Here is a 56,995-nt window from a genome sequence, read left to right as displayed (position 1 = left end):
TTGTAGCTGGCGCCGGGATTGCGCGAAGACTCGCCCCAGCCGGGCAGATCGGGAATCACCACGCGGAAATGCGCGGTCAGCATCGGCGCAACCTTCAGCCACACTTCCTTGCGCGCCGCGAAGCCGTGCAACAGCACGATGGTCGGGCCTTGGCCGCCTTCGTAGTACACCCAGCGCGTATCGCCGGCTTGCACGCTACGCTTTTCCAGCTGCGCGTTCATCGCTTCGCGCCAGCTGTTGGCCTGCATCAGCCACTGTGGCTTGAACAGATAGCTGCCGCCGAGCACGACGATGGCGAGCACCACGATGCTGCCCAGGAACTTGAGGCGGCGGAGCAGCAGGCGCTGCCACAGGGGACGGTTGTTGGGGGTATTCATGGGATTCATGTCCAGGCAGTGCTGAGGATGTAGCTCCCTCCCCTGCTGGGCAGGGGAGGGTTGGGGTGGGGTTGCAAGAGCTTGCCGTAGCGTTTGAGTTCGCCGCGAGCTTGCTTCACCTCACCCCGGCCCTCCGCTACTACCTGTAGAGGAGGGGTCGGGATTGTGCGTCAGCGCTTCCCAGCCTTCGCAAACAATGCTTCCACCGCCTGCTGCGTCAGCGGGTGATAGCCGCTCTTCGCCTTCGCATACACTTGCTTGGCAAACGTCAGTCCATCCTGCGTCTTGCTCAGCGCACGGTACACCGGCAGGGTGAGATACAGGCGGCCGATACGCGTCATATGTTCCGCAGCGGCCTTCCATGTGGCCTTGTCGCCGGCAGCGATCGCGTGTACGTACCAGCGCATGCCGATTTCCGCATTGGGCGTGCCGGTAAGCTGCCAGGCTGAGTCGAGTTGCTGCATCTTGGCCAGCGCCGGCACATCCGGCAGGCCATCCAGGAAGTACATCCACTCCTGCGTATTCCAGCCTTTCGCGTCGAGCTTGTCTGCGCCCAGCGTACCGGCGAGGAAGGCGCTGCGCTCCTTGTCGATGCTGTCGAAACTGGGCGAGTCGGGAATCGGCGCGTTCTTCGGAATGCCGGTGTCGTACACCCATTGCTTCACTTCGTCCCAGCTCATCTTGCCAGGGTATTTGTCGATCAGGTTGGGTTTGAGATAGTCGAGCATCTGCTCGGTGGTGATGCTCTGGAAGGCGAAGTGATCGAAATAGCCCTTCAGGTAATTGTCGAACGCCTCACGCCCAAAGCGCTGCTCCAGCGTGCGCAGGAACCACGAGCCCTTGCTGTAGGGAAGGTCGGTGAGCGTGTCGTCCGCATCCACCTTGCCGGGCACCGGTGCAAGCCGCTGCGAATTGTCCGGCAGCTCGCCGATGTCTTTCTGCAGCGAGTGGATCGACAGCAGCGTTTCCTCGTCGGCCTGACGCTTGCCGTACACCGCTTCGGTGATCCGGCCCTGCACGTAGGTGGTAACACCTTCGTTGAGCCAGATGTCGCGCCATGACGCAGCAGTTACCAGGTTGCCCGACCACGAGTGCGCCAGTTCATGCGCGACCAGCGATACCAGGCTCTTGTCGCCGACTAGTACTGTCGGCGTGGCGAAGGTCATGTTCGGATTTTCCATGCCGCCGTAGGGAAAGCTCGGCGGCAGCACCAGCAGGTCGTAGCGTCCCCAGCGATAGGGGCCGTACAACTGCTCGGTGGTCTGGATCATTTTCTCGGTGTCTTCGAACTCGTGCGCAGCCTTGCCGACTACCGAAGGCTCAGCGTACACCGCCGAGCGGGGGCCGGTTTCCTTCACTGCGAGATCGCCCGCTGCAATCGCCAGCAGATAGGAAGGAATCGGATGCGTCTGCTCGAACCTGAAATCGCCGTTCAAGCTGTGCGCCGGATCGTTCGGGGCACTCATCGCCACACGCGCATCCTTCGGCGCGGTGACTTCGGCGTTGTAGGTGAAGCGAATCGCCGGCGAATCCTGCAGCGGCACCCAGGAGCGCGCATGGATGGATTCCGATTGCGAGAACATGAAAGGCTGCTTCTTGTCCGCGGTTTGCGCGGGTGGCAGCCATTGCAGGCCGCTGGCGCCGGGTGAGGTGACGTAAACGATGCGCACCGCGCGCGGATGTTGTGGGGCCTGGATGGTCAGCTTGCTGCCAAGCTGCCGGTCACGGGGCGCCAAGGCATATTTGAGCGGCGAAGTCTTGCCGTCGGCGTCGACAGCTGCCACCCCGCTGATGGTCAGGTCGCGCGTATCGAGCACCAGCGACGGCGCCTTGGGGTCTTTCCAGTCCAGCGTCAAGGTGGCTTGGCCGTCCAGCTTGTGCTGCGGGAAGTCGACCTTGAGTTTCAGGTCCAGATGGGTGACGCGCACCTCGTCCGGCTGGGCATAGGAGTAGGGATCGTTGGCGTGGGCGGCCACCGGCAGGACCAGTGCGCCAAGGGCCAGGGTACGAAGCGGGGACATCGTGCGGCTTCCATGAGGAATCGGGAGCGGCGAGTATGCCATCGCCGCCCCTTGCTTGGCCCATGGCGGAGGTTGGTTAGGGCAGTTCCCCGGCGCTGTGCGAGTCTTTCCGGGCGTTTTCGGACGCGGGATAGTCGAATGTCCAAAGCCATTGCCGCCGGATATCCGTGGCTTGCTTCCTTCAGCAGTAACGATCGGCCAATTGGTCCGTTGCCTGCACCAGCACATCGACAATCGCCGGTTCGGTTGCCGCGTGTCCGGCCACTACCACGTGAAAATCCGCGTCGGGCCAGACGGCGGCAAGATCGAAAGCATTTTTCACCGGGCAGATGATGTCGTAGCGGCCATGCACGATGGTGGCGGGAATATGGCGCAGTTTCGCCACGTCGCGCAGCAACTGGCCCGGTTCGAGAAAACCGTGGTTGCGGAAATAGTGCGCTTCGATGCGTGCAAGGCTGAGCGCGACTTCCGGCGCTGCAAAACTCGCCTCGGTTTCCGGACTTTCCTCCAGCGTAATGCCTCCACCTTCCCAAGCACCCCAGGCTTTGGCGGCTTCGAGTCGTACGGTCTGGTCATCGCTGGTCAGCCGCTTCCAATACGCTTCCAGCATATGACCGCGTTCTTCGGGCGGTATCGCCGCCGCGTAGCGCTGCCACTTTTCCGGCAGGATCCACGAAGCGCCGCCTTCTTCGTAATACCAGCGGACTTCCTCGGGATGGCACAGGAAAATGCCGCGCAATACCAGGCCAAGTACGCGCTCGGGATGCGTTTGCGCGTAAGCGAGCGCCAAGGTAGAACCCCAGGAGCCGCCGAACACCACCCAGCGCTCGATACCCATCTGCTCGCGGATGGTTTCCATGTCCGAGACCAGGTGCCAGGTGCTGTTGTCGGTGAGATCGGCGAATGGCGTGGAGCGCCCCGCGCCGCGCTGGTCGAACAGCACGATGCGATAGCGTTGCGGATCGAAAAAGCGCCGGTGGTAAGGCGACAGGCCTGCGCCGGGGCCGCCGTGCAGAAATATCACCGGCAAGCCCTGCGGGTTGCCGCACTCCTCGATGTAAAGCGTGTGCCGATCGTCTACCGCGATGTGATGAGTGCGGTAGGGTTCGATCTCCGGATACATCGTGCGCATGGGTAGAGTGTCCTTGGAAGCATGTAGGCTGGGATGACAATCCCGGCATCAGCAAGCCGCGTGGAACGCCGGGATCGTCACGCCAGATACGCTCAGTCTGCCGAAAGCGAGCGCGCCGTATCCCACATGGCTCGCGTGACCGGGCGGTTCGCATGAGGTGTCTGCAGGACAATCAGCGTAGTGGTGCTGATACTTGAGTGTATCTTCAACAGGCGATCGAGCACCGATTCAAGATGCGTGATCGACATGGCCACCACGCGCAGCAGCGCGGAATCCTCGCCGGCAAGGCGGCGGCAATCGAGCACTTCCGGAATATCGGTGACGAGCTTGCCCATGCGTGCGCAGGTGCCGCCATCGCAGCGTATGCGCACCATCGCTTCGATGCCGAAGCCTAGGCGCTTGGGTTCGACCACCGCGCGGTAGCCGGAGATGACGCCGGCCTCTTCCATGCGCTTGACTCGCTCGGCTACGGCCGGAGCGGAAAGCCGCACCTTGCGGCCCAGCTCGGCGTAGCCTATGCGTGCATCGTGCTGTAGGGCTTCTAGCAGTTGCCAATCCTTGGTGTCCCACTCGGGTTTCGATTCGTAGGTCATGGGCTGGAATTGATAGTTCGATCGATGGCGAAACATGGGGGCTGACTTCAGATGCATTATTCATCAGCCACCGCTCCAAGACTAGGATTTTCACTATTGCCCATGTCGGGATCGACCCTATGACCAGTACCGAACGCCTCGATGGGCGTGCGCTCATCTACATTGCCATTGCGTTGCTCACCTGGTCGTCTGCCTATGCGGCGATCGCGTATGCGCTGGCTTCGTTCACGCCGGGCGAAGTGGCGCTGGCACGGCTTTCGATCGGTTCGCTGTGCTTCGTGGCCTTGCTATGGCTGCGGCGCGCGGCGCTGCCTCGGCGCAGCGATTGGCTGCAGCTCGCGGTGCTCGGCGTATTTGGCCTTACCGCTTATCACCTGTGCCTCAACTATGCGGAAACGCGCATCGCCAGCGGTACCGCGGCGATCCTGATTTCGCTGGTGCCGGCGGTAACCGCCGCGTTGTCGGCGTTCTGGATCGGCGAGCGCATCAGCGCGCGCAGCGTGATGGGCTTGGGCGTGGCGCTGTTTGGTGTGGTGCTGGTGGTGCTCACCAGTGGCAAGGAGGTGCGCTTCCAGCCGATGGCCGCCCTGGTGCTGATCAGCGTGCTCGCTTCGGCGGTGTTCTTCGTGGGCCAAAAGCCGCTGTTCGCGCGCAACGACATGATCGGCGTGACCACCTTCGGTTTTCTGGCCGGCACGCTGGGCGCGGTGCCGTTCGGTCTGGGGCTGCCGCATGCGCTGGCGGCGGCGCCTTGGTCACATATCGCCGCATTGGTGTGGCTGGGCATCGCCCCGACGTTCGTTGGCTATCTCACCTGGAACGCGGCGCTGAAGCGGGCGCCAGCGTCGCAGGTCACCAGCTTCATCTACTTTTCGCCGCCGATCGCCGTGCTGATCGGCTGGGTCTGGCTGGGCGAAAAGCCGGGGATGCTGACGCTACTGGGTGGTGCGATCACCGTCGCTGGCGTGGCCTTGGCGAACGCACGCCGTCGCGCAGCTGTTGCACCTGCGCAGGCTTCATCCACCGCCATCGATCCATCCTGCAAGCAGGCCTGACCCAAATCATGAGCCTTATCCGGTTAGCCGAATCCGCCTGCCAGTTGCCGAACGCATGGTCGTCCAAGCTTGTCGCCCGATTCGGCAGCGGCAACCTCAAGCTGGTACGCATGGACGCCGGCGCCTATCCGGAAGAGTGCCATGATTACGCCGAAGGATTGTTGGTGTTGGACGGCGAGATGGTGCTGCATGTCGCCGGGCAGGTTTTGCGCGTGAACGCAGGCGAGATCTACGTTGTGCCGCCGGGTGTTGCCCATAGCGTCGGCGAAGGCAGTTACGGCAGTTTGCTGATCCTGGATAGCTGAGATCTGCGCAACCCATGCGAGGAGGTTTATGTACACGCTTTACATTGCCAACAAGAATTATTCCTCCTGGTCGCTGCGGCCGTGGGTGCTGCTGACCGAGCTGGGCATTCCCTTCGAAGAAAAGCTTGCGCCGTTCCTGGGCGGAACTTCTTCGAGCTGGAGCGCCTTTCGCGAGTTTTCGCCCACCGGAAAGGTACCTTGCCTGCACAACGGCGATACGGTGGTATGGGATTCGCTGTCGATCGCCGAATATGTCGCGGAAAGTCATCCGCAGGTTTGGCCTTCTGACGCACGCGCGAGGGCCTGGGCACGCAGTGCCGCGGCGGAAATGCATTCGGGCTTGCAGGAGCTGCGCTCGCGTTGCCCGATGAATTGCGGCATCCGATTGCAACTGAACGAGATAGGGCCGAATCTGTCGCGCGATATTGCCCGCGTGCAGGAACTGTGGAACGAAGGCTTGCAGCGCTTCGGCGGGCCCTTTCTCGCCGGCAATGCTTTTACGGCTGTTGACGCTTTCTATGCGCCGGTAGCGTTTCGTATCCAGAGCTATCGGCTACCCGTCGACGACTTTGCCGGTGCTTATGTGCAGCACCTGCTGGCTTTGCCTTCGATGCGTCGCTGGTATGAGGCCGCGCTCAAGGAAACCTGGCGTGACTCCGATCACGAGCAGGAGACGCTGAGTCAAGGCGTTTTGCTGCAGGATCTGCGCGCGGCTTGAGGTTTGCCGCTACCGCAAGCTTGCCTTGATTGCGAATTTACGCGGGCGCTGGTCATTGCCAGCACCCGCGTTGTGGGCGGCATGGCGAAATCTTCGCTTTTCCAGAACGAGTGAATAAGTAGGGTGGCGGCCATCCTGTTCAGGCTTTCGCGTGTGCATGCGCAGGCCGGCCAAGCAACCATCCGAGCGGGTGGGGCAGGGGCCACTTGGTGGGCGGACAGGCGTAATACGCAGGTGTCCCATGGCATTGATGCCCGCTTACCGTCGTCTTGCGGCTGCGATGATATTGACTCTCATGGCTGCTCCAGCCATGGCCGATGGTCCGCGTCTTTCCCTGGAGGGCGGTGAAAGTTTCCTGGGCGGCTATTTCACCTGGAGCGATGGCACGCCGGCCGTGTTTGCCGAGGCAGTGTTCGATGCGCATGCGGTGGATGGCAGCAGCTTTACCTGGGCACCCGACATCACCGCGGGCTGGATCGATGGTCGCGACAACATCAGCCGCTTTCGGTATACCCGCTATACCACCCGCGATCACGTCTGGATGCTTGCCGGTGGCGTGCGTCTTCAATACGGCGCGCCGGATGCGTGGTGCCGCCGCTTGTTCTTCAGCTTCCAGCCGACGCTGCATACCGGCCGCACGCAGGGGCTCAGCACCAGCTACGAGTTCACCAGCACGCTGGGATGGCAGGGCGAACATTGGATGCTCGGCTTGCGCCACAGCTCCAATGGATTTCTGCACATGCCCAACCGCGGAGAAAACATGCTGCTGGTGGGCGTTAGCTTTTGATCAAAACTTGTAGCCGCGATGGATCGCTACGATTCCGTTGCTGAGGTTGCGCACCTCGACGCGCCCGAAGCCCGCGTTTTCCATCATGCCCTTGAGCGTTTCCTGGTCCGGGTGCTTGCGGATCGACTCGGCCAGATACTGGTAGCTGTCCGCGTCGCCGGCGAACAGTCGGCCCAGCCTGGGCAGCACCTGGAAGGAATGGAAATCGTAAAGCTTGCCGAACAGTTCGCTGCGCACCTTGGAAAATTCCAGCACCAGGGCGCGGCCGCCGGGCTTGAGCACGCGGCAGATATCGGCCAGCGCCTTGTCTTTGTCGGTCACGTTGCGCAGGCCGAAGGCCATGGTCACCGCATCGAAGCTATGGTCCGGGAAGGGCAGTGCCTCGGCGTTCGACTGCACCCAGCGCAACCCCGACACCAGGCCGCGATCGGTAAGGCGGTCGCGGCCCACGTTAAGCATGGCTGCATTGATGTCACCCACGATGACATCACCCTTGTCGCCCACCACCGGCTTGAGCAGCGCGGCGATGTCGCCGGTGCCGCCCGCCAGGTCCAGCACGCGGTCGCCCGGCCGGATGCCACTGATGCTGACAAAGTAGCGCTTCCACACGCGGTGGATGCCGAGCGACATCAGGTCGTTCATCAGGTCATAGTTGCGGGCGACCGAGGTGAACACCTCGCCGACCAGCTTTTGCTTATCCGCGACCGGCACGTCACGAAAGCCGAAATGGGTAGTGGACTGCTCGCTCATGCGCGCATGGTACAGGATGCGCCAGGCGAATAAATCGACCTTATATGTCATATAGACAACATGAAGTGGCCTGATCGCGGCGGCCGGCGTAGCCTTGCCGTCCATCTCCACGGCGGAAAGTGACCATGAAGTCTTCGCTCGCGCTGTTTTGCATCACGGGTTTGCTGGGCTGCGCCACCGCTGCCGCACAAGGCACGGCGGCACAGGTGATTACCGCGGCCGGGAACTACCACCCCTTACCCAAGGCGGCCTATCAGCCCAACCCTGCCAATACCTACAAAGTGGTGTTCGGGTTGACCAAGGGCAGCGACAAGCCGAGCGAGGTCAATCCGGCCCTGGAGAGGGTGGCGCGTACCGTCAACCTCTATGCTGCCGCGGGTGTGCCCTTGGACCATCTGAAGTTCGTGGCGGTGGCATACGGCCCGGCTACTCCGCTGGTGTTGGACGATGAGCACTACAAGGCGCAGTTCGGCGTGGCCAACCCCAATCTCCCGGTGATCGCGCAATTGCGCAAGGCGGGCATTGACGTGGCCGTTTGCGGCCAGGCGATGGCCGAGCACCATTTCGCCAATGAATGGGCATCCAAGGACGTGACGCTCAGCTTGTCCGCATTGACCACCATCACCGAACTGGAGCAGCAGGGCTACGCCCTGATGCCGCTGTAAACTTAGGAGCCGATCATGTCGCCTACATGGAAGCATTGCCGGCAGGTGTTGCTGGCAGGCTGGTTGTTTGCCGCCGGCAGTGCGGTGCAGGCCACGCAGGCGGACTACCTGCCGCCGTGGAATCCGCCGCCCACCGGCGGGGTTTCGTTCGCGGTGCCGCCGTTCGATGCGATCGCCGACTTGCATGGTGACATCGTCGACCCGCAGCTCACGGTGTTCTTCGCCGGCAACCAGTTCATGGTGGTGCACGATCTGGTGGAGGCGTTCAAGCAGCGCTATCCCCAGTACCAGCGTGTGTTCGTGGAAACTTTGCCGCCAGGCATCCTCGCCAAGCAAATCGAAAGCGGCTCGCTGGTCGTGGGCAATCTGCGCATCGCACTGAAACCGGACGTCTTCACCAACGGCAAGGGCTCGATCGCCGAACTGCAAAAACAGCACGCCTGGTTTGCGGCAACCACCGACTACGCGCGCAATCCGCTGGCGATCATGGTGGCAAAAGGCAACCCCAAGCATATCGAAGGCCTTGAGGACCTTGGCCGCGCCGACGTGCGGGTGAGCATGCCCAATCCGCAGTGGGAGGGCATCGCCAAGCAGATCGAAGCCAGCTATCGCAAGGCCGGCGGCGATGCCCTGGATCGCCGCATCATGCAAGACAAAGTGAAGGACGGCAGCACTTATCTCACGCGCATCCATCATCGCGAATCGCCGCTACGCGTTTTGCGGGGCGAATCGGATGCGGCGCCGGTATGGTCGACCGAGGCGTATTTCCAGCAGCAGATCCTGCGCCGTCCGGTGGAAACGATCGCGATACCTGCGGGCCAGAACGTCACGGCCACTTACACCGCCGCACGCATGAAGGATGCGCCGCATGCCCAGGCCGCCAAGGATTTCCTGGCGTTCATGGCTTCCACCGAGGCGCAGGCGATCTACCACAAATATGGCTTCCAGCCCGCGCAGCCATGAAGCTGTTTGCTATCGCCTTGTTTGTGTGTTGCACGTTGATCGCAAGTAGCGCATCTGCCGATACCCCCGATGGTGCAAGCATCGTGCAGCGGGGTAACGGTCATGGCGTAGCGCCGTGCATGGCTTGCCACGCTGCCGACGGTGGTGGACAAGCGGCAGCCGGCTTTCCGCGTCTGGCGGGACTGCCGCAGGCGTATTTGCGCAAGCAGCTGGATGATTTCGCCAATGGATCGCGCACGAATGCCACCATGCAGCCTGTGGCAGGCGGATTGAGTGAAGCGGAGCGTGATGCGGTAGCGGCGTATTACAGCAAGTTGCCAATACCGCCAGGCGCACCGGCATCGGCCTCGTCTGCTGCTTCCGTGCAACTTGCGCAAACGCTGGCCACTCGCGGGCGCTGGCCGAAAGGTGTTCCGGCATGCGAGCAATGCCATGGACCAGCAGGCATCGGCGTAGGCGATCACTTTCCGCCGCTGGCTGGACAGCCGGCACTCTATCTGGGCAATCAACTGCACGCATGGCAGCAGGCGGCGCGACGGAACGATCCGCTGCAATTGATGCAAAGCATCGCCAGCAAGTTGAATGATGCGGACATCGCGGCGATCAGTGCATGGTATGCAGCGCAACCTGCCACGTTGGCAAAGGAGCAGCAGCCATGAAGTCGCCGCAATGGATACTGTTGACGGCCGTGCTTGCACTTACGGCTTGTCATCGTACGGAGCCGCAGGCCGCTTTGCCTGCGCCACATGCACCCGCTACCTCAGCATCGGCGCCGAAAGTGGCTGCCCGTTTCGAGCCGCCGGCGGAATCCTCGATGCCCAACGACGATTTCGGCAAGCAGATCGAGTTGGGACGACTGATCTTCAGCGATACCGGCCGCTACGCCAAGGCTTATGTCGGCAACGCATTGACCTGCGAAAACTGCCACCTGGATGCAGGCCGCCTTGCCCACAGTGCGCCGATGTGGGGCGCCTATCCGATGTACCCGGCGTATCGCGCCAAGAACCACCGGGTGAATACCTTTGCCGAACGCCTGCAGGGCTGCTTTCAGTACAGCATGAACGGCAAGGCTCCGCCGCTGGGTGACGACGTGCTGGTCGCGCTGGAAGCGTATGCGTACTGGATGTCCAAAGGCGAACCCATCGGTGTGGCGCCGCCCGGACATGGCTACGCGAAATTGCCCAAGCCGACGCAAGCTCCCGATTACGCGCGCGGTGAAGCTGTATTCAAACGCGATTGTGCGCTCTGCCACAGCGACAACGGCCAAGGCCAGCAAGTAGCAGGCCGTACCGTCTTTCCGCCGCTATGGGGAGCGCAGTCCTTCAATTGGGGCGCCGGCATGGAGCGGCTCGACAATGCCGCAGGCTTCATCAAGGCCAACATGCCGCTGGGGCGCGGCAATACGCTCACCGACCAGGATGCGTGGGACGTGGCGTATTTCATGGATGCGCACGAGCGGCCGCAGGATCCGCGTTTCAAGAACTCGGTTGCGGAGACGCGCAAGGCTTATCACGACACGCCCTATTCGCTGTACGGCGTCGCGGTGAATGGCAAGGTGCTGGGCGAAGGCAGCGGCCATCTCTGAGTGTCAGGAAACGTTATCGCAAATTCATGCGAAATGATGGGGCTACACGCCGTTTGCTGTGCCCATCGACATGTGCTGTCGAGCACGAAATAACGTAGCATTGCTCGCGAATCAGGGGCTGGCCAACGTGCAGCGTTGTGCCGCGTAAGGGAAAAGCAGCGCACTACCATCATTGCACGTATCTGGTCAGACACCGTCGCGTCCATGGCGGTGATGAAGGATGCTTCTTGAGCGGATGGCTTCTGGAAGAAGGACAGACGACGGCATGTCTCTGTCTCCATGTCATTGCAGGGAGTCGATGGACCGATGTCAGTTCAACCGTCAAGCAACTTGCTCATCGCGACGATTCGCGCTCGACCGTACCGGCCTATCGACCCCTCAGCCGACAGCCAACGTAAGCGTCTTCATCGCTGACGTAGGGGCGTTCATTTTTTTCGACACCAAAGTCGTGCGCACGGCACACCGGCCGCGCACGCATTTGCCTCTAACAGGGAGCGGCATCCATGAGTCTGTTCAATCGCCATAACGTCCTGGCATTTTCCGTTGCTATCGCGCTGACCACCTCCCTTACCGCTTGTGGCGGTGGTGGTGGCGGTGGCGGAAATGGCAATGTGCGACCGGTGCAGACGCCTGTGCCGACCCCCGCACCGACGCCGACTCCTGCGCCGACGCCCACACCGACCCCGACTCCCACGCCGACCCCGACTCCCACGCCGACTCCCACTCCGACCTACGGGCCCGCGCCCACCACGCTAACCGGCAGCCCGACGCCGCTCCCGACGCCGCTCATTCAAGGCTACTCGACTTTGCGCGCGCAACTGGATCCAGAGAACGTCCCCTTGGCGTGGGTCACGGCACAAAGCGTCACCGGCAATCAGGGCCAGGGTGTGAAAGTCGGTGTCCTGGACACTGGCGCACAAGCCAGTAACCCCGGCTTGGCCAATCGCATCAGCTGGTTCAAGGACTACGTCGATCCCACCAACACGACACCGCAGGACCCGGATGGCCACGGCACGATGATGTCTCAAATCATCGGTGGCACGGCGAATGCCAGCGGTTCGGGCGGCAGCCCATTCGATGGTGGCGTGGCGCCACAGTCTTCGCTGTATATAGCGAGGGTTGGCGACAGCAGCGGCAAATTCAATATGAGTCTGGGGTCTCAAGCGCTTGCAGATCTGAATGCGCAAGGGGTCAAACTGATCAACAATTCCTACGGAAGCTCGACCGCGATCACTGCTGTCAACTCGGCCGATCCGCAGATTGCACAGCATTATGCTGCCTATTCGTCGACGGCGAACAATGGCCAGTTAATGGTTTGGGCCGGAGGTAACGAGGGTAAGTCACAACCAAGCATCGAGGCAGGGTTGCCCTATTTCGAATCCAGCCTGCAAAACAACTGGCTGGCGGTAGTAAACGTTTCACTGAACTCCAACGGCCAGGTGACGGGTCTGGACACAATAGAAAAGTCAAATGCCTGTGGTGTTGCTGCGCCGTGGTGTCTGGCGGCGCCTGGTTACACATATGTGTCTCCTGCGCCGAACACCTCATTCGCAACGGGTGCGTCCGATGGCACGTCGGACTCGGCCGCTGTGGTTAGCGGCGTGGCGGCGCTTGTCTGGCAAAAATTCCCATTCTTCACGGCATCCAATGTGCAACAAACGCTGTTGGGTACAGCCACCAATCTGGGTAGCCCTGACTACTACGGCTACGGGTTGGTGAATGCGCAGGCCGCTGTAAATGGCCCTGGTCAACTCAATTGGGGGGTCTTTGACGTCAATATTCCCGCCAATCAATCAGCCATCTTTTTAAATAACATGGCTGGCACCGGTTCGCTTCAGCTCGATGGGGCGGGAAATCTCACGCTGGCGGGACAGAACACCATCGGTGGCATTGTCGTGAATGGCGGAGCGTTGGCGATAGAAAGCAACACCAGCACCACTGCCGGGGCAACGGCGGTTAATGGTGGCACACTCTGGGTCGATGGAACGCTGAATTCTAACGTTGTCGTCAATCAGCAGGGAATTTTGGAAGGAGTTCTGATCAACGGCAATGTCCTTAACAGGGGAATGATTTCTACGCAGGCCTCATTGGCGCTCCAAATCAACGGTAATTACACCGTGGTCGCTGGGCCATTCGGCGATACGCAGATTACACTGGGTTATCCGTTGAAAATTTCGGGTACGGCGACACTCAATAAATCCACGCTGTTCGTAGACGTACCTTCCGGCTACTCCCTGCAGTCGCAGGACTTGGTACTTCAGGCAAACGGCGGCGTATTGGACACATTCGGTTCGCTCTTCGTCAATGGCAGCGTTTATACCACTGGCGTTTTGTCTTATACCCCGACACAGGTAGACGTAAGTCTCACCCAGGCTTCGATCTCAGCTGTTGCACAGGCATCGATGCCGGCCGTGGCGACCACCCAGCAAACCGCCCAACACATTCAAACTGCGCTAGTGCAGGCCAACCAATGGGCCGCCACAGATCCCTCGTCGCATCAGTCGTTCCTTGATGCCGCCGGCGATTTTCTCCATGTAAGTTCCTTCGCGCAGGCTGCCGCATCGATCAACAGCCTGTCCGGTCAGTTGCTGGCATCTTCGCAGGAGCTTACTTTGCAGCAGGCGGGCATTATCAACCGCACTGTGGCGGATCGTTTGGCCGACCTGGGTGAAGATCATGCGGGACAGGGCGCATGGTTCCAAGGCACCGGCGCCGATGGTGATATCGCGCGCACTGGCTACGCCACTGGCCATTACAGCGGCGGCGGTTCTGTCGCCGGCTATGACGTCAGGCTTGCGGATAGCTTCACGCTTGGCCTTGCCCTGGATTGGAATCGCCTGAGTTCCAACTACAGCATGCAAGGGGGCAACAATACGTCACGTAGCACCGGCGTGATGCTGTATGCCAAGTACGGCACGGGCAACGCCTATGTGTCGGGCCGGGTCGGCGAAGACTGGATTCATACCGATACCAGCCGCTGGGGCGTGCTTGGCACGGTATCGGCGCCTATCAACAGTGCGCGCAACGATAAGATGACGTCAGCCTATCTGGAGCTTGGTTATGACACCAAGTCGAATGCGTGGACGACCACGCCGTTCGTCTCCGCAGGCGATGAATACCTGCGCCGGGGAGCCATCGCGGAACAAGGCGCGGGTGGCTTCGGCATCAGCGCGTCAAGTCACGACTTCAATCAGAGTTTTGCGCAGCTCGGTGCGCGCCTGGGCTACAACTGGCGTTTGGCTACCGGCCAGCTGTCGCTGAAGGGCTTTGCCCTGTATCAACGCGTGCTAAGCGGGCAAAACCTGGGTTTCACGGCCGCATATGCCGGCGCACCGAACGCGACGTTTGAACTGGAAGGCGTGAATTCACCGCGCAACAGCGGTTGGATCGGCGCGGGCTTGAATGCCACGCTGGGCGATCGCTGGTCTTGGTTCGTCAACCTGGATGGGCAGGTCGCAGGCGGTGGTACGAAGGCGGCGGTGTTCAGTGCCGGCGCAAGGTATCGCTTCTGATCAAATGGAACGGCTGCGCACGGATGTCGCCATTCGTGCGCAGCGCAGGGCTATTCCTCGGGACGGTCCGCCGAAGTCCGCTCATGCTCATGATGCTCGGCAGCCACATGCCGTTCGTGCAGCTCTTCGCTGGTGTTCAGCGGCTGGGCTGATTCCGGCGATGGCTCCGATGTGGTCGATGCCGGTTCCGTTCCAGCTGTGTTGCGGGACGAATCCTTTTCTTCGCTACCGGTGATCTTGAGAATGGCGTGGCGCATCTCGCGAGCCAGGATCACGCGGGCGTCGCGCACCATGTCTTCCAGCGCGCTGTCGTAGTCGAGCTTGCCGTTGGCGTCAGTCCATACCACGCGGCGCTCGCGCAGTTTCTGGATGAAGCCGCGGAACAGCGCCTTGTCGAAGAATTCCGGCGCCAGCGATTCGCTGAGCAGGCTCAGGCGCTGGGCGGTGAGCGTGCAGACGTTCTCCAGTTCGGAGGCGGTGATGGCGTGCGGGCCGTTCTTGGCGAGCGCTGCAATGGTGATGTAATAGCGCTCGAAGGCCTGGATCAGGCTGCGCGCGATCACGCCCAGCCGATAGGCGCCATCGTCCTGGCCAGGCCCGCGTTCCAGCACACGCGCCTCGCCGACGGCCTCCAGCAGGCCACGGCGTACGAAGAAGTCGATGGTGGCCTGCAATTGCGCGCCGAAGCCCTCGGCGTCCCAGGGCAGGAACAGTTCGCCCTGGATGAAGGGGTAGATGATGCGGCCCAGGCGCAGCACCGAAGCCCGCGACATGCGGCGGTTGTTGAGGAAGCAGCACGCAACCCATGCGGCAGCGGCGGTGAGGTGCAGGACGTTGTTGCGGAAGTAGCTCAGCAACACCGCCTGCTCGCCTTCCAGAGTCAGCACGTCGCCAAGCGGATGGCGCACGCGCGTGATCCAGTTCATCTGCTCGCCATAGGCGATGATGGCGCCGGGCGTCAGCGACGTAAGCGTCATGCGCTCGGAATACGGCAGCTCTTCGAGCAAGGCCTTGAGCAGATCCAACTGCGCGAGCAGGTCATTTTCCGCCATCGCATGCTTGGGCGTGGACAGCAGTGCCAGCGCGAGCAGATTGATGGGATTCACATCCGCTGCGCGGTTGATGTTGACCTGGATTTTTTTTGCCAGCTGGTCGACGACAGAGTTCAGCCACTCCGGCTTGGCGCTCGGGTCGCCGGTGGTTTCGCGCCAGGTGCTGCTGGCCGCATCGAGCAGCGGTGTCAGCTCGATCGGCTCGCCGAAGTTCAGTGCTACGTGGCCGTAGCGTTGACGCAATACGCCCAGGCCGCGGATCAGTCCGGCCAGCGATTCCTTTTCCTTGGGCTTGCCGGAAAGTTCGCCGATGTAGCTCTTGCCTTCCATCAGCTTTTCGTAGCCGATATAGACTGGCTGGAACAGCACTGGGCGGCGTGGCGCGCGCAGGAATGCGCGCACGGTCATCACCAGCATGCCGGCGCGCGGCGCGAGCAAGCGGCCGGTGCGCGAGCGCCCGCCTTCGATGAAGTATTCCATCGGTACGCCGCGATCGATCAGCTGCGCTACGTATTCGTTGAACACCACCGAGTACAACGCGTTGCCCTTGAAGCTGCGGCGCAGGAAGAAGGCGCCGCCGCGACGCAGGATCGGGCCGATCAAGGGCAAGTTGAGATTCACGCCGGCAGCAATGTGCGGCACCACCACACCCGATGCGTGCAACTGGTAGGACAGCAGCAAATAGTCCGCGTGACTGCGGTGACTGGGTACGTAGACCACTTCGTAGCCGGGCGCGGCGGCGCGCGCCTTGTCGAAGTGGTGCATGGTGATGCCGTCGTATAGCTTGTTCCAGAAATTGCGCAGCAGGAACGAGGCCGAACGCACCACGGGGTGGGAGTAGTCGGCCGCGATCTCCATCATCATCTTGTGCGCGCGTTCCCACGATTTGGCGTAAGTGATGTTTTCCTTGGCGGCGGTGGAGGTGATCGCGGCGCGCACCGGTTCGGCGTTGAGCACGGCATCGACCACGGTGCGGCGGTGCGAAAGGTCCGGCCCGATCACCGCGGCGCGAATGCGGCGGAAATGCGTGCGCATCACGCGGGCCATCTTGCGTGCGAAGCGCTCAGGGCGCAGTTCGTCCTCTTCGTTCAAGACCGCGCGCAGCGAGACGGGGGCGGAGAAGTGCACGACCGTATCGCGTCCGTTGAGCAGCACTGCGAGCATGCGACGGAAGCGGCCGACGACCACCCAGTTTTCCGAAAACAGTACGCTGAACCAGCCCGATTCGCGCGTGGGTGCGCGTCCGACATAGATGGATACGGGCACAATCTGGATGTCGCGATCTGGAAAGCCTTCCAATGCACGGACCAGCTGACCGAACGGTTCCTGCGGCGAACGCTTGCGATTGCGCCCGAACAACGGGCCGTCACGGCGCGCCAGCGCAAATACCGAGCGGCGCCGGCGCGTGAACGGCAGCGGTTGCATTGGGCTGGGCAAGCCCGCTTCGCGGCAGGCGCGATCCAGGATCAGCGCGTCGGAAAATCCATCACGCTCGATCACGTAGCAAACGGGGGCCTCGCCTTGTAGCAGGCTGGCCGGTTCGGCTGGATCGCGGCGCAGGCGTACCCAGGGTTCGAGCAGGTGCCCGGCGAGGTTGAACCACCAGGGGGCGCGGCTGCGGTAGTTGGAGTCCGCGGTCGTCATAGTCGGCATCTGCATAGTGTATGCGGTGGGTCTGACGGCAAGCTCAGGGCTTTGCCGCCAGCGTGGCGCCGGTGGAGCTGCTGCCGGCCGGTGCGGGTGCCGTGCTGCTGGCTGCCGGCGCCGGCGGATGCAGGAGTTGCTCGTGCTGCGCACGCTCGCTGTCGATCAGGTCCTTGCTGTACCAGCGGCCGTCCACCAGCTCCAGTTGCGAGTCGGTGCTCAGCGGCTTGCCCAGCAAGCTGTAGTCGATCTTCACGTGCGCGAGGCCATGGTCGATACCGATGGTGCTGACTTTTACCGAACCAAGCGTGTCGTCGATGGAAAGCCCGTAGATCACAAGCAGCTGCTTGATGCCCTGAAAGGCAACGCTGTACTTGTTCATCGCGGTATCAAAATCCATGTGCTGGAGCTGATCCGGGCTCTTGAGGTCGAGCTTGCGTGCGCTAGCCACCACCACGCCCACGGCCTGCTTGGCTTTGTCCTGATCGAACCAAGCCGTCTGCTGCGCCCAGGGCCGCAGCACGTCGAGCACGTCGCGCATCTGCTGCTTCTGGTTTTCGGTCATCGTCTTGTTCTGGGCGATGCCGGTGGTAAGGATGGCCTGGCCGATGCCGATCATCACCGGCAATTGGTCGTGATATTGCTGCTCCATCTGCGTCAGCTTGGGCTTGAGCTGGTCGTACAGCGTGGTTTCCGCATTGGGTGCGGTGAGCTGCTTGACGGCCTGGTCGAAGCGGGCGCGATCCTCGTCGGTGATGGGGCGTTGGCCGGGACGCGGGCGCGTCCAGTCGGCACGCAGATTGGCGTAATCCGCCGCGGGCAGGGCGTGTTTCCAGAAGCCGGCGAAGTCGCCGGCCTTGATCAGCGCTACGGATTGCTGCACGGAGGCTTCCGGGGTGGCTCCCCCGGGCTGTGCGGTGTTTTCTTCTTTCTGGTGACAGGCGGCCAGCACGAGCAGCGCCAGAAGCAGCAGGCAATGCCTAAGTGTTTGGAAACGCATGAAATTTCTCGCAAGGGAGGACGGAAGCTTGCCGTCCGGGGCAAGGGCAAGGGCGGCGCCATACGGCGGGGCGCGGTGCATCTTACTTCATCAAAAAGGAAACCCTGTGGGCGGTCGGGTCGCGCGGCGCGTAGGTTGGGATGCCAATCCCAGCTTTCTATCCAGCATCCCGATGCTGGGATTGCCATCCCAGCCTACCCAAAAGAAAACCCCGCGGGCGGTCGGGCCTCGCAGGGTCATGCCGGCAGCGCCGGAAGGGAAATGGCCTTGCCCGCAGTATTGGAGGTCAGCAGGGTCGGCGAGCCCATGATACGGCCCCTTTTTACTTCAGGCAACACTTTAAGATGTGTTCGCTAATTTATTGATTTTAAATCAATTATCACGCAGTGCCTGAATCTCCTGCTGGCGGCGTTGGGCGCGTGGCGTACTCCACTCATTGTTGAACAAGGCCGGTTCCCACGAGCCGTACGCGGGGTTGGGGAGTACGAACCAGCGGCTGCCGATCCAGTCCTGGTAGGGCGCCATGGCTTGGGCCCGGCCGGCGGGCGTATTGCTGAGCACGGTGACGAAATCGCCGAGCTGGTCGCCGAACTGCATCAGCACCCGATAGTGCTGGCTGACCAGCTGGCGGCGGCAGTTCTTCTCGGTGCCGACCTGGTCGCAGCCCGGAAGGATAATGCCCAGCCCCAGGAAGGCGTCGGGTGCTGAAACGGGCAGGCCAACCTTGCGCAGGTTATCGAGCGTAGCCGCGTCCAGGTCCTGGGCACGGTTGGAAATGTAGATCACCGCGATGCCGTGCCGGGCCGCAAACTGGGTAAAGGCCACGGCGCCGGGCAGTGCGCGCGCGCGTTCCTCCTTGCACCAGGCGGCCCAGTCGGCCTCGTTGAATTCGCCCCCTTTGCGGATCAGGCGTGCCTGGTAGGGCGAGTTGTCGAGCACCGTTTCGTCGATGTCCAGGATCACCGCCGGTTTGAGTTGCTTGGAAGACGTGATGCGGTCTTCGGCGGGCAGGGCGTCCCAGTTTTTGTCTTTCAGCGCGGCAAGCAGTTGCGACTGCGCGCTACGGAAGGTCTCTTGATAGATCAGGTCGTGCTCCAGCGCGGTCTGCGTCCAGGCGACGGCGTTGAGATTGTCATCCGCCGGAACGGCCACGGCAGCAACAGGCGCTGGAGCCACAGCAGTCGATGCGGCTGAGTTGGAATGCGGTGCCTGGCTGGCGCAAGCACCAAGCAGTAGCGTGCCCAACAGAATGGGCAGGGCCTTGGTCATGAAACACCCGGTAGAGTGATGAGGTTGCGAGAGGATGGCGCAAGTTTATGACAGACTTGCCTGGCTTCGTTTTCGCCCTGGACCGCCCCGTGCACGCAGCCTTTTCCTTCATCCGCGGCATTCGCATCGCCAGCTACGTATTGAGTGCCCTCGCGCTGGTGCTGGTGTTGAAGCTGCATCTTCTGCCGGCGCTGCTCGCGGGATTGCTGGTGTACGAATTGGTGCATGCCATGAGGCCGCTGCTGGGCCGGCGGATTTCCGGCGAACGCGCGCGCCTGGTGGTGGTGACGGTGCTGGGTGTGGTCGTGGTCGGCTTGCTTACCTTGCTGATCGTTGCCTTGATCGCCTTCTTCCGCAACGAGATCAACAACCCCGCGATGTTGTGGGAGCAGCAATTGATGCCGTTGGTAGAGAAAGCGCGCGCGCAGCTGCCGCAATCCTTGACCAACTGGCTGCCGGACAGCGTCGACGAATTGCGCGTGATGGCGTTGGACCTCACCCGCAAACATGCGATGAGTCTACAGAACGCCGGCAAGGAAACCGCGCGTGTCCTGGTGCACATCATTGTCGGCCTGATGCTCGGTGCGCTGGTGGCGCTCAACCGCGCACGCCCAGCGCATCAAGTGGGCCAGTTGGCGGCTGCGCTGAGCGAGCGTTGCCATCATCTGGCCGCAGCTTTCCACAGCATCGTGTTCGCGCAGATCAAGATTTCGCTGATCAATACCATTGCCACTGCCGTCTTCCTGCTCGGCGTGCTGCCGTTGATGGGCATCCACGTGCCGCTGGCGAAAACCCTGGTGGTGGTCACCTTCCTTGCCGGCCTGTTGCCGGTGATCGGCAATCTCATTTCCAACACGGCGGTGACCATTGCCAGCCTGTCCGTATCGATATGGGTGGGCGCGGCGGCGCTGGCATTTTTGATCGTGATCCACAAGCTCGAATACTTCCTCAATGCACGCATCATCGGGGTGCAGATCCGCGCAAGGGCATGGGAGTTGCTGGTGGCGATGCTGGTGATGGAGGCGGCGTTCGGCTTGGCCGGGCTGGTCGCCGCGCCGATCTACTATGCGTACTTGAAGCGTGAGCTTGAGCAGCAGCGGTTGATTTGAAGATGCGCGACCGTATGCAGTGTCGTGACCAAAACATCACGCCTATTTGTGATGACGTCGTGACGAAGTGACTGTGAAGAAAATCTCATTTTCCTGGGTGACAATGCCCTCAAACGGCATTTAAATGGATTTAATTTTTACAAAATCTATTTGTCGGATTTTATTGGTTGCAAATAAAAATGCCGTGGGTTAGCTTGCCGCGGTTCGTCATTTAGGGGCAGTACGTGGCGAACGACTTTGTCAGGGAGATGGGCCGAGACTTCGGTCCTACTAAGCATTCCTAGCGCATGCCCGTAGGGAGCGGGAGGGGACGGACGGCGCCGGGAATAGACGAAGCCCCGTTTTATAGGTGTGGAGCGAAATGTGAGCCCCGCTCGAGCGGCGTGCTGTGGTCGGTAGGCCGCAGGGTGGGTTCTTTTGTTCTCTATAAATGAGGGTACCCAATGTTCAAGCACAGGAAATACGGCCCGCTCAAGACAGCGGCCGTCTCTAGCTTGTTTGCTCTGGTTTCCGCTGGCGTTTTTGCGGCCGACAACAACGCCGCACAGCAAGTCGGCAATCCTTATTCGCCCGCTTATGGGCATGCCTACCGGCATGGCGTTGTGCCGACGCGTGAAGCGCACGCAAAGATGAAGGCTTACGCTGCGCAAATCGGTGCGGCGACCGGTCCTGAGACCTTGTCGTTCGGAGGCGGCATCGATGGTATCGGTGTCACCAGCGGCACGCCGAAGGTCTATCTGGTGTTCTACGGCAATCAGTGGGGCAGTTCGAGCACCGACAGCAATGGCAATCTGAATTTTTCCAACGACCCCAGCGGCGCTGGCCCTTACCTGCAACAGATGTTCAAGGGCCTGGGCACCGGCGGCGAATTGTGGTCGGGCACGATGACCCAATACTGCGATGGGCCGTCGGTGGCCAGCGGCGCCACTTCCTGTCCGTCAGGCGCGCCGTTGATCGGTTATCCCACCGGAGGGGCGCTTGCTGGCGTGTGGTACGACAATTCGCAAGCCTCGCCCGCCACCGCGACCGGCGCGCAGCTTGCGCAGGAAGCCATCAACGCCGCAGCGCATTTTGGCAATACTACGGCGGCATCGAACCGTTACGTGCAGTATGTGATCCTGTCGCCCACCGGCGCCGATCCGGATAATTACAAGACGCAAGGCTTCTGCGCCTGGCACGACTACAACGGCGACCAGGGCGTCAGCTCGCCCTACGGCGATATCGCCTTCACCAACATGCCCTACGTGTCCGACCAGGGCAGCAGCTGCGGTGCGGGCTTCGTCAATGCCGGCAACAACCTGGATGGTTTCTCCATCGTAAACGGTCACGAATATGCCGAAACGGTGACCGACCAGAACCCGGCGGGTGGCTGGACCAATCACCAGAGCGGAACTTATAGCGGCCAGGAAAACGGCGATGAGTGCGCATGGATCAGTTCCGGCCAAGGAGCATCGGCCAACGTGAGCATGGGCACCGGTTCCTTTGCGATGCAAAGCACCTGGTCCAATGACACCAACCAGTGCGAAATCGCGCATCCCATCGTCAGTGGTGGCGGCAGCGGCGGCGGTACGCCCACGGCCAGCTTCAGTGTCGTGACCAACGGCCTGGCCGCGAACTTCACCGATAGTTCCACCGACAGCGGCGGCAGCATCAACTCCTGGTCGTGGACCTTCGGCGACGGCGGTACGTCCACGTCGCAGAGTCCGTCGCATACCTATGCGGCAAGTGGCACGTACAGCGTAACCGAGACGGTGAAGGACAGCGTCAGCGGCAAGACCAGCTCGGCGACCAAGTCGGTGAGCGTAAGCAGTGGTGGCGGCTCGCAGCAGTTGCTGGGCAATACCGGCTTCGAGTCCGGCGCTGCCTCGCCGTGGTCGATGAGTGCAGGCGTGCTTTGCAGCAATAGCAGCTGCGCGGGCGAAGTTGCGCACAATGGCCAGTGGTTCGCCTGGCTGGATGGCTACGGCACCACCCATACCGACACGGTGTCGCAGAAAGTGAGCATCCCGTCCGGCAAGACCAGCGCCACCTTGCAGTTCTATCTGCATGTCGACACGGCCGAAACCACCACCACGACGGCCTACGACAAGTTGAAGGTACAGGTGCTCAACAGTAGCGGTGCAGTGATCGCTACGGTGGCGAACTTCTCCAACCTCAATGCGGCCTCCGGCTATCAGGTGCACAGCTACAACTTGAGCGCGTACATCGGCCAGACCGTGACCTTGAAGTTCACCGGTTCGGAAGATGCTTCGCTGCAGACTTCGTTTGTGCTCGATGACATCACCTTGACGGTGCAGTAAGCGCCAAACGCACCTCACTCCGACGCGTTTTCATTTTGGCGTTTGGGGTGAGGTGCCATTCCTTATGCGGGAAGCTGGGCACGCTCGATGTCTTGACGTCAATTTTGTGCAAGTTTTTATTCAGCCTCGGTGTTTGTATCAAACGCTCAAACGCCATGTCGTCCTTTGGTCGACTGGACGTCTAGACGTCCAAAGACGATTTGTTCACAACATAGTAGTTGCAATTGAAATGGCTGTGGGATAGGTTTTTGCGGTTCGCCATTGGGGATGTCATGCGGCGAACGACTTTGTCAGGGATGTAGGCCGAAGACTTCGGCTTATGCGCAATGCGTTTCCAACGTATGCCCGTAGGGAGGGGAGGGGGCGGGCTACGTCGGGAGTACGACAAAGCCTCGTTTTCATGGATCAGGAGCGAAATGTAAGCCCCGCTTAAGCGGAGTGCTGTGGCTTGGCGGCCGCAGGGCGGGTCCTTTTGTTCTCTGCCTAAATGAGGAAACAAAAATGTTCGAACACACGAAATACAGCCTGCTTAAGGTGGCAGCCGTCTCCGGCTTGCTTGCACTGATGGCGGGCAGTGCTTTTGCGGCTCAAAATACCGAACCGCAAATCAGCAATCCCTATTCGCCCGCTTTCGGGCATCCTTATCGGCATGGTGCGGTGCCGACGCGTGCTGCGCACGCGAAAATGAAGGCTTATAGGGCTTACAGAGTGGAAGCTGGTGCGGCGACCGGTCCGGAAACCTTGTCCTTCGGCGGCGGCATCGACGGCATTGGTGTAACCAGCGGCACACCCAAGGTCTACCTGGTGTTCTTCGGCAGCGACTGGGGTAACCAAAGCACCGACGCCAATGGCGATCTGAACTTCGACAATGATCCCAGTGGTGCCGCGCCCTATCTGCAGGAGCTTTTCAAGGGCCTGGGTACCGGTGGGGAATTGTGGTCGGGCACGATGACCCAGTATTGCGATGGGCCCTCAGTAGCAAGCGGCGCAACCTCCTGCCCGTCGGGCGCGCCGTTGATCGGTTATCCCACCGGCGGGGCGCTTGCCGGCGTGTGGTATGACAACTCGCAACCCTCTCCTTCGGCAGCTAGCGGGGCGCAGCTTGCGCAGGAGGCCATCAATGCCGCGGCGTACTTCGGCAATACCACGTCCGATTCCAATCGCTATGTGCAATACGTGATTCTGTCGCCCACCGGCGCCAATCCCGATAACTACCAGACGGGCGGCTTCTGCGCCTGGCACGACTACAACGGTGACGGCTCGTTGTCGGGTGGTCCGGTGTCATCGCCGTATGGCGACATCGCCTTTACCAACATGCCCTACGTGTCCGACCAGGGCAGCGGCTGCGGTGCGGGCTTCGTCAATGGCGGCAACAACCTGGACGGCTTCTCCATCGTGGAGGGTCATGAATACGCCGAGACGGTCACGGACCAGAATCCGGCCGGTGGCTGGACCAATCAAACTGGCTCAAGCTACAACGGCCAGGAAGACGGCGATGAGTGCGCCTGGATCAGCTCCGGCCAAGGAGCGTCCGCCAACGTGAGCATGGGCACCGGTTCGTTTGCGATGCAAAGTACCTGGTCCAATGACACCAACCAATGCGAGATCGCACATCCCATCGTGCAGTGATGGTTGGCGCTGGATAGCGCTTTGAGCGTCAAATGCAGGTTCACCCCAACGCCGCGGCAAAGGCGACGTTGGGGTGATTTGCAGCCCAGCCAAGTAGGCTGGGATGCCAATCCCAGCATCGCCAAGCACGCTGGGAATGCCATGCCACCCTATGGCACTACGTTTCGCTTATGGCCTTCCTCAATGCATCGTTGTCGATGCTGCCATCCCACGTATTGGCGTGCAGCAGTTGTTCCAGCGGCAGGCGGGAACGCCAGCCGGCGAGTTCCAGTTCGGGCTTGGGCAGGAATTCGCTTACGTAGCCCAGGCACAGATAAGCCAATGGATAGACCTGCGCAGGCAATCGCAAGGTTTCCGACAGACGCGCCGGATCGACGATGCTCACCCAGCCCACGCCAATGCCTTCGGCGCGCGCCGCCAGCCATAGGTTTTGCACGGCCAGGCAGGTGCTGAACAAGTCGGTATCCAGCATGGTATTGCGGCCGAGCACGTGAGGTCCGCCGCGCTGGCGATCACAGGTGATGCACAGATTGATCGGGCTTTCGACGATGCCTTCCAGTTTCAGGCGCCGATACTGCTCTGCGCGTTCACCGGAGTAATTGTCGGCCGCTTGCGCATTCGCTTCGTCGTACAGTGCCTTCACCGCTCGCTTCACATCGAGGCGGTCGATGACGATGAAATCCCACGGTTGCATGAAGCCCACCGACGGCGCGTGATGCGCGGCCTGCAGCAGGCGCGCAAGCACCTCGGGGGCTATGGGGTCGGACAAAAATTGCGAACGTACGTCGCGGCGTTCGTGGATGGCGCGATACAGGCCCGCGCGCTGCTCTTCGGTAAAACCATGATCGCTCATACAGATACCTCAAGGGCCGGCGAGCATCGCGGCGATCTTCGCCATGTGCGATTCGGCCGTTTCGCGCACCGCTTCCTTGTCGGCTTCCGGATCCTTGCCTTCCCAATGCAGGTCGTCCTGCGGCAATTCCTGCAGGAAACGGCTGGGCTGGTTGCTGTGGATTTCGCCGTAGCGCTTGGTCTTGGACGACCAGGACAAGGTGAGCAAATCCTTGGCGCGGGTGATGCCCACGTACATCAGACGGCGCTCCTCTTCGACCCGGCCTTCGTCGATGGCGGCGTCGTTCGGCAAGGTGCCGTCTTCGCAGCCGACGATGAAGACGAAGCGAAATTCCAGGCCTTTGGCCGCATGCAAGGTCATCATGCGCAAGGCATTGCCGGGCTCGTCGCGGTCGGCGTGCGAAAGCAGGGCAAGCTGCGCGGCAAGATCGCCTGCACTGTTGCCTTTTTGCATGGCGCGGAACCAGTCGGCCAGCTCCCGCAAGTTGCCCAGGCGGCGATCGCGCAAGGCGACATCCTGCGTGCTCGCTGCAATATGCGCCGCGTACTGGGTGCGGGTCAGCACGCGATCGACCAGGTCCGCCGCGCTTTCATGCAGCGAAGCGCTGCGGAACTCGTCCAGCAAGTCCGAAAACGAGGCGAGTGCGGCGGCGGGGCGTGGGCTTAGCTGACGCAGCACGCTGTCGCTGCGTGTGGCTTCGAGCAGGGAGCAATGCTTGGTTTGCGCGATCTGACCCAGCTTCTCCAAGGTGGTCGCACCGATCTCGCGCTTGGGTACATTCACCACACGCAGGAAGGCGGCATCGTCGCTGGGATTGGTAAGCAGGCGCAGGTAGCAAAGCAGATCCTTCACTTCCGCGCGATCCAGGAAGGATAGCGCGCCGGTGAGGTGATAGGGCACGCGTGCCAGGCGCAGCGCTTTTTCCACCGGGCGCGCCTGAAAATTGCCGCGATACAGGATCGCCATGTCGTGCCAGCGCACCTTGTGCTTTTCCGCCAGCGTCGCAGCCATGCCGGCGATGCGTTCGGCCTCGTGCTCGGCCTCCTTGCATTCGATCACGCGGATCGGCGCGCCTTCCGGATGCTCGCTCCACAGCTTCTTGGTATGCAGGTGCGGATTATTGGCGATCAGCGTATTGGCGGCGCGCAGGATGCGTCGGCCGCAGCGATAGTTCTGCTCCAGCTTGATCACGCGCAAGGACGGCCAATCCTTGCCCAGCTGTTCGATATTCTCGGGATTGGCGCCACGCCAGGCGTAGATGGACTGGTCATCATCCCCCACGCAGGTGAAGCTGCCACGCTCGCCCGTCAGCACTTTCAACAGTCGGTATTGCGCATCGTTGGTGTCCTGGTATTCGTCCACCAGCAGATAGCGCAGGCGTTCGCGCCAGGTGTCGCGGCATTCTTCGTCACTTTCCAGGATGCGCAGGGGCAGCCGGATCAGGTCATCGAAATCGACGGCATTGAAGATGGCGAGGCGTTGCTGGTAGAGCTGGTAAATCGTCGCGGCTTCCAGTTCGCGCGGACTACGCGCGGCGGCCAGCGCTTCCTCCGGCGACAAGCCGCTGTTCTTGGCGCGGCTGAGCAGGTTGCGCAGGCCGAACAGCACGTCGGGCTTGATTCCCTTGGGCGCCAATTCCTTGACGATGCCCTCGCTGTCGTCCGCATCCAGCACGGAGAATCCACGCCGCAATCCCGCGCGCGCATGCTCCATCTGCAGGAATTTCAGGCCCAGGGCGTGGAACGTACAGACAGTAAGTGCTTGTGCATCCTCCGCGCTCACCAGCTTGCCAACGCGCTCGCGCATCTCGCGTGCGGCCTTGTTGGTGAAGGTGATGGCGGCGATCCTGGACGCGGCCAGCTTGCGGCGCTGCACCAGGTGCGCAATCTTCTGCGTGATCACGGAAGTCTTGCCGGAGCCGGCGCCCGCGAGCACCAGCAGCGGGCTGTCGACGTGCTCGACGGCGGCCAGTTGTTGGGGGTTGAGCATGCTAGGAATGAGTGACTAGAGGTAAGAAGCGAGAATGGCCCCCTTACGGGGCTGCCCTCTCTATCTTCGCACTCTAATTCACTCACTCCTAGGCTTCTCGCGCTACCATGCCCCACCCGCTCGACCCGGCGCGCCCATGGCCAAGCTCTATTTCTATTATTCGTCGATGAATGCCGGCAAGACCACCAACTTGCTGCAAAGCGCCTACAACTACTACGAGCGTGGCATGCGTACCCTGATTCTCACGCCTGCGCTGGACAATCGCTACGGTGAGGGCGTGGTGGCTTCGCGGATCGGCTTGCGCTCGCAGGCGGAGCGGTTCACGGCGGAGACGGATTTGCTCGCCGTGACACAAGGGGATATCGCTGCGCATGGGGATCTGCACTGCGTCTTCGTGGACGAGGCGCAATTCCTGAACAAGGCGCAGGTCTGGCAGCTGACCGACGTGGTCGATCAGCTCAACATCCCCGTGCTGGCGTATGGGCTGCGTACGGATTTCCGTGGCGAACTGTTCGAGGGCAGCCGCTATCTGCTTGCCTGGGCCGACAGCCTGGAAGAGATCAAGACCATCTGCCACACCGGCCGCAAGGCCACCATGGTGGTACGCGTTGACGAGCAGGGGCGGGCGATTACCGAAGGGCCGCAGGTTGAGATTGGCGGCAACGAACGCTATGTCTCGGTGAGCCGGGCGGAATTCAAGAAGATCACCCAGGGAAACGGCCGCATCGAGCTGAAGCAGCCCAGCCTGCCGCTGGAACAGAAGCACTGATCCACCTCAAGGAACAAGCATGAGCAATCCGGTCACGTATTTTCCGGCCTGGCAGCGTCCACACTGGCAGCCCAGTGACGAAGAAGTCATCTTGCAGTTCTACGTGTTCGGCAAGTTCGAGCCGACTCGCGTACCGTCCATCCAGTACGGCAGCGACGGCTTGCCGGAAGAAGTGCAACTTTCCAGCCACCACCACCACGTCTTGCGCGAGTGGGAGGGTTATCCGCTGAAAGAGCCGCTGGGCGACCTGTTCAAGCACGATTCGCCGGAGACTTACGAGAAAGCGCTGGCCACGCCCCAAGTGCTCGTGTTGCACGGCCGGTTCAAGGACCAGCCCGATACCGGCTATTTGCGCGATACCTTTGGTGTGTTGGCGGGGCTGCTGGACATCGGCGGCGTGGCGATTCTCGACCCGCAGATGCTGACCCTGTTCGATGCCGACGAATGGCGTCGGCGCTATCTGGTCAAGGATGGCGCGCCTTTGCGCAGCCACGTGCTGATTCTGCGCGACGAGGACGAAACCGGTCGTTATTGGATCCACACCCGCGGCATGCGCAAGTTCGGCCGTGCCGACATCAGCCTGCATAATGTGCCGGAAGCCGAGGTCGATCACGCCGGCGCGTTGTGCCAGCGGCTGGTTGAGCTGGAGGCGCTGGGGGCGCATTTCGAACAAGGCAAGGCGCTGGAGCTGGACGGCATGTTCGGCGGATTGGTGGCCGAACTGGGCGGTGGTTACGACGATCCGCAGTTCAATAACACCTATGTGGCCTTCCATTGGCCACAAAGCGTGGAATGAGCCTGTAGGCTGGGATGAAATCCCAGCTGCCGTGTGGATGGCAATGCTGGGATTTCATCCCAGTCTACGGGCTTTTGCTCACTTTTGGCACTTCGGACACCAGAAGGTCGAGCGTTGCCCGATCACCTGTTGGCGGATGGCGCTGCCGCAAACTTTGCACGGCTCGCCTTCGCGTCCGTAGACGAACAGTTCGCGAAAGAAATAACCCGGCGCGCCATCCGGGTTGAGAAAATCGCGCAGCGTGGTGCCGCCGCGTTCGATCGCCCATGCGAGGATGCGTTTCACTTCTCCGGCCAGGCGCTGATAGCGTGCGCGCGACACGCTGCCGGCCGGCCGGCGCGGATCGATGCCGGCGGCGAACAAGGCTTCGCTGGCGTAGATATTGCCCACGCCCACGACGATCGCGTTATCCATCAGGAACAGCTTCACTGCTGCTTTGCGGCCGCGTGAGCGATGCCACAGCAAATCGCCGTCGAAAGCATCGGTAAGCGGCTCGGGGCCGAGATCGGCCAGCAATTCGTGCGTGGTGCCAGGTGCTTGCCATAGCAGACAGCCGAAGCGGCGTGGGTCGGTGAAGCGAAGCAGGCGCGGACGATCGCCTTGCAAAGGCTCCAGCAGCATATCGAAATGATCGTGGATGCCGGGCGCTACGTCCGGTGGCAGCACGCGCAGCACGCCTGTCATGCCCAAATGCATCAGCGCGCTGCCGGCATGCGTGTGCAGTAGCAGGTACTTGGCTCTGCGTTCCACTTCATCGATGCGCTGACCAGGCAGCAACTCGGTGATTTCGCGTGGAATCGGCCAGCGCAAGTCCGCACGCCGCAGTGTGACGCTTACGATGCGCCGGCCGATCAGATGCGGGGCGATGCCTCGCCGGGTGGTTTCGACTTCGGGCAGTTCAGGCATGTCAAACCCAGGCTGTCATTGCGGCTGGATGGACGCGCTTTGCGCGGATCGCGGCATGTACCGCAACGACACGATACCTACGCGCTCGCCCGCCTGCACGTAGACATTCTGGCCGATGGCCGTCATGGCGCCGAAGCGCAAGGTTTTGTCGTCGAGTTCAAGCTTGGCTTGCGGCGGTGCCAGGCCGATCTTCGCCAGCGAGTAGCTGCTTGCGGGTTGCCAGCTCTGCACCGGAGCCGCGGCGATACTCAGCAACTCGGTCAGGCGCTTGTCATCGGCGCGTGTCGGAGTCGCCTGATCGACATGCCACCAAGATTCGCCCCGCTTCACGTAGTGCTCGGGTGGCATTTGGCCTGCTTGCAGGGTCACGCGCGTGATCTTGTCGGGGGACAGTGGCAGCAGCGTTCCAGGAGCGGAAGCCAAATCACTGTGTACCTGCCACCACACGATGGCAAGCAGTGCGATCACTACGGCCAACAACCCTAACTGGCGTCGCAACGCACGCTTCATGCACGCCGCCTGCGCCACGCAACTAAACCGCCTATCGCCAGCAGGACCAGCGGCAAGACCACCAAGTAGCCGATGGTCAGCGCGCTCAACTCGCCTTGCGACACTCTAAGGACCCGGTCAGGCGCACCGCGTGATGGCATGCTGATGAGCTGGTCATCGCCGAGTAGCCAGTTGAAGATGCGCTCGCCCAACGCACGGTTGCCGCCATTGCCCAGATAGCTGTTGGAAAGGAAATCGCCGTTGCCGATCACCACTACACGTTGCTCGCTCTTGGCCGGACTGGGCGACAGGCGGCTGAAGGCGAAGCCGAAATCGAGCGGCCCCTTCAACTGTGCGGCGGTGTTGCCATCCAACGGTTGCGTGGTGGCCTGGGGGCTGGAGCGCAGGAACGGCTCGATCTGCCAGTCGCTCTTGTGCACCTCCGCCAGCGGCGCCACTTCCGGAAACAGCGTGGTAAGCGTGAAGCCGCGCGTGATCATGTTGGGCGGGTAGTCGCCCAGCGCGATCATGCGTGGGTCCTTCAACCCCAGCGCCGAGGACGATGCATCGACCAGCTCGCCCGGCAGCACGCGGATGCCGAGTGCATCGGCGATCGGTTGCAGGCTTGCATCCAGGTTGCCCGGATCGACCAGCCACAGCAGGTTTCCGCCGCTGGCAAGGTAATCGCTCAGTGCCTTGGTGGCGCCGGGCGCCAGCGACGCTTGCGGACCAGCCAAGACCACCAGGTCGGTTTGCGCGGGTACGCTGGTCACTTGCGAGAAGTTCAGCGGCACCGCACGCATGCCGCTTTGTTCGAGCTGCGAAACGAAGGTGCCCAGATCCGAGTTGGCGACGCCGTCCGCACGACGCTCGCCGTGCCCGGTCACGAAGGCGACGATGCGATCGTTGCCGCGTACCAGGCGTTCCAGCGCATCCGTAAGGCTGCGCTCGGTCAAGGTGTCCAGCCGCTGCTGGCGATCGTGGTAGTGCAGGATCAGTTCGCCGTCTACCGTGATGCCGAGGTTGCGCATGGCCGCCGGATCCTGCTGCGGATCGACGAAGCTCAGATGCAGGTCCGGCTTGGCCTTCTGGTAGCGCTGCAGGGCGGCGGCGACGGTCTGGCGCAGGTCACCCTGCGGGCTTGCATAACTGACGACATCCACTGGACCGTTGAATTTCGCCAGCACGGCGCGCGTTTCCGGCGACATGCTCCTGCGGCTGTTGTAAGTCCAGTCGACGATGCGGTCGTGGCGCGCGGTGAGGAAGCCAATTGCGCCGGCACCGAGCAGCACAAGCAACGCAAACAGCCAGCCATTGATGCGGCGCATAAGGGAAATGCTCATCAGCCGCGCTCCCCGTCGGCCGCTAGGCGCCGGATACCGAGCGCGAGCGCCACGATGATCGCAAGCAGAAACCAAATCACATCCGCGCTAGACACCAGTCCACGCAGCAGGTTTTCCTGATGCGTGCTCATCGCCAGCCAGTTGATGAAGCCGATGTTGACCCCCGCGAGCTGGGCGCCGAGATTCACGCAATTGAGTGCCACACCAATCATAAAGGCAGCCACGGCCGCGACTGCGGGATGTGATGCAAATGCTGAACACGCCACGCCTATTGCAGCGAGCACAGCTAGCGCAAGAAAGGTTCCCAGCGTGGCCGCACCCAGCATGCCCCAATCCAGTTTCACGCCATGCGCAACACTCGCGGGTAAGACGATCACGGACAACAGCCAGAGCGTCAACCAGATCAGCACCGCCAGGTATTTGCCCAACAGAATGCTTGAAGGCGAAAGCCCGGTCGAAAACAGCAGCGGCAAAGTGCCCGAGTTGCGCTCGCTAGCTAACGTGGACATGGTTAACAGCGGCACTAGCAACAGTGCGAGTTCGGTTACGCCAAACGGCAGGGTACTGCCAGTTATCAAACTGCTGTACAGGCGAACCGCGACCAGATCGGTATAGCCAGGACCGTCCGGCAGCGCAGCGAGCCTCACTTGGTTGAGTAGGAATATTTGCAGCAGCAACGCAAAACGCCAGCCAAGCTCCGCCAGGGCGAGGGCGGCGATAGTCCAGCCAAGCGGGCGCACAAATAGGCGGCGCAATTCGAGCCGCGTCACAGCGAATAAGGTCATGTGGCTTGGGCCTTGCCGTGCAGGGCGATGTCGAAGAATTTCTTTTCCAGGGCGGCGTGCTGGTCGGCCGGTAGAGGCTCGTCGTAGCGCAGCACGCCTTCATGCAGGATCGCCACGCGATCGCACACGGCGGTAACTTCGCTCAGCTGGTGAGTCGAAAGGATCACAGCGGTGCCCGCAGCGGCCAGTTCGCGCAGCAGGTTGCGCAGCGCCACCACTTGCACGGGATCGAGCGCGTTGGCCGGTTCGTCCAGCACCAGCAGGGCGGGGCGGTGCAGCAGTGCGCAGGCCAGTCCCAGGCGCTGGCGCTGGCCCTGCGACAAAACGCCGGCCAGGCGTTGCGCCAGGTCCTTGAGTTCCAGTCGCTCAAGCACCGCATCGCCGGCCTCCTTCAGCCGGATGCCGGTCAGGCCACGCAGGCGGCCATGGGCGTTCAGATGTTCGCGCAGGGTCAGTTCCGGCCACAGCGGGGCAGCTTCCGGCAGCCAGCCGAGGGCCTGCCGCGCCAGTTCGGGCTGCTCCAGGAAGTCCTTGCCCAGCAGGCGGATGGCCCCCCTATCGGGCACAAGCGCCCCGGCGATCAGGCTCAGGGTGGTGGACTTGCCAGCCCCGTTTACCCCAAGCAGGCCAAGGATTTGCCCGGCATGGAGGCGCAGCGAGAGATCGCGCACGGCCGGTCGGCCGGCCCGGTTGCGGGTGACCTGTTCGAGTTGCAGTACGGGAGGTAAAGCGGGGTTAGGCGCGTTCATTGCATGATTGTCAGGGTGACCCCATCCCCCACACAACCGTCACCGTCACGGTTTAACGGGAGTCCAAGTGATAGGGTTGTACCATGCTGGTAGGTACGGACGCCCTCGACTAGACTGCTTTTTCCCCTCCAGGACCCTCCCACAATGCTCGACGCTGTATTGCAATTCCTTTCCGGTGGTGTGGCCCACGCCGGATGGGTGGCGACGCTTGTCTACCTGCTGGTAGTCACGCAGATCACCATTTTCACCGTCACCCTCTACCTGCACCGCTGCCAGACGCATCGCGGCATCGACCTGCATCCGGCGATTGCGAATTTCTTCCGCTTTTGGGGTTGGCTCACCACCGGCATGGTGACCAAGGAGTGGGTGGCTGTGCACCGCAAGCACCACGCCAAGGTGGAAACCGAGGAAGATCCGCATAGCCCGCAGATCTACGGCATCAAGAAGGTGTTCTGGGATGGCGTGTCGCTGTACCGCGACGCCAGCTATGTGAAGGAAGACCTGGAAAAGTACGGTCGCGGCACGCCCGACGACTGGATCGAACGCAAGCTCTACACCGCGCACCCGTACTGGGGCCCGGCCCTGATGCTGATCATCGATTTCACGCTGTTCGGCGTAATCGGTGCCGCCATCTGGGCGGCGCAGATGGCCTGGATCCCGTTCTGGGCGGCCGGCTTCGTCAACGGCATCGGCCACTGGTGGGGCTATCGCAACTTTGAAAGCTCCGATACGGCCACCAACCTGTCGCCGTGGGGCTTCTGGATCGGCGGCGAAGAGCTGCACAACAACCACCACGCGTTCCCGAGCTCGGCCAAGTTCGCGCTGCGCAAGTGGGAATTCGACATCGGCTGGGCGGCCATCTGCGTGCTGCGCAAGCTGGGTCTGGCCAAGGTGTTGCGCGTGGCGCCCTCGCTGGACATGCGCCCGAATGTGCACCTGCCTGATGCGGAAACCCTGAAGGCCGTGCTTACCCATCGCTTCCAGGCGATGACCGATTTCTACCGCAACGTGATCGTCCCGACCCTGCGCGACGAAGCGCAACACGCCGGCGAGGGCATCAAGTCCATGCCGCGCCGCCTGCGTCGCGCCCTGGCTGACGGCGGCCGCTGGCTTGACGGTGAAAACCGCGAGCGCATGCAGGCCGTGCTGGCCAAGCGTCCCATGCTCAAGACGGTGTGCGAATTCCGCAACCGCCTCGCGGAACTGATGGAGCAGCGCGGCGCCGACCAGGCGCTGAAGGGCTTGCAGCAGTGGATCGTCGAGGCCGAGCAGAGTGGCATCCGCGCGCTGCAGGAGTTCGCGCAGCGCTTGAAGGGATACTCGGTGGCGGCTGGCTGATTTGGACGGCCAAACCCGATGAGCAAAAAGCCCGCCTGGATCAAGGCGGGTTTTTTTATGGAGATGCGTTGCAGCGATGCGAGTGCTATTGATTGGTGCAACCGGCGTATTCGGTGCGCGCATCGCTGCGCGCCTGGCTCTTGATGCGCGGTTCCAATTGACCATCGCTGGCCGGACACGAGGCGCGCTTGAGCAATTGCACAGTGAATTGGGTAATCCATCCGTGCAGGTGGCCGTCATCGATGTAGAGGCTGCTGATTTCGAAAATACGCTACGCGGCCTGGCCCCCGAACTGGTCATTCACGCTGCAGGGCCTTTCCAATCCCAGGACTACCGTGTAGCGAAGGCTTGCCTTGCCGGCGGCTGCGATTATGTGGATCTGGCTGACGCGCGCGAGTTCGTCGCGGGTATTCGTACCTTGGATGAGCAGGCGCGCAAGTCGGGTCGCCTGCTGGTCAGCGGGGCCTCGACGGTGCCAGCGCTAAGCAGCGCCGTCGTTGATTGCCTGCGTGGCAGATTTTCCCAACTGACGTCCATCGACCACGCTATCAGCCCCGGTAATCGCACGCCGCGCGGCGACGCGACGGTGGCGGCGATACTTGGCTATTGCGGACGTCGGCTATCGATATGGCGGAGCGGAAGATGGCAAAGCGGATACGGCTGGCTTTCCACGCGACGCGTGCGATTCATTTCCGGGCCGCGCTGGGTCGGTTTGTGCGATGTGCCCGACCTCACGCTTTTCCCTCAGCGCTATGCCGGGGTGCGGCGGGTGACGTTTCGCGCAGGATTGGAATTGCGCCGGCTCCATTTTGGAACCTGGCTGCTGGCCTGGCTGGTGAGGCTAGGTGTTTTGAAGCATCTGGCGCGCCATGCAGGTCGATTGCGTCGCGCCAGCGAGTGGTTCTTGCATGCGGGTAGCGATGAAGGGGGCATGATAGTGCTGCTGCAGGGTCTCGATGCGCAAGCAAAGCCACTGAGCCTGAAATGGTCATTGCATGCCGCCGCCGGCGATGGGCCGCATATCCCTGCCATGCCGGCGGTGATACTCGCCCGCAAGAAGGCGGACGGTTTGCTCAAGGCTTGCGGAGCCATGCCTTGCATGGGGCTGTTCGATCTGGACGAAGCGCTGGCCGCGCTCGGTGACTACCAGGTCAGTTCGAAGTTGGAGACGCTATGAAATGAAACGCGAGCGCTGTTCCGGCGTGGGCGCAAAACATTGCTCACTGCGGCCGAACATTTTGTAGCGGTGGCGCGCAACGAAACGGTAGGCCGCGTCGCGAACGGACCGGGGCACCGACAACATCATGGCGCTCAGCCAGCGCCAGCGCCGAGAGGGCAACCCGCGCAAGACGCGTGCAATGGCGGTGGTATCGGTATAGCCGCGACCGTCTTCCACCAGCAGCATCGAAAACGGGGAGTCGGGATCGAGGCCATGGCTCTGCAACAGTTGTCGGCCGATCTCTGATTGCATCGAAGCGTAGCGGTAGCGGCCTTCGCGATCGCGCTCAAGCAGGAAACGCACCCAGCGGCTGCACAATAGGCATACGCCGTCGTAGACGATCACAGTGGCTGACGTACTTTCAATCATCGGCAACGATCTCCAGCCAGCCTCGGTAAGCCACCAGTCGCCCGATCCATGGCAATCGGGTATCGATGGTAAACGCGTAGCGACCTTCGCGTTCGCCGCTGTGCGAAAGCACCGTGCCTAGCCAGGGACGTGGTATGCGTAGGCCTAGCAGCCATGCGCCGTTCAAATGCCAAGTCACACCGTGGGCATCTGGACTGAGTTTGAAACGCAGCGTGACCGGGCCGAGTCGCTCCAGCAGGTGTGTAGCGTCTGCATCGTGGTGCAGTACCGACTGCATGCAACCTAGCGCAAAGCGACGTGTCCATGTTTCATGGCTGCCGTTGCGATCGATGCATACCTCTAGCGCCTGCCCCGCTGAGGGAGGCGGTAGGCCCAGCATGCGCCGCAGAGCCCGCAAGATAGGATTATCGTCGCCTTCCACATCGGCTACACCACGCGCCAGCACGCGCGCGTCAGAGCCATGCATGCGACGCACCGAAGCGGGCAAGCGATGCCAGGCCATTTCGCCAAGCAGGTTGGGAAAGAGTGCCTGGGCCATTTCCATGGAGCGATCGTGTCCGATGCGTAGGCTGGGATGGCAATCCCAGCATCCGGAAGCCGGCAACAAGCTGGGATTGTCATCCCAGCCTACAGGCTCTGCGGTTGCCAGGCCAGCAAGGCTTGAAACAAAAAAGCCCGCCTGGCGGCGGGCTTTCCTGGATCCCGGCTTGCGCCGGGATGACCCGCCTAACGGCGGATCACTTGATCTTGCCTTCCTTGTAGATCACGTGCTTGCGCACGACCGGATCGTATTTCTTGAACTCGAACTTTTCCGGGGTGTTCTTCTTGTTCTTCTGCGTGGTGTAGAAGTGGCCGGTGCCGGCCGACGAGATCAGGCGGATCTTGTCGCTTTTGCTCTTGGACATGGCTCAACGCTCCTCAGATCTTTTCGCCGCGGGCACGCAGGTCGGCGATCACGGCCTCGATGCCCTTCTTGTCGATGGTGCGCAGCGCCTGGTTGGAGACGCGCAGTTTCACCCAGCGGTTTTCGCTGGGAACCCAGAACCGGCGCTCATGCAGGTTGGGCAACCAGCGGCGGCGGGTCTTGTTGTTGGCGTGCGAGACGTTATTGCCGGTCTGCACACCTTTTCCGGTGACTTGGCATACACGGGCCATGATGACCTCCGTAGATTCTGTAAACCGCCCGTTGGCCAGGGCGACATCGGCCCAGCGGCGCTGTGCGCCACGCGATGCTGGAGGGTATTGCTGACGCCGTTGTGTCGTGAGTTCCGTATCGCGTTGCGGAATGCCCGGTGAGCCGGGTCGACGTATGGCGAGCCGTGCATTATCCGGTAAAAACCGTCCGAAATGCAATCCACTCGGTTTTTTTCGGCTTTTACCCACATGGCGGCAGACGGGGATGTATGGAACAATTCCCCTCCTTTGCGCCCGTGCGCCTAAGCTTATCGAACCCGAGGGATACCCATGGCAGACATCACCGCCAACGGCCTGGCCACTGGCTCGGCCAACCAACCGCAGCTCGTGCTGCAGAAGATCTACGTCAAGGACGTGTCCTTCGAGGCGCCCAATGCGCCGCAAATTTTCCAGGAAATCGGTGAGATCACCGAGGCCCCGCAGGTACAGCTCAACCTGTCCCAGCGCGCCACCGGCCTGGGCAACGACATGTACGAAGTCGTGCTCACCCTGACCCTTACCTGCACCATCAACGAGCGCACCGCCTACCTGGCGGAAGTGCACCAGGCGGGGCTGTTCGGCATCGCCGGCTTCACCGAAGCGGACCAGGCCGGCATCATCGGCAGCTACTGCCCGAACCTGCTGTTCCCATACGCCCGCCAGATCATTTCCAGCCTGGTGCAGGAAGGCGGCTTCCCGCCGTTCCTGCTGCAGCCGATCAACTTCGAGGCCCTGTACGCCGAGCAGCAGCGCCGTAGCGGCGCGGGCGGCGAGGCGCCGACGCTCAATAGCTGAAACGGCGAACAGGCCTGAATGACATGACCGACCAGCCGATCCTGGCTGTCCTCGGGGCTGGCTCCTGGGGCACTGCATTGGCCACGCTGGCCGCGCGCAATGGCGTCCCCACCCGTTTGTGGGGACGCGACGCGGCGGCGCTGGCGGAGATGGCCGCCAGCCATCGCAATCAGCGCTATCTGCCGGATCTCGATCTGCCATCCGGGCTCGCTTTCGAGCCCGACCTGGCCGAAGCCGTGCGCGGCGCTACCACGGTGCTGATCGTGGTGCCCAGCCATGCCTTTACGGAAATGCTGGGCGAGCTTGCGCCTCTGCTCGGGCCGCACTCCAGCATCGCCTGGGCGACCAAGGGCTTCGAGCCGGGCACCGGCCGGTTCCTGCATGAGCTGGTGGCCGAAAGGCTGCCCGGCCGGGCAGCGGCGGTGCTCACCGGGCCGTCGTTCGCCCGCGAAGTGGCCGCCGGCATGCCCAGTGCAGTGACGGTGCACTCCGAAAACGAGGCATTCGCAAAACAGCTTGCCCACTTGCTGCATGCGCCCAACTTCCGCGTGTACACCGGCAACGACGTGCTGGGTGCGGAGCTGGGCGGGGCGATGAAGAACGTGCTGGCGGTTGCCACCGGGGTGGCCGACGGCATGCGGCTCGGCCTGAATGCGCGCGCTGGGCTGATCACCCGCGGCATGAACGAGATGCTGCGCCTGGGCGTGGCGCTGGGCGCGAAGCCGGAAACCCTGATGGGCCTGTCCGGCCTGGGCGACCTGGTGCTGACCTGCACCGGCGACCTCTCGCGCAACCGGCGCCTCGGGCTCGCGCTGGGGCAGGGCATCGGCATCCAGGAAGCGGTGGCGCAGATCGGCCAGGTGGTCGAAAGCGTGGTCACCGCCAACGAAGTCGTGCGCCTCTCCGACAAGCACGGCCTGGATCTGCCGATCAGCAAGGGCGTGCGCGCCGTGCTGCATGGCGAGGTGACGCCGGTCGAAGGCATGAAGGCGCTGATGGCGCGCGAGCAGAAGCCGGAATACCCGCAGGGCTTGTTCGGAACGCATTGAAAGATCGATTTTGAGACTAAGCGTGCGCATCCGCTTGCGGCGCGCACCCGGATCGCTGCTAAGCTCAAGGTTTTGATCGCCCCAGGGATCGCATGCGCATGCACCTACCGGACGAGAACCAGCACCGCGATCCTTCCGCCTCCGATGAAGAGCGTGAGGAAACCCTGCCCGGCACGTGGCGCAAGCTGCTGGGCCGGCCGGCTGCGGCCGCGGCGCACGAACATGTGGTGCTCGGCTTCTTTTTCGAGGTGATGCCCGAAGACGGCGCACCGTACGCACGGCTGGATGCGGCCCCTGTGCTGTTGGTGCCAAGCGAGCACGGCCGCTTCACCCGTCCGGCACCGCTGGAAAGCAAGCTGCTCTCGCATTCCGTGCTGACCTTGCACGAGCAGCGGCTGGCCACCACCGCGCTAGGCCTGCCGCAGGCCTTGCGCAAGTCGCGCAGCTACGCGCGGCTGTCCGGCCATGTGGGCAATGCGCTATTGGCGGAGATGCTCGATACCGCGCCCTGTTTCCTCGGCGGTCTTGCCGGCCTGCGCCTGTCGCGCGGCAAGTCGCACCAGCTCAACTGGCATTGGCAGTTGGAGCAGGATGGCAGCCAGCGCCTGCTGCCGGCGTTGCCGCACAGCCAGCGCCTGTTGCGCATCGATGGGCTGTGGTACCTGGACGCGGAGCGGGCCGAACTGGGTCATCTGGAAGCGGAGCCGGAAGAGACCCATTGGCTGGACCTGCCGCTGCTCAAGCACGAATACAGTCGCGCCTTGCGCCGGGCACTGCCGTCGAGCCGCCTGGCGCAGCGCATCCCGCTGCCGCAGGTGTTCGACCAACTGCGCCGCGCCGAGCTCGCCCCCAAGCCGGTGCTGACCCTGCATGCGCTTACGCGCCACGCCCGCCTCGCGGCCGGTACCCCACCGTTGGCTTACGCACGACTCGCGTTCGACTATGCCGGCGAACGCCTGCCCGGACGCGGAGGTGAGCCCTTGGTGCGCCGTGTGCGTAACGGCCAGCTGGTAGAAATCACGCGCAAGCGCGCCGAAGAGTTGTCCGCGATGGAGCAGCTCGAACGCGCCGGCCTGACCCTGGGGGTGGATACCGAAGGCCTGCCCTGGGACCTGGCCGACACGCTGCCGGAAGACGCCTGGCTGTTCCCCGGCAAGGGCCACGCGGGCGCGCTGGAAGTGAACACGCCCGCGCGCTGGCTTGCCTTGCGGCCCAAGCTGGAGGCCGAGGGCTTCATGCTCGAATATGCGCCTAGCTTCCCGTTCGAAGTGCTGGAAGGTCCGGTGCGCTGGTACGGCAATGCGGTGGAAGACGCTGACGATCACGCCTTCGACCTGGAAATCGGCATCGAGGTGGAAGGCAAGCGCCGCAATTTGCTGCCCGCCGTGGCGCAGGCGCTGGCCGAGCACCAGCTCAATCTCAGCCCCGCGCCGAACGAGCCGGAAGACGCCGTGTGGTACGCCCCCGTCGACGAACGCCGTCGCGTGCCGGTGCGTTTGAAAGAGCTGCGCGGCCTGCTGGCGCCGCTTGCCGAATACCTTGAAAAGCCGAAGAAGAAACTGCACTTGCCGCGCGTGCAGGCCGGGCGCCTGGAGGAAATCGTCGAGGCCCTGCCGGTCGGTGGCGAGCTGCAGGCGCCGGAGCAGTTGCGCGGCTTTACGGCGCGCCTGCGCGATGCCGCCGAGCGCGCAAGCGATGCGATTCCCGACGGGCTCACGGTCGAACTGCGCCCTTACCAGCGCGAAGGCCTGCGCTGGTTGAATGCGCTGGCCGAAGCCGGCGTCGGCGGCGTACTGGCCGACGACATGGGCCTGGGCAAAACGCTGCAATTGATCACGCACCTGCTGGCGTTGAAGCAAAGCGGCGCCTTGGAACAGCCGGCGCTGATCGTGGTGCCGACTAGCCTGATCCCGAACTGGCTGGCGGAAATCGCACGCTTTGCGCCCTCCCTGCGTGCACTCGCTTTGCATGGTCCGCAACGCAGCGGCGATTTTTCGCAGATCGCGGTGCAAGACATCATCCTCACCAGTTATGCCTTGCTGCCACGCGACGTAGTGACGTTGCGCAAGCAACCTTTCTCGCTGATCGTGTTCGATGAAGCGCAGCAGGTGAAGAATCCGCGCACGCAGGCGCGTCGTGCAGCGCTCACATTGCGCGCCCCACGTTGCATCTGCCTCACCGGCACGCCGCTGGAAAATCACCTGGGCGAACTATGGTCGCAGGTGGACCTGGCCGTGCCGGGTCTGCTCGGCGATGAGGGCGCATTCCGCCGTCACTATCGCGTGCCGATCGAAAAACAGCGCGACGAAGATTGCCAGGCACGCCTCAATCGCCGGCTGGCGCCGTTCATCCTGCGCAGAACCAAGGCGCAAGTGGCGGCGGAGCTGCCGTCGAAGACGGAAATCACCCGTCGCGTGGTGCTCGATGGCCGCCAGCGCGAACTGTACGAGAGCCTGCGCCTGTCGTTGGCCGACGAACTGCGTGAGGTGATCGCACAGCGTGGCATCGCGCACAGCGGCATCGTGGTGCTCGACGCATTGCTCAAGCTGCGCCAGGTCTGCTGCGATCCGCGTCTGGTCAAGCTGGAAGCGGCACGCGGCGTGCGCGATTCGGCCAAGTTCGAGCTGCTGATGGACATGCTGCCGGCGCTGCTCGCCGAGGGGCGCAAAGTACTGCTGTTCTCGCAGTTCACCGAAATGCTCAAGCTGATCGCCAACGAGCTGGAACGCCATCGCATCAGCTACGTGATGCTTACCGGCGAAACGCGCGATCGCGCCGAGCCGGTGCAGCGCTTCCAGGAAGGTGACGTGCCGTTGTTCCTGCTCTCGCTGAAGGCAGGTGGCGTGGGACTGAACCTCACCGCCGCCGACACGGTGATCCACTACGATCCCTGGTGGAATCCAGCGGCGGAAGCGCAGGCCAGCGATCGCGCGCATCGCATCGGGCAGGACAAGCCGGTGTTCGTGTTCCGCCTGATTACTTCGGGCACGGTGGAGGAGCGCATCGAGGAACTGAAGGCACGCAAGGCGGAACTTGCCGAAGCGGTGCTGGAGGGTGGCGGTACGCGCGAGAGGTTGAGCTTCGACCAGGCCGATCTGGATGCCTTGCTGGCGCCTGGGCCGTAGGCTGGGAAGAAATCCCAGCATCGCACGGTGCAGACATGGCAACGCTGGGATTGCCATCCCAGCCTACTATTGTCATCCCAATGCGAGGGGATCAATCGCGCGCGGCGACTTCGTCGATATGCTTGAGCAGGTCGGCCGGATCGTCGTACACGCGGAAGGCGCCGGAGCGCTGTAATTCATCCTCGCCGTAGCCGCCCGAGAGCAATCCGACGCCTAGCGCCCGCGCACGCTGCGCGGCCAGCATGTCCCAGATGCTGTCGCCGATCACCAGCGATCGATGGATATCCACGCCCAGGCGCTCGGCCGCGGCGATGAACAGGTCCGGATCTGGCTTGGCGTGACGCACCATGTCGCGTGTCACGACCGGTACTACGTCGGGATCTACGCCAAGCGCGGCCAGGTTATGCGCGGCGGTGCGCATGCGGCCACTGGTGGCGATTGCCCACGGAATTTTTTCCCGCGTGAGGAACTCAAGCAGCTCGCGCGCACCCGGCAGCGGACGTACCGAACCTTGGGCATGGTGGCGATTGAAGGCTTCCGCATGCCGCTGCTGCAGGCGTTCGATTCGCTCCGGCGTGATATCCAGGCCGGTTTCGCGCAGCAGGATGTTGGTGAACAGGCCGCCGCTCATGCCGATCTTGCGATGAATGCTCCACACCGGCAGCACCACGCCTTCCTCATCCAGCGCTTCCTTCCAGGCCAGCACGTGTTGGTACACGCTGTCGATCAGCGTGCCGTCGAGGTCGAACAGGAAAGCGGTATGCGAGCGCGGCATGGTGATCCTTATCGAGGAGGTCGTCATTCCCGCGAAAGCGGGAACCCATCTTCGCTTCAGCACCAGATCAAAATGGGTTCCCGCTTTCGCGGGAATGACGGACGAACTCAGGTCATCAATGGTCGGACAAAGTTCGGCCGGATTCCAGCACCGCCAGCGCCGCCGCGCCAAGCAAACCAGGTTCCGGATGCGTGATGGCAATCGTCGGCACGTGTTCCATCGTGTCGCGGAAGCGGCCCTTCGCTTCGAAGCGTTCGCGAAAACCGCCGCTCTGCAACCATGGCATCAGGATCTTCAGCACGCCGCCGGTGAGATAGACGCCGTCCCAGCCGCCCAGGCTCAGTACCAGGTCGCCAGCCACGCTGCCGAAGATGCCGGCCAGCGTTTCCACGGTGCGTACGCACAGAGTGTCGCTGCCGTCGGTAGCGCGTGCGGTGATGTCTTCAGGCGTGTATTCCTGCGCCGGCTGGCCGGCGATGTCGGCCAGGGCGAGATAGAGATTCACCAGGCCGTTGCCGCAAATCATCCGCTCGTTGGAAACGCGGCCGAAGCGTGCGTTGAGGCGATGCAGGATCTCCACATCCTCGGCGGTATGCGCGGCAAAGCCGGAATGGCCGCCCTCGGTTTCCAGCACGATCCAGTGACCGTGACGCAGCAGCAGGCCAGCCACGCCCAGGCCGGTGCCAGGACCCATCACCACGAAGGTCTGCGCCGATTTGTGGTTATGCTCCGGCGGCAACACCCTGCCGACCGCCTGCAGCTGATCTCTCTTGAGCAGCGGAATGGACATGCCCTGCGCGGCGAAATCGTTCACCAGGCGCACGCGCTCCAAACCCAGTTCCGCCTCCAGGCCGTGCGCGGACACCGCCCACGGGTTGTTGGTGATCTTTACCGTTTCGCCGTTGGCGATGCGGCCGGCGGCAGCGATGATCGCCTGCTGCGCGACATGGCCGGTGTCGGCGAAATACTGGCGGATGGTATCGGCCAGCGTGTCGAAATCCTTCACGCGATAGCGCCGTACGCTGTCCAGCAGCAGCGGATCGGGAGAAGCGGCATCGGCGAGCGCAAAACGGACATTGGTGCCGCCGAGATCGGCCAGCAGGGTAGGAGAGGCGATGGAGCGATCCATGGGGAATCCAGCGTAGCGAACCTTACAAGACTGCCCGTTGTTGTCGGATTCGTCCAGCATGGCTGAAGCTAAGGCCTCACAGGCGTCATCCTTGCTGCGAAGACAGCGCATCCAGCAAGGCTTGCCCATTGGGACTGCCCAGGCCAGTGCAGGCATCCCAACCGGGGCCTGCCTGGTACGCGCCGTTATTACCTTGCGTGATATCGCGCAACGCCGATGCTCCGATCTGATAGAGCGCTGCATGCAGGTCGCCTACCGGCTTGCCCTGTTGCTGGTTGATCCGTGCAAGCAATCCCGCCCATAGCGGCGCGGCAGCACTGGTGCCACCGATTGCCTGCGTCTGGCCACCAACCAGTACTTCGTAGCCAGTCATCGGATCGGCATCGGCACAAACATCGGGCACACCGCGCCCGGTGCTGCCGCCGGGCGTGTTGGGTACATTGGCGTTCTGCTGCCAGCTTGGCATTGGGTATTCGATGCTCACGCCGCCGCCGGTGGCGCCTTCGTTGCTGGCGGTTTCATTCCACACCACTTCGCTCTGGATGGTCTGACCGTTGGCCACCAGGGTGGTGCCGCCGCAGGCCAGCGAGTAGGGGCTGGAGGAAGGAAAGTCGACATGCGGCTGACCATCGCTGACACCATCGCTGGAACCGTTGTCGCCACAGGCCGTCACCACCGTTACGCCAAGCGCCGCGGCATCCTGCAACGCCGTTTCCATCGCGTCGCGTGACTGGCTGTTCCAGCTGTCCTCGGGGCCACCCCAGCTGATCGAGATCACCGAGGGATTGTTGGCCGTGTCATGCGCGGCTTGCGAGATCGCTTCGTAAAAACCCTGGTCCGTGTTCGGCGCGAAATACACGGCGAGGGTGGCGCCGGGGGCGAGTGCGCCAGCAACTTCGATATCCAGCGTCACCTCGATGTCCGCATTGCCGCCGCCCGGCTGGTTCTGTCCACCGGCCACGGAAACGGCCACGACATTCGGCGGAGTGCCGATCCCCAGGCTGGAGAAATATTGATCGAGATCGCTGCTGGTGTAACCGCCACCCAGTTCGATGATGCCGATGGTCTGGCCGGTGCCGTCCGTGCCGGCGGGAAAGTTGTAGAGCTGGGCGAGCTGGAGCGGGCTGTAATACGTATCTGGTTGTGCGAGTGGCACGCGAAAATGCGGCCGGGCCACCGGCCTGCGATCCAATCCCAACACGGCAATGGCTTGCGCCGGCAGGGTGGGCGCGTGGCCGCAGCCGATGAACTGATGGTCGTCGAGTTGATATTTGCCCAGGCTTACCGCAAACGCTTGCTCAAGCTGTTTCGGTGTGCCGCGCAGATGCAACACGCGACGATGAGCGTCGCAGCCGGTTTCGGCCAGTCCATGTTTGCGGGCGAAACCGCGCACGTTTTCCACATCGGCCGGATCGGCGCCGTAGTGCTCGCCGAACGTCCCGCGCGGGAATCGTGGCGAGCTGGGAAATTCGGTGGGCGCCGGCTTGGTATCGGAGCGGCGGCGCAAGACAACGGTCACATCGAGCGGTTCGGCGGTTTGATGCGGGCCGAGGTACTTTACGCCTGCCGGGGAGGTCCAATGCGACGGATGCTTGGCGTGCTGGATCATGGCGCGGCTCCTAATCAGACATGACATGCGTCGGCAAAGATGGCACAAGGAATGTGTTCAACCCGCGTAGGGACATCGTGTCGTGTAAAGGGTCAGAGCATCCCGCACGGGACAGCGGCGTTCTGTCCAGGCGTTACCAGCCATGCCGGCGCTAAACTAGGCGTAGTTTTTGCGAGAGACGGATTCATGAACTTCCCAGCCATCCGCATGCGTCGCATGCGGCGCGACGCTTTCTCCCGTGCACTGATGCGCGAGCACACGCTGCTGCCTTCGGACCTGATCATGGTGGCCTTCCTGGTCGACGGCGAGGGCAGGCGCGAAGCGGTGCCATCGATGCCGGGCGTGGATCGAGTGTCGATCGATGGTTTGCTGGAACTGGCTGGGGAGTGCGTACGCCTGGGTATTCCTGCGCTGGCCTTGTTCCCCTCGCCGGAGTCTTCGGCCAAAAGCGAGGACGCGGCCGAAGCATGGAATCGGCAAGGCCTGATGCAGCGCGCCACACGTGCTTTGAAGGCGAAGTATCCGCAATTGGGCCTGATCGGCGACGTGGCGCTGGACCCCTACACGACCCATGGCCAGGATGGCTTGATCGATGAACACGGCTACGTGATGAACGAGCCTACCGTCGAGGCGCTGATCAAGATGTCGCTGGCGCAGGCCGAGGCGGGCATGGATTTCGTCGCGCCTTCGGACATGATGGACGGTCGCATCGGCGCCATCCGCGAGGCGCTGGAAAAGGCCGGCTATATCCATACGCGCATTCTTGCCTATTCGGCCAAGTATGCGTCTTCGTTCTATGGACCTTTCCGCGATGCGGTCGGCTCCTCGGCCAATCTCGGCAAGGGCAACAAGCACACCTACCAGATGGATGTCGCCAATAGCGACGAGGCCCTGCGCGAAGTGGAACTGGATATCGCCGAAGGCGCCGATGCGGTGATGGTGAAGCCGGGTCTGCCGTATCTGGACGTGCTGCGCCGGGTAAAGGATGCCTTCGGCATGCCTACCTTCGTGTACCAGGTGAGCGGCGAATACGCGATGCTGAAGGCCGCGGCGCAGAATGGGTGGCTGGACGAGCGTGCGGTGGTGCTTGAAACCTTGACAGCATTCAAGCGAGCGGGAGCGGATGCGATTCTTACGTATTACGCGCTGGATGCCGCGCGCTGGTTGCGCGAGTAAATTCATTTCCGTAGGTTGGGGTTTCCACCCCAACCTACGCAATCATGCGTACTGCGCAATCCCGTTTCCAAACGACCAGTTCTCTTTGGCCGTCTCCAGCAAATTGATGAACACGTCTTCCGGCCGCACGCCGGGATCGGCGGAGAGTTTTTCCGCCACGCTTCGATAGAACGCTTGCTTCTGTTCCACGCTGCGGGTGTTGTTGCACGCGATCTGCACGATCACCAGATCATCGCTGCGGGCGATGCCCAGATAGTTCGGATCGTAGTCGAACTCCTCGGCCTCATGCTGGCTGACCAGGATGAAGCGATCGTTTTCCGGCACGCTGAAGCTTTCGCGCATCGCGGCATAGATGCCGTTGCGCAAGGCTGCGATGTAAGCCGAGGATTTGCCGCGGCGCAGAGCGATCCGGACGAGAGGCATAGCGGTTTCCTTTAGTGGTCGCGAGCAGGTTGTGAGACATGGCCAATCTCGTAGACGTCCGTGCTGTCGGTTTCGGACGAAGCGATCGCTCCGCGCCAAAGGCGAAAACGCATCAGCGTCCAGTTTGTCGGATCGAATGCACTGATGGCTGCCAGCGCACCGCGCTCCAGATCGGACTGTAGCTTGGCGCTTTCCTCGCGGCGCAAATCTGCCAGCGCAGCGTGGGCGCCGATCGGGACGATCGCCCGGCTTGCCTGGCGGGCCAGGGAAAGATCGGGCGCGGTTTCCGCATGCCATGCTGACCACGTTCGCACGGTCGGCCGCCCGAACGAAGCCACCACGCCGGCAAAGCCCTCGCCGCCGAGAAAGGCGTTCATGCCTTCGGTGCCGTGCCACAAATAAAACGGCGCATAGAGATTTTCGCGGCCGGTCGCATAGAGATAGGCCTTGAAGGCGAGCCCGGGGAAGGCGTCCGTCAGATGCCCGCGCTCCGCGATGCGGCGGCGAATGATGTCCATGTCGTAGTCGGCAGGCAGGCCGATGCGGTACTGCATGGTGATCATGGGTACGCTCCTGCGCGATTGGCTTGACGGGACTAGCCTAACGATCCAGCATGATCCTGAAAATCAGGAAATTTTAAATAGATAGTTCAAAAAAACGGGACGATTGCCATGCGTCGGATCCATTTCGATCTGGAGGTGTTGCGCAGCTTCGCCACCGGTATGGAGCTGGGCAGCTTCGCCAAGGCCGCCGATCGCCTTGGCCGCTCCACCTCGGCGGTGAGCGCGCAGCTGAAAAAGCTGGAGGAGCAGGCTGGCACGCCGCTGCTGCGCAAATCCGGCCGCGGCATGCTGCTGACCGAGGCTGGCGAGGTCATGCTGGGCTATGCGCGGCGCCTGTTGGAACTCAACGATGAAGCGGTCAGCGCGGTGCGCGGCGTCCAACTGGAGGGGCGCGTGCGACTCGGCTTGCAGGAGGATTTTGGCGAAAGCGTGCTGCCGGTGGTGCTCGGACGCTTCAAGCGGGCGCATCCCAGGCTGCGGGTGGAAGTCCATATCGCGCGCAATGCGGCGCTGATGGAATCGCTGCAGTCCGGTCGACTCGATCTGGCGCTGGCGTGGGAAACCGAATGGCGCGCGCAGCACGCCCAGCATATCCAGAGCTTGCCGATGGGCTGGATTGGCGCCGGCGCCGGCCAGCTACCGTACGAAACCGGCGAGCCGATTCCGTTGGTGGTGCTGGATGCGCCCTGCTTGATGCGCACGGCTGCCATCGATGCCCTGGATCGCGCCGGCCTGGCCTGGCGCATCGCCTTCACCAGCGCGAGCCTGGCCGGTACCTGGGCGGCGGTGAAGGCGGGGCTGGGCATCAGCGTGCGTACGCCCTTCGGCTTGCCGGCGGACTTGCAGGTGCTGGACACGGCGAACTTGCCTACGTTGCCAAAGCTCGGGCTTGCGCTCTATCGCGCTGAAGCGGAGCCGGCGCCCGCCGTGGCGCGCCTGGCCGAACTGATCTTGCAGCAGTTGCAGGAAGTGTGACGAAAACAGGTCAAGGCTTCGGCGGTACCAACTTGATCTCGTAAAGCTGCGGCCAGCGCTTGCCGGTGACGAACAGGCGGTCCGTTTTCGCGTCGTAAGCGATGCCATTGAGCACGTCATTGTCCGGATCGCTCAATTGGCTGCGGTCCGGACCCAACCCGGTGAGATTGATGACGCCGACCACCTTGCCGTTGGTCGGATCGATCTCAACGATGTTATGTGTGAGCCAGACATTGGCGTAGAGCTTGCCCTTCACCCATTCCAGTTCGTTGAGATTGGCAAGCGGCCGCCCTTCCACGGTGACGTCGATCTTGCCTACCTGCTTGAGGGTTTCCGGATCGAGCACGCGGATGGTCGGCGTGCCGTCGCTCATGTAGATGTGCTTGCTGTCGCGGGTAAGCGCCCAGCCTTCGCCTGGATAGTCGAACTGGCCTATCCGCTTGAAGCTCTTCAGGTCGTAGATATACCCGCGATGCGACTGCCAGGTGAGTTCGATCAGGCGATTCTTCCACGCCACGATGCCCTCGCCGTAATCGGGCGGCGGCAGTTCGGCCTGCTGCAAGACCTTGCCGGTAGCCAGGTCCAGCTTGTGAATGAACGAGTCGCCTTCCGTACCGGTGCTCTCATAGAGATAGCCGTCGAGAAAGAACAGTCCTTCCGTATACGCCTTGGTGTCGTGCGGATACGTCTGCACCACTGTGTAACCGTAGATCGGTATGCCCGATTGTGCATAGGCGGTCGACGCCAGCAGCAGCGCGAAAACAGCAAGCAAACGAGGGATCGGTTTCATGGGATCGGATGATCGCATGCGGGAAGCGAGGCCGTCAGCCGCGCTTTGCAGGACGGCGCGTGAAATAATCTCTCGCAGGAACTTGCAGGTGCGATCAGCGTGGGCAGTTATAGTCTTCTGGAAACGGCAGTCATTTTTTTGCTGGCCACGGTCATCGCCGTGCCGATCGCCAAGCGCTTTCGCCTTGGCGCGGTACTCGGCTACCTACTCGCGGGTGTGGTGATCGGTCCGGCCGAGTTGCGCCTGATCGCCGACCCCAGCCGTGCCAGCGACATCTCCGAACTAGGCGTGGTGCTGATGCTGTTCGTGATCGGCCTGGAACTTTCACCCAAGCGCCTATGGGTGATGCGCCATCAAGTGTTCGGTACCGGCCTGTTGCAGGTGCTGGCCAGCGGCCTGGTGCTGGGCGCCATCGCCTACCTGGGTTTTGGTCTTGCCCCGAATGCGGCCGCCATCGTCGGCGGCAGCCTGGCGCTGTCGTCCACCGCGTTCGGCCTGCAGATTCTTGGCGAGCGCAAGGAAGCGTCGACGGCCTATGGCCGGCAATCCTTCGCCATCCTGTTGTTCCAGGACCTGGCGGCGATCCCGTTGATCGCGGCGGTGCCGTTGCTGGCTTCGACCTCGTCCCGGCATGGCGTCGATCCGCTGGCCGTGGCGCGCACCGTGGCAGTGATCGTGGCGGTGGTGATCGGCGGTCGTTACCTGCTGCGCCCGGTGTTCCGCTTCGTCGCGCGCGCCAATTCGGCGGAGGTCTCCACCGCGACCGCCTTGCTGGTGGTGATGGGCACGGCCTTGCTGATGGAAAAGCTCCACATCTCGGTCACGCTCGGAGCGTTCCTGGCCGGTGTGCTGCTGGCCGATTCGGAATACCGGCATGAGCTGGAATCCAACCTGGAGCCGTTCAAGGGGCTGCTGCTGGGTTTGTTCTTCATCAGCGTAGGCATGTCGATGCGGATCGATCTGCTGCTGCAGGCGCCGCTGGTCGTGCTGGGATTCACCTTCGGCCTGCTGCTGGTGAAAGGCTTGTTGCTGTGGCCGCTCGGGCTCAAGCCTGGCGGGCTGCATCGCAGCGACGCCTTGCGTCTTGCCGTGCTGCTCGCCTGCGGCGGCGAATTCGCCTTCGTGGTGCTGCGCCAGGCGATGGAGCATGGCCTGATCGCCGAACAGCAAGGTGCCATGTTGATTCTTGCGATCACCTTGTCGATGGCTTTGACGCCAGTGCTGGTGGCGGCCGCCGCCAAGCTGATCGGCGCCAAGAAAAAGCAGGCGCCGCAGCGGCCCTTCGACACCATTACCGTGGATCATCCGCGCGTAATCATTGCTGGCTACGGGCGCATGGGCCAGATCGTCGCGCGCATCCTGCGCACGCGGAAAATCCCCTTCGTGGCGCTGGACCATTCCGTCGAACAATTGGACCTGGTGCATCGCTTTGGTAACGACGACGACATCTTCTATGGCGACCCGGCCCGCCCGGAGCTGCTGCGTGCGGCGCAGGCGGACAAGGCCGAGGTTTTCGTGCTGGCCACGGACGATGCGGAATCCAGCTTGCGGGTGGCGCGTGTAGTACGTCGTCAATACCCGCATCTGAAAATCGTTGCGCGTGCGCGCAATCGCCAGCACGTATGGCGGTTGATGGACCTGGGGGTGGAGGAGCCGGTGCGCGAGACGCTGTTCTCCAGCCTCAAGATGAGCCGCAAGGCGCTCGAAGCGCTGGGCCTGAGCGCGGAGGAGGCGACGGCGGAGGTGGAAAGTTTCCGCCGCAAGGATGCCGAGCTGCTCAAGCTGCAATACCTGGTCTACGACGACGAAGCCAAGCTGGTACAGACCACGCGAGAAGCGCTAGCGGACCTCAACCGATTGTTCGAAGCCGATGCCGAGGTCGCGCCGCCGCCGGCAAAAGGGCCAGATGCCGATACGCCGCTGGTGGCGGGCAATGAAGAGCAAGGCATGGGCAAGCCTTGAGCCGTGCGCATCTGGTCGTTGTGCAGCAAGAAAATACGGTAAGTTTCCTGAAAGCGGCCGGCAAGCATGCTTGGCTGTTGAGCAACCATTGACGAGCGCTGCTGCCAATCGCATGCCGATACCTACCCATCCGCTCGTTGTCCGTTTCGGCCGAATCGGCGACACCTTGTTGCTGCAGCCGCTGTTGCATCGCCTGCACGTCCGCTACGGCCAGCCATGCACCCTGTTTGCGGCAGGTAGCTACGCGACCGATCTCTATCGAGGGCAGCCCGATGTGGCCGAAGTGATTGCCCTGCGCGCCTATCATCGGCCGCTACTGCTGAGTCCCGAGCAATGGCGTGCGATCGCTGTCTTGCGACGACTGCGGCACGTTCCCGTTTACGTATGTGAGCCCCAGCGGCGCTCGCTGGAGCGCATCCGGCTGCTGTTGAAGCTGGCGGGTATTGCCGAAAGCCATTGCGTGTTTCTCAATGATATTCCGCTGGCGCCCGAGGGGCATTGGATCGAACACCTGCTGGAACTGGGCGACGCCACGCCGCCTGCTTTTGTAGAACGTGCTGCGAAGGTGCCGGCCGCCACCAGTGCAGTACCCGAATTCGTGGTGAGCGCGTCTGAACGCAATGACTGCAATCGATGGCTGGCCGAGCGTGGCCTCGCAGGGCATCCGCTGGTGCTGCTGCAGCCCGCCAATAAGCGTACGCTTCGTTGGAGCGGTGTGCGCAAGGCGAGCGATGATGACAAGTCATGGCCGATCGGGAACTGGGCGGGCGTTGTCGCAGCCGTACGCGCCTACTTGCCGCGGGCTCGTGTGCTGCTGTGCGGATCAGCAGCGGAACGTGCTTATCTGCAAAACATGCGCACGGCGATCGCGCAACCGGATGTGGAAGTCGTCGCCGGGGAATTGCCATTGCCGCGCATGCGGGCCTTGTTGGCGGTCGCGCACAGCATGATTTCGGTGGATACGGGGCCAGCTCATCTTGCCGCGGCAATGGGATGTCCGCTGGTGGTGATGTTCGGTTCCGTATCGCCGAATCACTGGCGGCCGCGCAGTCGCGTGCCGGAAGCGGTGCAGGTGCTGGGTGGCCCGCCCCTGAGCACACGCGTTGACGCGATCGCCCCGGAGCAGGTCATCGCTGCGTGGCAGGCGTTGCCCTTGCGTGCGAACACATCAAACGAGGCTGCCGTTATGTAGGCTGGGATGCTAATCCCAGCATTGCCTTCACGCAGCTTCGCGATGCTGGGATTGGCATCCCAGCCTACGTTTAATCCGGTTGTGCCGGCTGCCGCAAGGTTTGCCGCACGCTGGGAATAACGCTGTGGCGAGCAGCCAACTCATGCGCGATATCGATCAGGCCCAAGTGCCGTGCTACATCCGCCGCGGTGCGGCCGAAGGCATCGGCGGCATTGCGGTCCGCGCCGCGGGCGAGCAGCAAGCGTGCCGGCGGCAACAGGGCGTGCATCGCGCAGGCGTGCAGGGCGGTAACGCCGCGCTGGTCAGCGTGTTCGATGCGCGCGCCGGCATCCAGCAACACCGGCAGCAGCGCACCGATATGGGTTGCATCGCATTGGCTGCCTGGGCGTTGATGCGCGCCGAGCAACAGCAGCAAGGCCGTCTTGCCTTCGCTGTCGGCCAGGTTTGGATCGGCCTGGCGCTTCAACAGCACGTCGAACAGGCGGCGTGCGCGCAGACTGTCATTCTGCTCGAAGCCGAACTGCGAGGCGGCATGCAGAGCGCTGTGTCCGCGGGCGTCCACCGCATTGGGGGCGGCGCCGGCATCAAGCAGTTGCTCGGCAATCTCCGGATAGCCTTGCACGGCGGCGATCATCAGCGCCGTGGCCTCGTTCGGAAGTCGCTGATCTACCGCTGCACCGCGTTCAAGCAGCAACGCAACCAGGGCGTCGCGCCGCGCCGCGACGGCAGCCGCAAGCGGAGTCATCCCATTGGTCGCGCTAGCGGCGATGTCCGCACCGGCGCCGATCAGCGTGGCGGCGACATCACGATAGCCGGCCCCGCAGGCATGCAGCAGCGGGGTGGCGCCTTGCGCATCACGCGTGTCGACCGGAAAGCCAAGGTCCAGCAGACGGCATACGGCCGTATCAGCGCCTTGTTTGGCGGCCTGGATCAGGTCATCGGCGCGCAACGGCCGACGGGGGCGTTGCCAGCCGTTCCAGTCGAGCCAACGTTCCAGCTGCGGCTGTTCCAGCGCAAGGCCGAGTGCCGTTTCACCGTTGGCATCCATCGCCTCGGCGTCGGCGCCGTGCGCCACCAGCGCGCGTACCAGCGGTAACGCATCCTCGCCATGTTCCAGGGCGGCGAAAAGCGGCGTACGTCCGTTGACGTCGCGAGTGTTCGGATCGCAACCGCGAGCCAGCAGTGCTTCCAGTGTGCCAAGCTGGCCGTTCGCCGCAGCCAGCTGCAAGGGCGTGCGTTCGCGTTCGTCGGTGCCGAACGGGTCGGCGCCACGTTCGAGCAACGTCACCGGCAGCGTGGAGCTTGCTTGGTGCAAGCGGCCAAGGACTTGCGCGAGCAGCCGGGCGCCCGCCGGACTGGCGCCGGCATCGAGCAGATCCTCGATCGCTTCGGCGCTTTCCGGCAGTCGCGGCACCAGGGCATCGAACAGGCGGCGGCCGAGCGGCGGCAAGGCCGGATTTTCGTTGTCGACTTCGTCGATCAATTGCGGCGGCAGGCGGGCTTCGGCCTGCAGGCCGTGATCGAGCAGCCAGCGCCGCGCCGCGCGCAAGCCGGGGTCGGCCAGTTCCGGATACAGCGGAGCGAGTTGTTCCTGCGGCCAGTCCCGCACACGGGTCGTGAAGCTGGAAACCATCGCCCAATGGCCGAAACGCAGTGCGTCGAGCAGATGGGCCGGCGTATCGGCGCCTTCGGAAATCGCCGCGACATCGAGGCTGGCAGGCAGTGGCGTGGCCGGATCGAGCAGCGCGACCAGGTCCCAACGCCCGCTGGCGGCGGCATGATCGAGCGCACTGCGGTCGTCGCTGCCCGGCGCCTTGGGATCTGCGCCGAGGGCGAGCAATGCGCGTACGGTTTCGACCTGGGCGTGCGGGGATTGGCAGGCGAGCGTGAGCGCGGCACGGCCGTGCTTGTCGCGTGCGTGAGCATCGGCTTGCGCATCCGCCAGCAGTTCGATGATGCCGACCGCTCCGGCGCGCGCGCCTTCCATCAGGGCGGTGCTGCCCTGGTGGTCAGCCAGGTTCACGTCGGCGCCCGCGGCACACAATGCGCGCGCAATCTGCACGTGCCCTTCGGCCGCTGCCGTCATCAGCGCGCTGCGCTGGCGTGCGTCGACTGCATTCACCGCGGCGCGGTGCTTCAGCAGCATCTTCACGCCGGCAACGTCGTCTTCGGCAATGCCGGCCGCGGCGACCAGCGCCGGTTCGCCGTTGGCCGGTGCGGCTTTGGCGCCGCGTTCGAGCAGGAAGCGCACCAGTGGCCAGTTGGCCGCGCGGCAGGCGATCGAGAGCGGACTTTCGCCGTGCTGGTTGGGCGCATCGAGTGGTGCGCCGGCGTCCAGCAGCATGGCTGCGACGGTGGGTTCGCCGCTGAGCACCGCACCATGCAGCGGCGTGTTGCCCTCGGTATCCGCGACCAGCGGATTGGCGCCGTTGGTCAGCAGCGTCATGACCGCGTCGGCACGGCCATGCCAGCTGTCACGCGTCGCGGCGAGCAAGGGGGTAAGGCCGCCATTGGCGCGATTGACGTCGGCACCCTTGGCAATCAAGGCGCGTAGCAAGCGTGTGTCCGGCAGCAGTGCAGCCAGCATCAACACCGGGCGCTGATCGCGATCACCGGCGGCAGGCGCCGTGTTGGGATCGGCGCCGGCCTCCGTCAACACTAGCGCGCGAGCTACGTCGCCGCTGCGTGCTGCGGCCAATAGGGCACGCGCCTGTTCGGGCGTGCCGGCGGTGCGCTCTTGTTCGTTGAGCGGCTGCGCGACGGCGATGACCGGCTCGGCCTTTTCGCTGGTTTGTTCCTGTCGGCGCGGGCGGCGGCTTTCGCACAACATCACGCGCAGCGTACGGTTGGCAATGATCAGGCAACCCAGTGGCGTCAGCAGCACGGCATAAAGCACCAGGGCAGCGGTGCGCATCTCCGATGGCAGCACGCCATATAGGCCACTCAGTGCGATGGCGGCGAAGGCGAGGACCAGCAGCGCCAGCGCGCTGGGCAGGAAATGACTGAAGAAATGCTCCTCGCGGGACAGGTGCCGGCCGAAAGCCACGCTGCGCGCCGTGGCGGTAAACAGCCAGGAGCCTTCGCCTTGGCCGTGCGCCGGGTAGGCGTCATCCCACACGTAGACCAGTGCGAAGGCCGGCCACAGTCGCCAAAGCGTTACCAGTGCCACCACCAGGGCGGCGGCGAGCATCAGGCTGTCGCCAAGGGTGGGCTGCTGGGTCAGCCGCAGCATCGGCCAGGCCACCAACAGGAATACCAGTGCGACATAGCAGGTGAACATTGCCAGGTGCGCCGCGCCGCGACGGATCACCGTGCGCAGGAAATTCGGCTCCGGATCGAAGCCGATCGCGTGGCACACCGCGGCCATGGTCAGCGTATTGGCCAGCAGCAGCGGAATCAGCGCAATCGGATGCGCACCCAGCGCGGCGATGCCGGCGCACAGCCACCCCGGCAGAAACCAGACAAGCGAGACGAGCGCGGAGGAAGGGTGGCGCGATTTGATAGGTGGCATGCGGGGCAGTATAGGAATCAGCAATGCGTCAGACGGTAATCCATTGTTAACAACCTTCTCATGGCATGCTTATTCGTCCTGACGCCGGGATTCCGAGGCAGGCTCTTGCGTACCGCTGGGAACGGCCAGGGTTTCCTGCGGTGGCAGCTGCAGGTGCCAACCTTGCGTGCGCAAGTGCTCCATCACCACTTCCGCGTCTTCATTGGGTAGACGGCGTTCCGGGTGCAGCTCTACCTCAAGCACGAAACGCAGATCGCCCAGCAGCAACGCCAGCGAAGCGGGCAGCACGTCGAAGTGATCCTTGCGATCCAGCCATAGATACGTATCGGCCTTGCGCTGGCTGGCGTAGACGAAGCAATGCATGGCTAGGCCCGCTTAAATTCGTAGGGGGTCAGAAGGTTAGCAGCACTGACTGTAAAGCGGCGCGGAGAACGCAGGGCAAGGAAAGGGAACCGTACAGATAACGTCAGGGAAGACATCAGGCATCTGTAGGACCTGAAGCATGCTGCAGCCGCACTTGCGCAGCTCGGCCCGACTCGGCAGAGTGCCCGCTTGGGGTATCAAACGCGCGTATGAAATTTTGTTCGTTTGGGCCCCCGCTACGACCCGAGCCAGGGAGGCGTGCAGCCTTCCGGCAGACCCCGGCCTGCAGGGCCGGACTCGTCACCATAAAGAAA

The 56,995-nt window shown here is 62.7% G+C and carries 50 protein-coding genes (1 of these 50 cut by a window edge); 23 read left to right on the top strand and 27 right to left on the bottom strand.

Going from position 1 to position 56,995, the window contains the following annotated elements; all coding sequences use genetic code 11:
* The 4 genes from QQJ96_RS01285 to QQJ96_RS01270 form a co-directional block, all read right to left on the bottom strand.
* A protein-coding gene (locus tag QQJ96_RS01285; RefSeq protein WP_284330087.1) for an alpha/beta fold hydrolase crosses the window boundary here: on the bottom strand, positions 1-377 show its start. The gene continues 604 nt to the left of window position 1, outside the view; the window shows 377 of its 981 coding nt (coding positions 1-377); its start codon is at positions 375-377; the stop codon falls past the left edge of the window.
* Positions 378-547: 170 nt separating this feature from the next.
* Positions 548-2,398, bottom strand: a complete 1,851-nt coding sequence (locus tag QQJ96_RS01280) for a M1 family metallopeptidase (protein WP_284330086.1) — start codon at positions 2,396-2,398, stop codon at positions 548-550.
* 181 nt (positions 2,399-2,579) lie between these two features.
* The gene (gene pip, locus QQJ96_RS01275; RefSeq protein WP_284330085.1) at positions 2,580-3,530 is read right to left on the bottom strand and encodes a prolyl aminopeptidase; all 951 of its coding nucleotides are present in this window, start codon (positions 3,528-3,530) and stop codon (positions 2,580-2,582) included.
* Between the two features lie 92 nt (positions 3,531-3,622).
* On the bottom strand, positions 3,623-4,159 hold the full coding sequence (locus QQJ96_RS01270) for an Lrp/AsnC family transcriptional regulator (RefSeq protein WP_284330084.1): 537 nt from the start codon (positions 4,157-4,159) through the stop codon (positions 3,623-3,625).
* A gap of 83 nt (positions 4,160-4,242) precedes the next feature.
* Between QQJ96_RS01270 and QQJ96_RS01265 the strand changes: the two genes are divergently transcribed.
* The 4 genes from QQJ96_RS01265 (at position 4,243) to QQJ96_RS01250 (ending at position 6,988) form a co-directional block, all read left to right on the top strand.
* Positions 4,243-5,178 (top strand): DMT family transporter, encoded by a 936-nt coding sequence (locus QQJ96_RS01265; protein WP_284330083.1) that lies wholly within the window; start codon positions 4,243-4,245, stop codon positions 5,176-5,178.
* Positions 5,179-5,186: 8 nt separating this feature from the next.
* Positions 5,187-5,483, top strand: coding sequence for a cupin domain-containing protein (locus QQJ96_RS01260; protein ID WP_284330082.1), 297 nt, complete (start codon positions 5,187-5,189; stop codon positions 5,481-5,483).
* Positions 5,484-5,511: 28 nt separating this feature from the next.
* A complete protein-coding gene (locus QQJ96_RS01255; RefSeq protein WP_284330081.1) occupies positions 5,512-6,201 on the top strand; it encodes a glutathione S-transferase family protein in 690 nt (229 codons plus the stop codon).
* A gap of 295 nt (positions 6,202-6,496) precedes the next feature.
* Positions 6,497-6,988: an acyloxyacyl hydrolase gene (locus QQJ96_RS01250; protein WP_284330080.1), complete on the top strand. Its 492-nt coding sequence runs from the start codon at positions 6,497-6,499 to the stop codon at positions 6,986-6,988.
* On the opposite strand, the gene ubiE is transcribed toward QQJ96_RS01250, so the two are convergent.
* Entirely contained in the window at positions 6,989-7,738 is a 750-nt protein-coding gene (ubiE, locus tag QQJ96_RS01245; protein WP_284330119.1) for a bifunctional demethylmenaquinone methyltransferase/2-methoxy-6-polyprenyl-1,4-benzoquinol methylase UbiE, read from the bottom strand.
* Positions 7,739-7,863: 125 nt separating this feature from the next.
* Between ubiE and QQJ96_RS01240 the strand changes: the two genes are divergently transcribed.
* The 5 genes from QQJ96_RS01240 (at position 7,864) to QQJ96_RS01220 (ending at position 14,463) form a co-directional block, all read left to right on the top strand.
* Entirely contained in the window at positions 7,864-8,403 is a 540-nt protein-coding gene (locus QQJ96_RS01240) for a DsrE family protein (RefSeq protein ID WP_284330079.1), read from the top strand.
* Positions 8,404-8,418: 15 nt separating this feature from the next.
* Entirely contained in the window at positions 8,419-9,366 is a 948-nt protein-coding gene (locus QQJ96_RS01235) for a molybdate ABC transporter substrate-binding protein (protein WP_284330078.1), read from the top strand.
* Positions 9,363-10,025 (top strand): c-type cytochrome, encoded by a 663-nt coding sequence (locus tag QQJ96_RS01230; protein ID WP_284330077.1) that lies wholly within the window; start codon positions 9,363-9,365, stop codon positions 10,023-10,025. The genes QQJ96_RS01235 and QQJ96_RS01230 overlap by 4 nt, the downstream gene beginning before the upstream one ends.
* Positions 10,022-10,951, top strand: a complete 930-nt coding sequence (locus tag QQJ96_RS01225) for a c-type cytochrome (RefSeq protein WP_284330076.1) — start codon at positions 10,022-10,024, stop codon at positions 10,949-10,951. Before QQJ96_RS01230 ends, QQJ96_RS01225 begins: the two co-directional genes overlap by 4 nt.
* Before the next feature lie 806 nt (positions 10,952-11,757).
* Positions 11,758-14,463: a S8 family serine peptidase gene (locus QQJ96_RS01220; protein ID WP_284330075.1), complete on the top strand. Its 2,706-nt coding sequence runs from the start codon at positions 11,758-11,760 to the stop codon at positions 14,461-14,463.
* A gap of 50 nt (positions 14,464-14,513) precedes the next feature.
* Here QQJ96_RS01220 and plsB read toward each other — a convergent pair whose 3' ends face one another.
* From plsB to QQJ96_RS01205, 3 genes are all read right to left on the bottom strand, one after another.
* The gene (gene plsB / locus QQJ96_RS01215) at positions 14,514-17,168 is read right to left on the bottom strand and encodes a glycerol-3-phosphate 1-O-acyltransferase PlsB (protein WP_284330118.1); all 2,655 of its coding nucleotides are present in this window, start codon (positions 17,166-17,168) and stop codon (positions 14,514-14,516) included.
* A gap of 34 nt (positions 17,169-17,202) precedes the next feature.
* Entirely contained in the window at positions 17,203-18,159 is a 957-nt protein-coding gene (locus QQJ96_RS01210) for a hypothetical protein (RefSeq protein WP_284330074.1), read from the bottom strand.
* Between the two features lie 372 nt (positions 18,160-18,531).
* Entirely contained in the window at positions 18,532-19,428 is an 897-nt protein-coding gene (locus tag QQJ96_RS01205; protein ID WP_284330073.1) for a 5'-nucleotidase, lipoprotein e(P4) family, read from the bottom strand.
* Positions 19,429-19,484: 56 nt separating this feature from the next.
* On the opposite strand from QQJ96_RS01205, the gene QQJ96_RS01200 reads away from it, so the two are divergent.
* The 3 genes from QQJ96_RS01200 to QQJ96_RS01190 all read left to right on the top strand — a co-directional run bounded on the left by QQJ96_RS01200 (position 19,485) and on the right by QQJ96_RS01190 (position 24,466).
* On the top strand, positions 19,485-20,537 hold the full coding sequence (locus QQJ96_RS01200) for an AI-2E family transporter (RefSeq protein WP_404649176.1): 1,053 nt from the start codon (positions 19,485-19,487) through the stop codon (positions 20,535-20,537).
* Positions 20,538-20,980: 443 nt separating this feature from the next.
* On the top strand, positions 20,981-22,837 hold the full coding sequence (locus tag QQJ96_RS01195; protein ID WP_284330071.1) for a PKD domain-containing protein: 1,857 nt from the start codon (positions 20,981-20,983) through the stop codon (positions 22,835-22,837).
* A gap of 501 nt (positions 22,838-23,338) precedes the next feature.
* Complete coding sequence (locus QQJ96_RS01190) at positions 23,339-24,466, top strand: hypothetical protein (RefSeq protein WP_284330070.1); 1,128 nt, start codon at positions 23,339-23,341, stop codon at positions 24,464-24,466.
* A gap of 157 nt (positions 24,467-24,623) precedes the next feature.
* Here QQJ96_RS01190 and bluB read toward each other — a convergent pair whose 3' ends face one another.
* Together bluB and QQJ96_RS01180 are read right to left on the bottom strand one after the other, a co-directional pair.
* The gene (bluB, locus tag QQJ96_RS01185) at positions 24,624-25,319 is read right to left on the bottom strand and encodes a 5,6-dimethylbenzimidazole synthase (protein ID WP_284330069.1); all 696 of its coding nucleotides are present in this window, start codon (positions 25,317-25,319) and stop codon (positions 24,624-24,626) included.
* 9 nt (positions 25,320-25,328) lie between these two features.
* On the bottom strand, positions 25,329-27,308 hold the full coding sequence (locus QQJ96_RS01180; RefSeq protein WP_284330068.1) for a UvrD-helicase domain-containing protein: 1,980 nt from the start codon (positions 27,306-27,308) through the stop codon (positions 25,329-25,331).
* A 136-nt stretch (positions 27,309-27,444) separates the two neighbouring features.
* Here QQJ96_RS01180 and QQJ96_RS01175 point away from each other — a divergent pair, with 136 nt between their 5' ends.
* The gene (locus tag QQJ96_RS01175) at positions 27,445-28,077 is read left to right on the top strand and encodes a thymidine kinase (protein WP_284330067.1); all 633 of its coding nucleotides are present in this window, start codon (positions 27,445-27,447) and stop codon (positions 28,075-28,077) included.
* Between the two features lie 19 nt (positions 28,078-28,096).
* A complete protein-coding gene (locus QQJ96_RS01170; RefSeq protein ID WP_284330066.1) occupies positions 28,097-28,873 on the top strand; it encodes a hypothetical protein in 777 nt (258 codons plus the stop codon).
* 78 nt (positions 28,874-28,951) lie between these two features.
* On the opposite strand, the gene mutM is transcribed toward QQJ96_RS01170, so the two are convergent.
* The 5 genes from mutM to QQJ96_RS01145 are packed head-to-tail and all read right to left on the bottom strand — an operon-like array spanning position 28,952 to position 33,145.
* Positions 28,952-29,779 carry a bifunctional DNA-formamidopyrimidine glycosylase/DNA-(apurinic or apyrimidinic site) lyase gene (gene mutM, locus QQJ96_RS01165; protein WP_284330065.1) on the bottom strand — a complete coding sequence of 276 codons (828 nt, stop codon included), beginning with the start codon at positions 29,777-29,779 and terminating at the stop codon, positions 28,952-28,954.
* A gap of 15 nt (positions 29,780-29,794) precedes the next feature.
* Complete coding sequence (locus tag QQJ96_RS01160; protein ID WP_284330064.1) at positions 29,795-30,289, bottom strand: DUF4340 domain-containing protein; 495 nt, start codon at positions 30,287-30,289, stop codon at positions 29,795-29,797.
* Positions 30,286-31,611 (bottom strand): GldG family protein, encoded by a 1,326-nt coding sequence (locus tag QQJ96_RS01155; RefSeq protein WP_284330063.1) that lies wholly within the window; start codon positions 31,609-31,611, stop codon positions 30,286-30,288. Before QQJ96_RS01155 ends, QQJ96_RS01160 begins: the two co-directional genes overlap by 4 nt.
* Positions 31,611-32,396 (bottom strand): ABC transporter permease, encoded by a 786-nt coding sequence (locus tag QQJ96_RS01150; protein ID WP_284330062.1) that lies wholly within the window; start codon positions 32,394-32,396, stop codon positions 31,611-31,613. The genes QQJ96_RS01155 and QQJ96_RS01150 overlap by 1 nt, the downstream gene beginning before the upstream one ends.
* Entirely contained in the window at positions 32,393-33,145 is a 753-nt protein-coding gene (locus QQJ96_RS01145; protein ID WP_284330060.1) for an ABC transporter ATP-binding protein, read from the bottom strand. The genes QQJ96_RS01150 and QQJ96_RS01145 overlap by 4 nt, the downstream gene beginning before the upstream one ends.
* A gap of 144 nt (positions 33,146-33,289) precedes the next feature.
* On the opposite strand from QQJ96_RS01145, the gene QQJ96_RS01140 reads away from it, so the two are divergent.
* Positions 33,290-34,483 carry a DesA family fatty acid desaturase gene (locus tag QQJ96_RS01140; RefSeq protein WP_284330059.1) on the top strand — a complete coding sequence of 398 codons (1,194 nt, stop codon included), beginning with the start codon at positions 33,290-33,292 and terminating at the stop codon, positions 34,481-34,483.
* 76 nt (positions 34,484-34,559) lie between these two features.
* Entirely contained in the window at positions 34,560-35,660 is a 1,101-nt protein-coding gene (locus QQJ96_RS01135; RefSeq protein WP_284330057.1) for a saccharopine dehydrogenase family protein, read from the top strand.
* Here QQJ96_RS01135 and QQJ96_RS01130 read toward each other — a convergent pair.
* The 4 genes from QQJ96_RS01130 to rpmB form a co-directional block, all read right to left on the bottom strand.
* A complete protein-coding gene (locus QQJ96_RS01130; RefSeq protein ID WP_284330056.1) occupies positions 35,655-36,071 on the bottom strand; it encodes a thiol-disulfide oxidoreductase DCC family protein in 417 nt (138 codons plus the stop codon). The two genes, QQJ96_RS01135 and QQJ96_RS01130, sit on opposite strands and share 6 nt — an antisense overlap.
* Positions 36,064-36,615 carry a DUF4166 domain-containing protein gene (locus QQJ96_RS01125; RefSeq protein ID WP_284330055.1) on the bottom strand — a complete coding sequence of 184 codons (552 nt, stop codon included), beginning with the start codon at positions 36,613-36,615 and terminating at the stop codon, positions 36,064-36,066. Before QQJ96_RS01125 ends, QQJ96_RS01130 begins: the two co-directional genes overlap by 8 nt.
* Before the next feature lie 193 nt (positions 36,616-36,808).
* Positions 36,809-36,976 carry a 50S ribosomal protein L33 gene (rpmG, locus tag QQJ96_RS01120; protein ID WP_126685625.1) on the bottom strand — a complete coding sequence of 56 codons (168 nt, stop codon included), beginning with the start codon at positions 36,974-36,976 and terminating at the stop codon, positions 36,809-36,811.
* Positions 36,977-36,989: 13 nt separating this feature from the next.
* Positions 36,990-37,226, bottom strand: a complete 237-nt coding sequence (rpmB, locus tag QQJ96_RS01115) for a 50S ribosomal protein L28 (protein WP_115477825.1) — start codon at positions 37,224-37,226, stop codon at positions 36,990-36,992.
* Between the two features lie 309 nt (positions 37,227-37,535).
* Between rpmB and secB the strand changes: the two genes are divergently transcribed.
* From secB to QQJ96_RS01100, 3 genes are all read left to right on the top strand, one after another.
* Positions 37,536-38,039: a protein-export chaperone SecB gene (gene secB / locus QQJ96_RS01110; protein WP_284330054.1), complete on the top strand. Its 504-nt coding sequence runs from the start codon at positions 37,536-37,538 to the stop codon at positions 38,037-38,039.
* Between the two features lie 23 nt (positions 38,040-38,062).
* Positions 38,063-39,088: an NAD(P)H-dependent glycerol-3-phosphate dehydrogenase gene (locus tag QQJ96_RS01105; protein ID WP_284330053.1), complete on the top strand. Its 1,026-nt coding sequence runs from the start codon at positions 38,063-38,065 to the stop codon at positions 39,086-39,088.
* A 98-nt stretch (positions 39,089-39,186) separates the two neighbouring features.
* Entirely contained in the window at positions 39,187-42,213 is a 3,027-nt protein-coding gene (locus tag QQJ96_RS01100) for a DEAD/DEAH box helicase (protein ID WP_284330117.1), read from the top strand.
* 91 nt (positions 42,214-42,304) lie between these two features.
* Here QQJ96_RS01100 and QQJ96_RS01095 read toward each other — a convergent pair whose 3' ends face one another.
* From QQJ96_RS01095 to QQJ96_RS01085, 3 genes are all read right to left on the bottom strand, one after another.
* Positions 42,305-42,988: an HAD family hydrolase gene (locus tag QQJ96_RS01095; protein ID WP_284330051.1), complete on the bottom strand. Its 684-nt coding sequence runs from the start codon at positions 42,986-42,988 to the stop codon at positions 42,305-42,307.
* Positions 42,989-43,103: 115 nt separating this feature from the next.
* A complete protein-coding gene (gene glk, locus QQJ96_RS01090; RefSeq protein ID WP_284330050.1) occupies positions 43,104-44,117 on the bottom strand; it encodes a glucokinase in 1,014 nt (337 codons plus the stop codon).
* An 85-nt stretch (positions 44,118-44,202) separates the two neighbouring features.
* Complete coding sequence (locus QQJ96_RS01085; RefSeq protein ID WP_284330049.1) at positions 44,203-45,726, bottom strand: S53 family peptidase; 1,524 nt, start codon at positions 45,724-45,726, stop codon at positions 44,203-44,205.
* 186 nt (positions 45,727-45,912) lie between these two features.
* Between QQJ96_RS01085 and hemB the strand changes: the two genes are divergently transcribed.
* The gene (gene hemB, locus QQJ96_RS01080; protein ID WP_284330048.1) at positions 45,913-46,902 is read left to right on the top strand and encodes a porphobilinogen synthase; all 990 of its coding nucleotides are present in this window, start codon (positions 45,913-45,915) and stop codon (positions 46,900-46,902) included.
* Between the two features lie 42 nt (positions 46,903-46,944).
* Here the strand turns inward: hemB and QQJ96_RS01075 are convergent, their stop codons facing one another.
* Positions 46,945-47,325: a tautomerase family protein gene (locus tag QQJ96_RS01075; protein ID WP_284330047.1), complete on the bottom strand. Its 381-nt coding sequence runs from the start codon at positions 47,323-47,325 to the stop codon at positions 46,945-46,947.
* An 11-nt stretch (positions 47,326-47,336) separates the two neighbouring features.
* A complete protein-coding gene (locus QQJ96_RS01070; RefSeq protein WP_284330046.1) occupies positions 47,337-47,888 on the bottom strand; it encodes a DUF4865 family protein in 552 nt (183 codons plus the stop codon).
* Between the two features lie 108 nt (positions 47,889-47,996).
* Here QQJ96_RS01070 and QQJ96_RS01065 point away from each other — a divergent pair, with 108 nt between their 5' ends.
* A complete protein-coding gene (locus QQJ96_RS01065; protein WP_284330045.1) occupies positions 47,997-48,863 on the top strand; it encodes a LysR substrate-binding domain-containing protein in 867 nt (288 codons plus the stop codon).
* Positions 48,864-48,873: 10 nt separating this feature from the next.
* On the opposite strand, the gene QQJ96_RS01060 is transcribed toward QQJ96_RS01065, so the two are convergent.
* Positions 48,874-49,653 (bottom strand): glutaminyl-peptide cyclotransferase, encoded by a 780-nt coding sequence (locus tag QQJ96_RS01060; protein ID WP_284330044.1) that lies wholly within the window; start codon positions 49,651-49,653, stop codon positions 48,874-48,876.
* A 99-nt stretch (positions 49,654-49,752) separates the two neighbouring features.
* Here QQJ96_RS01060 and QQJ96_RS01055 point away from each other — a divergent pair, with 99 nt between their 5' ends.
* Entirely contained in the window at positions 49,753-51,615 is a 1,863-nt protein-coding gene (locus QQJ96_RS01055; RefSeq protein WP_284330043.1) for a monovalent cation:proton antiporter-2 (CPA2) family protein, read from the top strand.
* Positions 51,616-51,727: 112 nt separating this feature from the next.
* Positions 51,728-52,807: a glycosyltransferase family 9 protein gene (locus QQJ96_RS01050; RefSeq protein WP_284330042.1), complete on the top strand. Its 1,080-nt coding sequence runs from the start codon at positions 51,728-51,730 to the stop codon at positions 52,805-52,807.
* Positions 52,808-52,877: 70 nt separating this feature from the next.
* Here the strand turns inward: QQJ96_RS01050 and QQJ96_RS01045 are convergent, their stop codons facing one another.
* Both QQJ96_RS01045 and QQJ96_RS01040 read right to left on the bottom strand, forming a co-directional pair.
* Entirely contained in the window at positions 52,878-56,318 is a 3,441-nt protein-coding gene (locus QQJ96_RS01045; protein ID WP_284330041.1) for an ankyrin repeat domain-containing protein, read from the bottom strand.
* A gap of 69 nt (positions 56,319-56,387) precedes the next feature.
* Positions 56,388-56,681 carry a YcgL domain-containing protein gene (locus QQJ96_RS01040; RefSeq protein WP_284330040.1) on the bottom strand — a complete coding sequence of 98 codons (294 nt, stop codon included), beginning with the start codon at positions 56,679-56,681 and terminating at the stop codon, positions 56,388-56,390.
* Positions 56,682-56,995: the final 314 nt, after the last annotated feature.

Origin of the sequence: Dyella flagellata, from assembly GCF_030160275.1 — a bacterium.
In the GTDB taxonomy this organism is placed as follows: Bacteria; Pseudomonadota; Gammaproteobacteria; order Xanthomonadales; family Rhodanobacteraceae; genus Dyella_B; species Dyella_B flagellata.
Note: the sequence above shows the minus strand (reverse complement) of the source record. Positions and strands in the feature narration are given on the sequence as shown.

Coding starts and splice junctions, on each gene's coding strand:
- QQJ96_RS01205 (WP_284330073.1), bottom strand. CDS start 19,428: ATGACCAAGGCCCTGCCCATTCTGTTGGGCACGCTACTGCTTGGTGCT.
- secB (WP_284330054.1), top strand. CDS start 37,536: ATGGCAGACATCACCGCCAACGGCCTGGCCACTGGCTCGGCCAACCAA.
- QQJ96_RS01270 (WP_284330084.1), bottom strand. CDS start 4,159: ATGTTTCGCCATCGATCGAACTATCAATTCCAGCCCATGACCTACGAA.
- QQJ96_RS01250 (WP_284330080.1), top strand. CDS start 6,497: ATGGCTGCTCCAGCCATGGCCGATGGTCCGCGTCTTTCCCTGGAGGGC.
- bluB (WP_284330069.1), bottom strand. CDS start 25,319: ATGAGCGATCATGGTTTTACCGAAGAGCAGCGCGCGGGCCTGTATCGC.
- QQJ96_RS01210 (WP_284330074.1), bottom strand. CDS start 18,159: ATGCGTTTCCAAACACTTAGGCATTGCCTGCTGCTTCTGGCGCTGCTC.
- QQJ96_RS01095 (WP_284330051.1), bottom strand. CDS start 42,988: ATGCCGCGCTCGCATACCGCTTTCCTGTTCGACCTCGACGGCACGCTG.
- QQJ96_RS01105 (WP_284330053.1), top strand. CDS start 38,063: ATGACCGACCAGCCGATCCTGGCTGTCCTCGGGGCTGGCTCCTGGGGC.
- QQJ96_RS01075 (WP_284330047.1), bottom strand. CDS start 47,325: ATGCCTCTCGTCCGGATCGCTCTGCGCCGCGGCAAATCCTCGGCTTAC.
- rpmG (WP_126685625.1), bottom strand. CDS start 36,976: ATGTCCAAGAGCAAAAGCGACAAGATCCGCCTGATCTCGTCGGCCGGC.
- QQJ96_RS01045 (WP_284330041.1), bottom strand. CDS start 56,318: ATGCCACCTATCAAATCGCGCCACCCTTCCTCCGCGCTCGTCTCGCTT.
- QQJ96_RS01240 (WP_284330079.1), top strand. CDS start 7,864: ATGAAGTCTTCGCTCGCGCTGTTTTGCATCACGGGTTTGCTGGGCTGC.
- QQJ96_RS01125 (WP_284330055.1), bottom strand. CDS start 36,615: ATGGAAATGGCCCAGGCACTCTTTCCCAACCTGCTTGGCGAAATGGCC.
- QQJ96_RS01135 (WP_284330057.1), top strand. CDS start 34,560: ATGCGAGTGCTATTGATTGGTGCAACCGGCGTATTCGGTGCGCGCATC.
- QQJ96_RS01050 (WP_284330042.1), top strand. CDS start 51,728: ATGCCGATACCTACCCATCCGCTCGTTGTCCGTTTCGGCCGAATCGGC.
- QQJ96_RS01255 (WP_284330081.1), top strand. CDS start 5,512: ATGTACACGCTTTACATTGCCAACAAGAATTATTCCTCCTGGTCGCTG.
- QQJ96_RS01280 (WP_284330086.1), bottom strand. CDS start 2,398: ATGTCCCCGCTTCGTACCCTGGCCCTTGGCGCACTGGTCCTGCCGGTG.
- QQJ96_RS01130 (WP_284330056.1), bottom strand. CDS start 36,071: ATGATTGAAAGTACGTCAGCCACTGTGATCGTCTACGACGGCGTATGC.
- pip (WP_284330085.1), bottom strand. CDS start 3,530: ATGCGCACGATGTATCCGGAGATCGAACCCTACCGCACTCATCACATC.
- QQJ96_RS01195 (WP_284330071.1), top strand. CDS start 20,981: ATGTTCAAGCACAGGAAATACGGCCCGCTCAAGACAGCGGCCGTCTCT.
- hemB (WP_284330048.1), top strand. CDS start 45,913: ATGAACTTCCCAGCCATCCGCATGCGTCGCATGCGGCGCGACGCTTTC.
- QQJ96_RS01070 (WP_284330046.1), bottom strand. CDS start 47,888: ATGATCACCATGCAGTACCGCATCGGCCTGCCTGCCGACTACGACATG.
- rpmB (WP_115477825.1), bottom strand. CDS start 37,226: ATGGCCCGTGTATGCCAAGTCACCGGAAAAGGTGTGCAGACCGGCAAT.
- QQJ96_RS01065 (WP_284330045.1), top strand. CDS start 47,997: ATGCGTCGGATCCATTTCGATCTGGAGGTGTTGCGCAGCTTCGCCACC.
- QQJ96_RS01175 (WP_284330067.1), top strand. CDS start 27,445: ATGGCCAAGCTCTATTTCTATTATTCGTCGATGAATGCCGGCAAGACC.
- QQJ96_RS01060 (WP_284330044.1), bottom strand. CDS start 49,653: ATGAAACCGATCCCTCGTTTGCTTGCTGTTTTCGCGCTGCTGCTGGCG.
- QQJ96_RS01155 (WP_284330063.1), bottom strand. CDS start 31,611: ATGAGCATTTCCCTTATGCGCCGCATCAATGGCTGGCTGTTTGCGTTG.
- QQJ96_RS01225 (WP_284330076.1), top strand. CDS start 10,022: ATGAAGTCGCCGCAATGGATACTGTTGACGGCCGTGCTTGCACTTACG.
- QQJ96_RS01145 (WP_284330060.1), bottom strand. CDS start 33,145: ATGAACGCGCCTAACCCCGCTTTACCTCCCGTACTGCAACTCGAACAG.
- plsB (WP_284330118.1), bottom strand. CDS start 17,168: ATGCCGACTATGACGACCGCGGACTCCAACTACCGCAGCCGCGCCCCC.
- QQJ96_RS01100 (WP_284330117.1), top strand. CDS start 39,187: ATGCACCTACCGGACGAGAACCAGCACCGCGATCCTTCCGCCTCCGAT.
- QQJ96_RS01235 (WP_284330078.1), top strand. CDS start 8,419: ATGTCGCCTACATGGAAGCATTGCCGGCAGGTGTTGCTGGCAGGCTGG.
- QQJ96_RS01230 (WP_284330077.1), top strand. CDS start 9,363: ATGAAGCTGTTTGCTATCGCCTTGTTTGTGTGTTGCACGTTGATCGCA.
- QQJ96_RS01190 (WP_284330070.1), top strand. CDS start 23,339: ATGTTCGAACACACGAAATACAGCCTGCTTAAGGTGGCAGCCGTCTCC.
- QQJ96_RS01140 (WP_284330059.1), top strand. CDS start 33,290: ATGCTCGACGCTGTATTGCAATTCCTTTCCGGTGGTGTGGCCCACGCC.
- QQJ96_RS01040 (WP_284330040.1), bottom strand. CDS start 56,681: ATGCATTGCTTCGTCTACGCCAGCCAGCGCAAGGCCGATACGTATCTA.
- QQJ96_RS01180 (WP_284330068.1), bottom strand. CDS start 27,308: ATGCTCAACCCCCAACAACTGGCCGCCGTCGAGCACGTCGACAGCCCG.
- ubiE (WP_284330119.1), bottom strand. CDS start 7,738: ATGAGCGAGCAGTCCACTACCCATTTCGGCTTTCGTGACGTGCCGGTC.
- glk (WP_284330050.1), bottom strand. CDS start 44,117: ATGGATCGCTCCATCGCCTCTCCTACCCTGCTGGCCGATCTCGGCGGC.
- QQJ96_RS01160 (WP_284330064.1), bottom strand. CDS start 30,289: ATGAAGCGTGCGTTGCGACGCCAGTTAGGGTTGTTGGCCGTAGTGATC.
- QQJ96_RS01085 (WP_284330049.1), bottom strand. CDS start 45,726: ATGATCCAGCACGCCAAGCATCCGTCGCATTGGACCTCCCCGGCAGGC.
- mutM (WP_284330065.1), bottom strand. CDS start 29,779: ATGCCTGAACTGCCCGAAGTCGAAACCACCCGGCGAGGCATCGCCCCG.
- QQJ96_RS01265 (WP_284330083.1), top strand. CDS start 4,243: ATGACCAGTACCGAACGCCTCGATGGGCGTGCGCTCATCTACATTGCC.
- QQJ96_RS01170 (WP_284330066.1), top strand. CDS start 28,097: ATGAGCAATCCGGTCACGTATTTTCCGGCCTGGCAGCGTCCACACTGG.
- QQJ96_RS01260 (WP_284330082.1), top strand. CDS start 5,187: ATGAGCCTTATCCGGTTAGCCGAATCCGCCTGCCAGTTGCCGAACGCA.
- QQJ96_RS01150 (WP_284330062.1), bottom strand. CDS start 32,396: ATGACCTTATTCGCTGTGACGCGGCTCGAATTGCGCCGCCTATTTGTG.